Origin of the sequence: Vibrio sp. NH-UV-68, assembly GCF_042940635.1 — a bacterium.
GTDB lineage: Bacteria > Pseudomonadota > Gammaproteobacteria > Enterobacterales > Vibrionaceae > Vibrio > Vibrio pacinii.
This window is the reverse complement of record NZ_CP134975.1, coordinates 2,191,519-2,249,189: the sequence shown is the minus strand read 5'-3', so window position 1 is coordinate 2,249,189 and position 57,671 is coordinate 2,191,519. Positions and strand designations below refer to the sequence as shown.

General features: G+C 44.6%; 51 protein-coding genes and 3 tRNA genes (2 of these 54 only partly in view). 25 read left to right on the top strand and 29 right to left on the bottom strand.

The genetic code is table 11. The features are described 5' to 3' along the window. Window positions 1-130: the 3' portion of a molybdopterin synthase sulfur carrier subunit gene (gene moaD, locus ViNHUV68_RS10140; RefSeq protein WP_391087907.1), read on the top strand. The gene continues 116 nt to the left of window position 1, outside the view; the window shows 130 of its 246 coding nt (coding positions 117-246); the start codon falls outside the window, past its left edge; it ends in the stop codon at window positions 128-130. Window positions 131-132: 2 nt separating this feature from the next. Next, a complete protein-coding gene (gene moaE / locus ViNHUV68_RS10135; RefSeq protein ID WP_038172995.1) occupies window positions 133-585 on the top strand; it encodes a molybdopterin synthase catalytic subunit MoaE in 453 nt (150 codons plus the stop codon). Between the two features lie 36 nt (window positions 586-621). Here moaE and ViNHUV68_RS10130 read toward each other — a convergent pair whose 3' ends face one another. Further along, the gene (locus tag ViNHUV68_RS10130) at window positions 622-1,599 is read right to left on the bottom strand and encodes a diguanylate cyclase domain-containing protein (protein ID WP_391087904.1); all 978 of its coding nucleotides are present in this window, start codon (window positions 1,597-1,599) and stop codon (window positions 622-624) included. Between the two features lie 50 nt (window positions 1,600-1,649). Between ViNHUV68_RS10130 and nrtS the strand changes: the two genes are divergently transcribed. The 4 genes from nrtS (at window position 1,650) to udp (ending at window position 5,896) form a co-directional block, all read left to right on the top strand. Continuing rightward, window positions 1,650-1,877 (top strand): nitrate/nitrite transporter NrtS, encoded by a 228-nt coding sequence (nrtS, locus tag ViNHUV68_RS10125; RefSeq protein WP_391087902.1) that lies wholly within the window; start codon window positions 1,650-1,652, stop codon window positions 1,875-1,877. A 130-nt stretch (window positions 1,878-2,007) separates the two neighbouring features. Next, a complete protein-coding gene (locus tag ViNHUV68_RS10120; RefSeq protein ID WP_038172993.1) occupies window positions 2,008-2,424 on the top strand; it encodes a CBS domain-containing protein in 417 nt (138 codons plus the stop codon). A 161-nt stretch (window positions 2,425-2,585) separates the two neighbouring features. After that, window positions 2,586-4,883: a zinc/cadmium/mercury/lead-transporting ATPase gene (locus tag ViNHUV68_RS10115; protein WP_391087899.1), complete on the top strand. Its 2,298-nt coding sequence runs from the start codon at window positions 2,586-2,588 to the stop codon at window positions 4,881-4,883. 254 nt (window positions 4,884-5,137) lie between these two features. Beyond that, window positions 5,138-5,896 carry a uridine phosphorylase gene (udp, locus tag ViNHUV68_RS10110; protein WP_038172991.1) on the top strand — a complete coding sequence of 253 codons (759 nt, stop codon included), beginning with the start codon at window positions 5,138-5,140 and terminating at the stop codon, window positions 5,894-5,896. 70 nt (window positions 5,897-5,966) lie between these two features. On the opposite strand, the gene ViNHUV68_RS10105 is transcribed toward udp, so the two are convergent. The 3 genes from ViNHUV68_RS10105 to metG form a co-directional block, all read right to left on the bottom strand. Then, window positions 5,967-6,731, bottom strand: a complete 765-nt coding sequence (locus ViNHUV68_RS10105) for a substrate-binding periplasmic protein (protein WP_391087896.1) — start codon at window positions 6,729-6,731, stop codon at window positions 5,967-5,969. A gap of 146 nt (window positions 6,732-6,877) precedes the next feature. Then, window positions 6,878-7,690 carry a hypothetical protein gene (locus ViNHUV68_RS10100; RefSeq protein ID WP_391087894.1) on the bottom strand — a complete coding sequence of 271 codons (813 nt, stop codon included), beginning with the start codon at window positions 7,688-7,690 and terminating at the stop codon, window positions 6,878-6,880. Window positions 7,691-7,893: 203 nt separating this feature from the next. Continuing rightward, window positions 7,894-9,969 carry a methionine--tRNA ligase gene (gene metG / locus ViNHUV68_RS10095; RefSeq protein ID WP_391087891.1) on the bottom strand — a complete coding sequence of 692 codons (2,076 nt, stop codon included), beginning with the start codon at window positions 9,967-9,969 and terminating at the stop codon, window positions 7,894-7,896. Window positions 9,970-10,125: 156 nt separating this feature from the next. Here metG and apbC point away from each other — a divergent pair, with 156 nt between their 5' ends. The 3 genes from apbC (at window position 10,126) to ViNHUV68_RS10080 (ending at window position 14,386) form a co-directional block, all read left to right on the top strand. Further along, window positions 10,126-11,199, top strand: coding sequence for an iron-sulfur cluster carrier protein ApbC (gene apbC, locus ViNHUV68_RS10090; RefSeq protein ID WP_391087889.1), 1,074 nt, complete (start codon window positions 10,126-10,128; stop codon window positions 11,197-11,199). A 246-nt stretch (window positions 11,200-11,445) separates the two neighbouring features. Further along, window positions 11,446-12,087, top strand: coding sequence for a uridine kinase (gene udk, locus ViNHUV68_RS10085; protein WP_391087886.1), 642 nt, complete (start codon window positions 11,446-11,448; stop codon window positions 12,085-12,087). A 151-nt stretch (window positions 12,088-12,238) separates the two neighbouring features. After that, window positions 12,239-14,386: an AsmA family protein gene (locus ViNHUV68_RS10080; protein WP_391087884.1), complete on the top strand. Its 2,148-nt coding sequence runs from the start codon at window positions 12,239-12,241 to the stop codon at window positions 14,384-14,386. 110 nt (window positions 14,387-14,496) lie between these two features. Here ViNHUV68_RS10080 and cobO read toward each other — a convergent pair whose 3' ends face one another. Further along, a complete protein-coding gene (gene cobO / locus ViNHUV68_RS10075; RefSeq protein WP_038172983.1) occupies window positions 14,497-15,102 on the bottom strand; it encodes a cob(I)yrinic acid a,c-diamide adenosyltransferase in 606 nt (201 codons plus the stop codon). A 110-nt stretch (window positions 15,103-15,212) separates the two neighbouring features. Here cobO and ViNHUV68_RS10070 point away from each other — a divergent pair, with 110 nt between their 5' ends. Then, window positions 15,213-15,665, top strand: coding sequence for a low molecular weight protein-tyrosine-phosphatase (locus tag ViNHUV68_RS10070; protein ID WP_391087881.1), 453 nt, complete (start codon window positions 15,213-15,215; stop codon window positions 15,663-15,665). A 44-nt stretch (window positions 15,666-15,709) separates the two neighbouring features. Here ViNHUV68_RS10070 and ViNHUV68_RS10065 read toward each other — a convergent pair whose 3' ends face one another. The 3 genes from ViNHUV68_RS10065 to sodB all read right to left on the bottom strand — a co-directional run bounded on the left by ViNHUV68_RS10065 (window position 15,710) and on the right by sodB (window position 17,854). After that, the gene (locus tag ViNHUV68_RS10065) at window positions 15,710-16,372 is read right to left on the bottom strand and encodes an SDR family oxidoreductase (RefSeq protein ID WP_038172982.1); all 663 of its coding nucleotides are present in this window, start codon (window positions 16,370-16,372) and stop codon (window positions 15,710-15,712) included. Between the two features lie 260 nt (window positions 16,373-16,632). Next, window positions 16,633-17,136 carry a VC2046/SO_2500 family protein gene (locus ViNHUV68_RS10060; protein WP_038172981.1) on the bottom strand — a complete coding sequence of 168 codons (504 nt, stop codon included), beginning with the start codon at window positions 17,134-17,136 and terminating at the stop codon, window positions 16,633-16,635. A gap of 133 nt (window positions 17,137-17,269) precedes the next feature. Further along, on the bottom strand, window positions 17,270-17,854 hold the full coding sequence (gene sodB / locus ViNHUV68_RS10055; RefSeq protein WP_038172980.1) for a superoxide dismutase [Fe]: 585 nt from the start codon (window positions 17,852-17,854) through the stop codon (window positions 17,270-17,272). A gap of 302 nt (window positions 17,855-18,156) precedes the next feature. Here sodB and ViNHUV68_RS10050 point away from each other — a divergent pair, with 302 nt between their 5' ends. After that, window positions 18,157-18,492: a Grx4 family monothiol glutaredoxin gene (locus ViNHUV68_RS10050; RefSeq protein WP_038172979.1), complete on the top strand. Its 336-nt coding sequence runs from the start codon at window positions 18,157-18,159 to the stop codon at window positions 18,490-18,492. Between the two features lie 85 nt (window positions 18,493-18,577). After that, window positions 18,578-20,536: a DNA topoisomerase 3 gene (locus ViNHUV68_RS10045; protein ID WP_391087876.1), complete on the top strand. Its 1,959-nt coding sequence runs from the start codon at window positions 18,578-18,580 to the stop codon at window positions 20,534-20,536. Here the strand turns inward: ViNHUV68_RS10045 and ViNHUV68_RS10040 are convergent. Beyond that, window positions 20,533-21,519, bottom strand: coding sequence for a DUF3080 family protein (locus ViNHUV68_RS10040; RefSeq protein WP_391087873.1), 987 nt, complete (start codon window positions 21,517-21,519; stop codon window positions 20,533-20,535). The genes ViNHUV68_RS10045 and ViNHUV68_RS10040 overlap by 4 nt on opposite strands. A gap of 222 nt (window positions 21,520-21,741) precedes the next feature. After that, complete coding sequence (locus tag ViNHUV68_RS10035) at window positions 21,742-22,284, bottom strand: YbhB/YbcL family Raf kinase inhibitor-like protein (RefSeq protein WP_391087870.1); 543 nt, start codon at window positions 22,282-22,284, stop codon at window positions 21,742-21,744. A gap of 261 nt (window positions 22,285-22,545) precedes the next feature. Here ViNHUV68_RS10035 and ViNHUV68_RS10030 point away from each other — a divergent pair, with 261 nt between their 5' ends. Together ViNHUV68_RS10030 and ViNHUV68_RS10025 are read left to right on the top strand one after the other, a co-directional pair. Beyond that, window positions 22,546-23,466: a histone deacetylase gene (locus ViNHUV68_RS10030; protein ID WP_391087868.1), complete on the top strand. Its 921-nt coding sequence runs from the start codon at window positions 22,546-22,548 to the stop codon at window positions 23,464-23,466. 36 nt (window positions 23,467-23,502) lie between these two features. Continuing rightward, window positions 23,503-23,985 (top strand): NUDIX domain-containing protein, encoded by a 483-nt coding sequence (locus ViNHUV68_RS10025; protein WP_391087865.1) that lies wholly within the window; start codon window positions 23,503-23,505, stop codon window positions 23,983-23,985. Between the two features lie 145 nt (window positions 23,986-24,130). On the opposite strand, the gene ViNHUV68_RS10020 is transcribed toward ViNHUV68_RS10025, so the two are convergent. The 4 genes from ViNHUV68_RS10020 to ViNHUV68_RS10005 all read right to left on the bottom strand — a co-directional run bounded on the left by ViNHUV68_RS10020 (window position 24,131) and on the right by ViNHUV68_RS10005 (window position 26,682). Continuing rightward, window positions 24,131-24,221: transfer RNA gene (locus ViNHUV68_RS10020), tRNA-Ser, on the bottom strand. 273 nt (window positions 24,222-24,494) lie between these two features. Next, window positions 24,495-24,571, bottom strand: a tRNA-Pro gene (locus ViNHUV68_RS10015). A gap of 54 nt (window positions 24,572-24,625) precedes the next feature. Then, complete coding sequence (locus ViNHUV68_RS10010; RefSeq protein ID WP_391087862.1) at window positions 24,626-26,431, bottom strand: DUF3413 domain-containing protein; 1,806 nt, start codon at window positions 26,429-26,431, stop codon at window positions 24,626-24,628. Window positions 26,432-26,466: 35 nt separating this feature from the next. Further along, the gene (locus tag ViNHUV68_RS10005; protein WP_038172971.1) at window positions 26,467-26,682 is read right to left on the bottom strand and encodes a YejL family protein; all 216 of its coding nucleotides are present in this window, start codon (window positions 26,680-26,682) and stop codon (window positions 26,467-26,469) included. 84 nt (window positions 26,683-26,766) lie between these two features. On the opposite strand from ViNHUV68_RS10005, the gene yejK reads away from it, so the two are divergent. Next, window positions 26,767-27,768, top strand: coding sequence for a nucleoid-associated protein YejK (yejK, locus tag ViNHUV68_RS10000; RefSeq protein WP_038172970.1), 1,002 nt, complete (start codon window positions 26,767-26,769; stop codon window positions 27,766-27,768). A gap of 108 nt (window positions 27,769-27,876) precedes the next feature. Further along, on the top strand, window positions 27,877-29,097 hold the full coding sequence (locus tag ViNHUV68_RS09995; protein ID WP_391087858.1) for an Hpt domain-containing protein: 1,221 nt from the start codon (window positions 27,877-27,879) through the stop codon (window positions 29,095-29,097). 31 nt (window positions 29,098-29,128) lie between these two features. Here the strand turns inward: ViNHUV68_RS09995 and nhaC are convergent, their stop codons facing one another. Further along, window positions 29,129-30,562 (bottom strand): Na+/H+ antiporter NhaC, encoded by a 1,434-nt coding sequence (gene nhaC, locus ViNHUV68_RS09990; protein WP_038172967.1) that lies wholly within the window; start codon window positions 30,560-30,562, stop codon window positions 29,129-29,131. Between the two features lie 440 nt (window positions 30,563-31,002). On the opposite strand from nhaC, the gene asd reads away from it, so the two are divergent. After that, entirely contained in the window at window positions 31,003-32,121 is a 1,119-nt protein-coding gene (gene asd / locus ViNHUV68_RS09985; RefSeq protein WP_038172965.1) for an aspartate-semialdehyde dehydrogenase, read from the top strand. 215 nt (window positions 32,122-32,336) lie between these two features. On the opposite strand, the gene ViNHUV68_RS09980 is transcribed toward asd, so the two are convergent. Beyond that, the gene (locus ViNHUV68_RS09980; RefSeq protein WP_391087854.1) at window positions 32,337-33,179 is read right to left on the bottom strand and encodes an ion transporter; all 843 of its coding nucleotides are present in this window, start codon (window positions 33,177-33,179) and stop codon (window positions 32,337-32,339) included. Between the two features lie 50 nt (window positions 33,180-33,229). Next, a complete protein-coding gene (locus ViNHUV68_RS09975) occupies window positions 33,230-33,868 on the bottom strand; it encodes a YchE family NAAT transporter (protein WP_038172963.1) in 639 nt (212 codons plus the stop codon). A 613-nt stretch (window positions 33,869-34,481) separates the two neighbouring features. Between ViNHUV68_RS09975 and adhE the strand changes: the two genes are divergently transcribed. Next, entirely contained in the window at window positions 34,482-37,181 is a 2,700-nt protein-coding gene (gene adhE, locus ViNHUV68_RS09970; protein ID WP_038172962.1) for a bifunctional acetaldehyde-CoA/alcohol dehydrogenase, read from the top strand. A 290-nt stretch (window positions 37,182-37,471) separates the two neighbouring features. Here the strand turns inward: adhE and minE are convergent, their stop codons facing one another. Genes minE through minC form a run of 3 tightly spaced genes read right to left on the bottom strand, consistent with a single transcriptional unit; the run spans window position 37,472 to window position 39,235 of the window. Continuing rightward, window positions 37,472-37,735: a cell division topological specificity factor MinE gene (gene minE / locus ViNHUV68_RS09965; RefSeq protein ID WP_038172961.1), complete on the bottom strand. Its 264-nt coding sequence runs from the start codon at window positions 37,733-37,735 to the stop codon at window positions 37,472-37,474. A 6-nt stretch (window positions 37,736-37,741) separates the two neighbouring features. Further along, window positions 37,742-38,554: a septum site-determining protein MinD gene (gene minD / locus ViNHUV68_RS09960; RefSeq protein ID WP_038172960.1), complete on the bottom strand. Its 813-nt coding sequence runs from the start codon at window positions 38,552-38,554 to the stop codon at window positions 37,742-37,744. Between the two features lie 18 nt (window positions 38,555-38,572). Then, window positions 38,573-39,235, bottom strand: coding sequence for a septum site-determining protein MinC (gene minC, locus ViNHUV68_RS09955; RefSeq protein ID WP_038172959.1), 663 nt, complete (start codon window positions 39,233-39,235; stop codon window positions 38,573-38,575). Window positions 39,236-39,396: 161 nt separating this feature from the next. Between minC and ViNHUV68_RS09950 the strand changes: the two genes are divergently transcribed. The 4 genes from ViNHUV68_RS09950 to ViNHUV68_RS09935 all read left to right on the top strand — a co-directional run bounded on the left by ViNHUV68_RS09950 (window position 39,397) and on the right by ViNHUV68_RS09935 (window position 43,128). Further along, on the top strand, window positions 39,397-39,681 hold the full coding sequence (locus ViNHUV68_RS09950; protein ID WP_038172958.1) for a YcgL domain-containing protein: 285 nt from the start codon (window positions 39,397-39,399) through the stop codon (window positions 39,679-39,681). Between the two features lie 48 nt (window positions 39,682-39,729). Then, window positions 39,730-40,701 carry a lytic transglycosylase domain-containing protein gene (locus ViNHUV68_RS09945; RefSeq protein ID WP_038172957.1) on the top strand — a complete coding sequence of 324 codons (972 nt, stop codon included), beginning with the start codon at window positions 39,730-39,732 and terminating at the stop codon, window positions 40,699-40,701. Window positions 40,702-40,758: 57 nt separating this feature from the next. Continuing rightward, a complete protein-coding gene (locus ViNHUV68_RS09940; protein ID WP_038172956.1) occupies window positions 40,759-41,700 on the top strand; it encodes a LysR family transcriptional regulator in 942 nt (313 codons plus the stop codon). Between the two features lie 228 nt (window positions 41,701-41,928). After that, a complete protein-coding gene (locus ViNHUV68_RS09935; RefSeq protein WP_038172955.1) occupies window positions 41,929-43,128 on the top strand; it encodes a NupC/NupG family nucleoside CNT transporter in 1,200 nt (399 codons plus the stop codon). A gap of 108 nt (window positions 43,129-43,236) precedes the next feature. Here the strand turns inward: ViNHUV68_RS09935 and folD are convergent, their stop codons facing one another. Then, the gene (gene folD, locus ViNHUV68_RS09930; RefSeq protein WP_038172954.1) at window positions 43,237-44,097 is read right to left on the bottom strand and encodes a bifunctional methylenetetrahydrofolate dehydrogenase/methenyltetrahydrofolate cyclohydrolase FolD; all 861 of its coding nucleotides are present in this window, start codon (window positions 44,095-44,097) and stop codon (window positions 43,237-43,239) included. Between the two features lie 202 nt (window positions 44,098-44,299). Here folD and ViNHUV68_RS09925 point away from each other — a divergent pair. Next, window positions 44,300-44,376, top strand: a tRNA-Arg gene (locus tag ViNHUV68_RS09925). A gap of 470 nt (window positions 44,377-44,846) precedes the next feature. Here the strand turns inward: ViNHUV68_RS09925 and ViNHUV68_RS09920 are convergent. From ViNHUV68_RS09920 to ViNHUV68_RS09905, 4 genes are all read right to left on the bottom strand, one after another. Then, entirely contained in the window at window positions 44,847-45,038 is a 192-nt protein-coding gene (locus ViNHUV68_RS09920; protein WP_017069162.1) for an AlpA family transcriptional regulator, read from the bottom strand. Between the two features lie 203 nt (window positions 45,039-45,241). Next, the gene (locus tag ViNHUV68_RS09915) at window positions 45,242-47,557 is read right to left on the bottom strand and encodes a DEAD/DEAH box helicase (protein ID WP_391087845.1); all 2,316 of its coding nucleotides are present in this window, start codon (window positions 47,555-47,557) and stop codon (window positions 45,242-45,244) included. Window positions 47,558-48,519: 962 nt separating this feature from the next. Further along, the gene (locus tag ViNHUV68_RS09910) at window positions 48,520-49,005 is read right to left on the bottom strand and encodes a hypothetical protein (RefSeq protein ID WP_391087842.1); all 486 of its coding nucleotides are present in this window, start codon (window positions 49,003-49,005) and stop codon (window positions 48,520-48,522) included. Between the two features lie 129 nt (window positions 49,006-49,134). Beyond that, entirely contained in the window at window positions 49,135-50,013 is an 879-nt protein-coding gene (locus tag ViNHUV68_RS09905) for a DUF6602 domain-containing protein (RefSeq protein ID WP_391087839.1), read from the bottom strand. A 546-nt stretch (window positions 50,014-50,559) separates the two neighbouring features. On the opposite strand from ViNHUV68_RS09905, the gene ViNHUV68_RS09900 reads away from it, so the two are divergent. Further along, window positions 50,560-51,669: a hypothetical protein gene (locus ViNHUV68_RS09900; RefSeq protein ID WP_391087836.1), complete on the top strand. Its 1,110-nt coding sequence runs from the start codon at window positions 50,560-50,562 to the stop codon at window positions 51,667-51,669. Between the two features lie 70 nt (window positions 51,670-51,739). On the opposite strand, the gene ViNHUV68_RS09895 is transcribed toward ViNHUV68_RS09900, so the two are convergent. Further along, window positions 51,740-53,068 (bottom strand): DUF4143 domain-containing protein, encoded by a 1,329-nt coding sequence (locus ViNHUV68_RS09895; RefSeq protein ID WP_391087833.1) that lies wholly within the window; start codon window positions 53,066-53,068, stop codon window positions 51,740-51,742. A 238-nt stretch (window positions 53,069-53,306) separates the two neighbouring features. Here ViNHUV68_RS09895 and ViNHUV68_RS09890 point away from each other — a divergent pair, with 238 nt between their 5' ends. Then, entirely contained in the window at window positions 53,307-53,597 is a 291-nt protein-coding gene (locus tag ViNHUV68_RS09890) for a hypothetical protein (protein ID WP_145577879.1), read from the top strand. A 203-nt stretch (window positions 53,598-53,800) separates the two neighbouring features. On the opposite strand, the gene ViNHUV68_RS09885 is transcribed toward ViNHUV68_RS09890, so the two are convergent. From ViNHUV68_RS09885 to ViNHUV68_RS09875, 3 genes are all read right to left on the bottom strand, one after another. Next, on the bottom strand, window positions 53,801-54,313 hold the full coding sequence (locus ViNHUV68_RS09885; RefSeq protein WP_391087830.1) for a hypothetical protein: 513 nt from the start codon (window positions 54,311-54,313) through the stop codon (window positions 53,801-53,803). 589 nt (window positions 54,314-54,902) lie between these two features. Continuing rightward, window positions 54,903-55,694: a YgjP-like metallopeptidase domain-containing protein gene (locus ViNHUV68_RS09880; protein WP_391087828.1), complete on the bottom strand. Its 792-nt coding sequence runs from the start codon at window positions 55,692-55,694 to the stop codon at window positions 54,903-54,905. Then, window positions 55,694-57,671, bottom strand: partial view of an HsdR family type I site-specific deoxyribonuclease gene (locus tag ViNHUV68_RS09875; RefSeq protein WP_391087825.1) — the 3' portion only. 1,286 nt of this gene lie beyond the right edge of the window; 1,978 of the gene's 3,264 nt are visible here — the last part of the coding sequence; the start codon falls outside the window, past its right edge; it ends in the stop codon at window positions 55,694-55,696. The genes ViNHUV68_RS09880 and ViNHUV68_RS09875 overlap by 1 nt, the downstream gene beginning before the upstream one ends.

Below are 57,671 nucleotides of genomic sequence, written 5' to 3'. Positions count from 1 at the left end.
AGGTAAATGGGATCTTGCTCTAGAGCCGGGTAAGTTGCTCGCGGCAGTCAACCAGTCGATCGTGCCGTTAGACCATCCGGTTGAATCTGGTGATGAAGTTGCGTTCTTTCCGCCAGTCACCGGAGGTTAAACATGGACAGTCGAGTATCGGTTTTTAAACAAGACTTTTGTGTTGGTGATGAATACCAAACGTTGGCTGATGGAACCGCTTCAGGTGCTGTAGTGACCTTTGTTGGCAAGGTGAGAGATATGAATCTTGGTGACAATGTGACTGGCTTATCGCTTGAACATTATCCGGGTATGACGGAAAAAGCACTCAGCGAGATTTGTGACGAGGCAGAACAGCGCTGGCCACTACTCAAAACCCGAGTGATTCACCGAGTCGGTGACTTGGATATCGGCGATCAAATTGTGTTCGTTGGTGTATCAAGCGCCCACCGTGGCGCTGCCTTTGAGGCGTGTGAATTCATTATGGATTACCTAAAAACCAAAGCGCCATTTTGGAAAAAAGAACGCACCACAGACATGACTCGATGGGTCGAGTCACGTGACTCAGATGCCAAAGCGGCCAAACGCTGGCAGTAATAAAAATATTGCACTTGGTTCCGACAGCGCTCTTTTTTAAAGGGCGCATTTTTGTTGTTCACTCAATTGATGAATAGAGCCACGTTGACAACTTTTGGCGTAAAACAGTGCTTTATCGGCGATAGCAATAAATTTTTCAGCATCCATTTGAGGGGGAATTAAGTGGCAATGTTGAATGCCAATGGTGATAGTCAGATGCTCACTCACACTGGAGGATTGATGCGGTATTGCCAGATCCGTAATGATTTTCTGCAGCTGCTTGGCTCGTGTTGTACATTCTGTTTTTGAGATCTTTGGCATAAAAATCAAAAATTCATCTCCGCCGTAGCGAAAACAGAGATCTCGCTCATTCGACCAATCATTGATGGTGTCCCCAACTGCTCTGAGTACCTTGTCACCTTTAAGATGGCCATAGCAGTCGTTATATTGCTTGAAACAGTCGACATCTATCATCATTATCGCAGAACCAACCTGCTTTACTTTGGCCAGTTCAATCGCATCAGGTAACAGCGCATCCAAGGCATAGCGGTTATAAACCTGTGTTAGATGATCAATATAAGTGAGTCTTTCTAACGCCAATTGTTGCTTGGCAAGCGTTTCAAGCGCTTTCTTGTACTGGGTAATATTGCGCACTGTCCACAGCACAAAAGCGGTATCGGGAAGCGGAATAACTAGTGCGCTAAAATGTTGCACCTCAGTTGGCCCTTCAATGCCTTCAAAGCAATGGAGGGCTTTTGGGTCGAGACTATACTCAAGCTCAGAAGCTTGATTGTTCTCGATTACCTCAACAATAACCTGACTAAACCAAGTGGCTTTATCGGCAGGTAACACCTGATGTTGGGTGAGACCAACGAGAGTGGCCGGATCGTGGTGCCGGCTTTTATCACGACCACCCCACGCCTCAACGTAAGTACCAGATTTATCGATCAAGAAAGTCGGTTCAGGGAGCGCCTCGAATACGCTATGCATCATGTCAGGGTTATTAGCTAGTTGTGTAGAAAAAGTCGAATTCACAGCGCGTCCCAATACAATATTGATAAAACTAACTATAGTTTAGGCAATTGATGGCAAATCGGTATGGTACAAAGGTTGATATTATGAATAAGCTCGCGGTAAAAAGATCGTTTGTGATTGCCTTGGTCGTGGGCACTTTATTAAATATCATCAATCAGTATGATGCGCTTCTTCTCACAGGAAGCGTCAATTTGTTTAAGATAATTCTCACTTATTGCATTCCTTTTTGCGTCTCACTCTTTAGTGCCTGGCTCTCGCAGCGCGATGTGTTGGTTTAGTGACGAGCGACAATTTGACTTTGATAGACAGCACCGATTGCAAAAATTGTTGATTTCCATTTAGTAAAATCAAGAAATTAGACAACACTTACAGTATAAGCAGCGTAGGCTTGCAAGTAAGGAGACTCAAATGGAATCACTCAAAGTAAAAGACTATATGACCCTGCAAGCGGTAACTTTTACCCCAGAGATGTCGCTCAGTGCGGCACTCGACAAAGTCATGAACTCTCGCTATCTCGGTGGACCTGTGTTGAACGAACGCCGTGAGGTTGTCGGCTTTTTATCAGGACAGGATCTGCTCGAAAAACTCATTAACGTCAGTTACTACTGTCAAGACAGCCACACTGTCGCCGATTGTATGCACCCTGAGGTGTTGTCTGTGACATCTGAAACGTCAATTATCGAGTTGGCGGATATGATGCGAGTGGGGAAACCTAAAGTCTATCCGGTTATTGATAGTGGCAGACTAGTGGGAATTATTACTCGTCGGGATGTTTTGCGCGCAATTGGTAAAAACATCAACGATTGCTTTAAACATCCTGTGTGACAAATCCAATTAACAGTGACAAGAGGTGTGTCCTACACCTCTTTTTTTGTTAGCGATATTGATTGGCAAACGCATCCGTTGTGAAAGTGACAGAAAAAGTTTGACCTTGGAGTAGACTCTAAGGTTTAGACTTAAGGTGTACAATGAATGGAGACAAATCTATGTGCACAAAACATCATGCATGCCGCTCACAAAAAATCGCGGTCAAACCTTCACAAACGGGTGGTTGTTCTGGTCTCAACAAGGCGTCTATAACCATCTCTGACGTGATCACGCCAGAGTCTGATTGCTGCAGCTCAACTGATTGTGGCAGTGGCGGCGACCCTTCCGATGAGGAAAGTGAGTCCAGTCGCGCCGGCCTATTAACCTATCGCTGGAAGATTGAAGGGATGGACTGTCCATCTTGCGCACGAAAAGTCGAAACCGCAGTTACACGCGTTGAGGGCGTAATCAGTGCCAAGGTCTTATTTGCGACCGAAAAACTGATCATTGAAACCGAACATGCCGATGTGGTTACGCAAGTAGAGAGCGCCATTATTGATAGCGGTTTTTCTTTTGCCACTAACCAACAGCCTCAAAGCACCCCGTCAGCGTCACGTTGGCCATCGGTGATAAAACACAACACCCAGATTTTGGCGATTGCTTTGGCGATGATAATTGCTGCAATCATGCAACCTATTTCCCCTCAATTAAGCCACGGTTTATTCGTGTTCACTTGTTTGGCTGGGCTTTATCCCATCGGACGCAAAGCTATTACTTTAGCTAAGTCAGGTACACCATTCTCTATTGAAACCTTGATGAGTGTTGCGGCACTCGGCGCGTTATATCTGGGAGAAACGGTCGAGGCGGCAATGGTGTTGCTGCTGTTTTTGATTGGTGAGCGCCTTGAAGCTTTTGCTGCTTCGCGGGCCCGCAGTGGAGTTAAGGCACTGATGGCGTTAGTGCCAGAAAATGCCACGAAAATAGTTAATGGTCAGCGAACCTTGGTTGGCGTCAGTGAATTACAACCTAGCGATATTATCGAAGTATCACCGGGTGGAAGACTGCCAGCCGACGGACGCTTGATTGAAGGAACGGCCAGTTTTGATGAAAGTGCGTTGACAGGGGAGTCGATACCTGTCGAGCGGGGGCAAGGTGATGCGGTCATTGCTGGCGCCGTTGTGGTTGATAAAGTGGTGCGATTGGCTGTGACATCAAAACAAGGTGAGAACGCGATAGACCGGATTCTTCATTTGATTGAAGAGGCGGAATCACGTAAAGCACCACTTGAACGTTTCCTTGATAAGTTCAGTCGCTGGTACACACCGTTAATGATGCTGGTGGCGCTTATTGTGATTATTATGCCGCCCCTTGTGTTTGCTCAGTCTTGGGAAACTTGGATCTACCGTGGTTTGGCACTGCTGTTAATTGCCTGTCCATGCGCACTGGTGATCTCCACACCTGCGGCGATTACCTCTGGCTTAGCGGCGGCCGCGCGTCGTGGTGCTTTGATTAAAGGGGGGGCGGCATTAGAACAATTAGGCCAAATTGAAACCGTGGCCTTTGATAAAACGGGCACCTTAACGCAAGGCAAACCTCAAGTGACTGATGTGATCGGTCTTAGTGGTTGGTCGTCAGAGTCTGTGCTTGAAAAAGTCGCAGCGATTGAAGTTGGCTCTAGTCATCCATTGGCGATTTCTGTGGTTGAAAAAGCGAAACAATGTGGACTTAAGATCGTTGAAGCAGAGCACAAACAAGCGTTGGTTGGCAGTGGCGTTCGCGGTGTTATCGATGGGGTTGACTATCAAGTTCTCGCACCTAGTCGGATTCAGGTCAAGGTGAGCAACACGATAACAACGCAAATAGAACAACTTGAAGCACAAGGAAAAACGGTGGTGGTCGCTTTGCAAGCAACTGACATTATTGGTTTGGTTGCGTGGCAAGACACGTTGCGAGAAGACTCGTACCAAGCGGTGAGTGCGTTAAAGGCTCTGGGTATTAATTCGATTATGCTCACGGGTGATAACACGCGTAGCGCTGATGCGGTAAGCGCCATGATTGGCATTGATTATAAGGCGGAGCTACTGCCTCAAGATAAAGTGACTTACGTTGAGCAACTGAGCAAAGACGTCAATGTTGCGATGGTGGGCGATGGGATTAATGATGCACCAGCGATGAAAGCCGCTCATATAGGTATCGCAATGGGTGGAGGAACCGATGTCGCTTTAGAAACGGCCGATGCCGCCCTGACGCATAATCGATTAACTGAGCTGGCGGGTATGATTGAACTATCACGCGCTACTGTGGCGATTATTCGACAGAACATAGCGCTAGCGCTCGGCCTTAAAGGCGTCTTCTTGGTGACAAGTTTGCTGGGTATTACCGGGTTGTGGGTTGCGGTATTAGCTGACAGCGGGGCGACCGCTATTGTCACGCTCAATGCATTACGCTTGTTGAAATTTAACTCGAAACAGGTTTAATCCATCTACACTGACAATGGCCCTTGCCTCTATGACGTGAGGGCTGTTTTTTATGCAACTACCTTACTCGGTTTGCTTAAAAGTGTGATGCAAACCGATTTTACGTGCAATGTTGATATTTGTTGCGCTCATTGTTGTGATTGGTGTCACTATAAGAGTTTGGTTTGTTAGTTAAAGTATAACCGTACCCGATGAATTTAAGAGCGTAAAAGTCGAACAAACGACGGTGCTACGCCACAATAAGGAGCTCCCCTATGTCTCAAGCTGTATTCCACCTTGGTGTTACTGAATCTGATCTTGCTGGTGCTACATTAGCGATTATTCCTGGTGATCCAGCGCGTGTACAAAAGATTGCTGAAGAGATGGAAAATCCAGTATTTCTTGCTAGTCACCGTGAGTACACTCTCTACCGTGCAGAGCTAGACGGTAAGCCTGTTGTGGTTTGTTCTACTGGTATCGGTGGCCCGTCAACATCAATTGCTGTTGAAGAGCTTGCTCAGCTTGGTGTGCGTACTTTCTTACGTGTTGGTACCACTGGTGCGATTCAGTCACACGTGAATGTCGGTGATATGATTGTGACGACGGGATCAGTTCGCCTTGACGGTGCGAGTCTTCACTTTGCGCCGATGGAATTCCCTGCTGTGGCAGATTTTGAAATTGCAACCGCAATGAAAGCCGCAGTAGAAGAATCAGGGGCAACAGTACACATGGGTGTGACGGCATCTAGTGATACGTTCTACCCTGGTCAAGAGCGTTACGATACTTTCTCTGGCCGCGTTGTGAAGCGTTTCCAAGGGTCGATGCAAGAGTGGCAAGACATGGGTGTGCTGAACTTCGAAATGGAATCAGCAACCTTACTTACCATGTGTGCAAGCTCTGGCCTTAAAGCGGGTTGTGTTGCAGGGGTTATCATCAACCGTACCCAGAAAGAGATTCCAGATCATGCCACGTTGAAAGAAACAGAAGCACGCTCAATCAAAGTGGTGGTTGAAGCGGCTCGTAAAATGTTATAAGCAACGTTTAGCACATATAAAAACCTCGCTTTGGCGAGGTTTTTTGCTTTTAATCAAGGCTAATAGCCAGTTATTCGTTGCTACTTACTGGCTCTACTCGGCTATTATCGAGCATGATTTTTTGGTACTCGCCACTGGCATAGAGCGTTTTCATTCCTTGGGAAAATACGTCAATTAGCATTTCACTGCGGGCAGAATTTTGTTTGGAAAATAGAATCGTCATTTCATCTTCAAATATCGGCTTATCGTCGACTTTTATCAGAGCGGCTTCGTCTTGTGAGAGGGTATTTTTTATCAGATATTTACCGCGAATAGCGCCAGTGGGGTAGGCGTCTATCCGTCGTTTGACCAGTTTGGCAAAATTGGTTTCTTCATCAATGGACACCATTTGCGTTATACCGGCTTGGTTTAAGTAAAAAAGCGGTTGGTAGTCTTGGGTTGCCCCGATGGTATAATTATTTAAATCGGTTAATTGTTGCCAAGAAAAGTTAACCTCAAGGTGATAAAAGAACACCACGGTCTGAGTAAAAACGGCTTCCGAGTAAAGAAACAGTTTGCTACGTTCTGAATTGCGTATCCATGGAAATGTCCCATCATATTTCCCCTCACTGGCTAGTTTGAAAGAGCGAGACCATGGAAAATAATCTAATTGCACCTGATAGCCTTGGCTCTCAAAGGCTTTGACAACAACCCGCTGCGCAACTTGTTGTTCAGGATCATTCGATGAACTGGTATATGGCGGCCACTCGCCAATCGCAAATCTAACCACCTTATCTTGCGCTATAATGGCAGTGCTAAAGATCAACGTGCTAATTACGATCAGTAGTTGTGTCATGACGGTTCCAACCTAGAAAACTTAGTACTAATTCTAGTTTATGACACCATATTTAGCTTTATTAAGACGGAATGTTATGGCTAAGAGAGAACGGCTCGCTCCGAGAGCCGTATTCACTGACAACTTACCGCTATCGTGCCGTTGGGTTAACTAAATGCGATTTTAGGTAATGGCTGATAGAGGTTTTCAGTCATGTCTGACAACATTTGGTCATAGACTTGTGAGATAACCAACGAGATATCCGTCGCGAGTTGATACAAGTCTTCATTGCTGAGCGTGAGATCGTCACAGGCATTGATCTCAGTTAACGTGTGCATTGCCTTAGAGCTTAGTGGCGACGCAACTGACAAGGGGCTTATGATCGACAACTGATTCAGCTTTCGACGCATCTTATCGCAGTAGTATTTGACGCGCAGCATGCCTTCAGCATCATTTGAGTCCTGAATGGAAATCCGCAATTGTGTCAGTACTTCCATGCTATCGAGGACCTGCTGCCAGTTCATATGATACTCATCACTAATGTCTTCACGACCAGATTCAATTAACCAAGCAATCGCGATTTCATCCATCAAAAACATGCAGTGCCGGATAGTCTTACCGTGTAACACCTGATTGCGAGCAACGGAGCGTTTATCCCACTCTTTATGCAGTGCCTTTAGCTTGAGTTGTAGGATCCGGTACATAGGTTTGTTTTCAAATTGAGCGTTGGCAATGAGCTCGTTTGAGCATGCCATCATGGCATCGTAATTGTCTTCGAGCTTAGCTTGATGAAGGTCAAAATGATGGCTGGTCAGCGCTTGATGGGTCATGGCCCGATGTTGGCGACTTAACAGTAAAATCTGTCGTAGAGAAACGAGAATATCGAACTTACGTTCTAATCCTGTATAACGTTGTCTTGAAAAATAAAACATCGTCAGCAAAATAAGCATGGAAATAATCAGAGAAACCAGCACAAACATAACCTACTCCTTGTCAATATGTACTACCAAAGGGGTAAGGCACTTTTGATGCCAAGAATTAAGTCCATATAAAACAATTACTTACAATAAATTGGTTCTATCTAATGCCCAATAGTGGTGCAACTAGGCACCGAAAGTGTGAGTTTGGGCACAAAAAAAGCCCCGCTACAGAGAGCGAGGCTTAAGGTTAAAGTTAGCGCAGGTTACATCACACGCATACCTGGCTGAGCACCTTCATGAGGCTCAAGAATCCATAGATCGCTACCGCCAGGACCTGCGGCTAGGATCATGCCTTCAGACATACCAAATTTCATCTTACGCGGTTTAAGGTTAGCCACCATCACCGTCAGCTTGCCTTCTAACTCTTCCGGTTTGTACGCTGACTTAATGCCAGAGAATACCTGACGAATTTCACCACCGATATCCAATTGGAACTTAAGCAGTTTGTTGGCTTTTGGCACTTCTTCACAAGAGATGATACGAGCAATACGCATATCTACCGCGGCAAACGCATCAAACTCAATCTCGTCTGCGATTGGATCTTTGTCGAGTTCGGTTTGGCTTGCTTGGTTCTTTTCCGCTTCTGCTTTCTCTTTTGCTGCCATTTCCACTGCCGCATCTTCTTTTGACGCTTCGATCATCGCTTCGATGTTTTTAGGGTCGATACGGTTGAATAGTGCTTTGAATTTAGTGATCTCGTGACCCGTTAGTGGAGCGGCGATACCCTCCCAAGTAAGTTCTTGGTTTAGGAATGCTTCTGTACGCGCTGCAAGTTCAGGCATGACCGGCTTCAGATAAGTCATCAGCACGCGGAATAAGTTGATACCGACAGAACAGATATCTTGCAGTTGTTGATCTTTGCCTTCTTCTTTGGCGACAACCCACGGCGCTTTCTCGTCAACGTATTGGTTGGCTTTATCAGCAAGTGCGGTAACTTCGCGAATAGCACGACCAAATTCGCGCGCTTCGAATAGTTCAGCAATGCGATCTGCGGCGGCAACGAATTCGTTGTATAGCTCAGGTTCGGCGAAATTCTCTGACAACTTGCCATCAAAGCGCTTAGCAATGAACCCTGCGTTACGAGATGCAAGGTTAACAATCTTGTTAACGACATCAGCGTTGACTCGTTGAGTAAAGTCTTCCAGATTCAGGTCGAGATCATCGATACGACTGTTTAGTTTGGCCGCGTAGTAGTAACGCAGGCACTCAGGGTCGAGGTGGTTAAGGTACGTACTGGCTTTAATGAAAGTGCCTTTTGACTTAGACATTTTCGCGCCGTTGACAGTAACGTAGCCGTGAACAAAGACGTTATTTGGTTTACGGAAACCACTGCCTTCAAGCATCGCAGGCCAGAACAACGAGTGGAAGTAAACGATGTCTTTACCGATGAAGTGGTAAAGCTCAGTTTGGCTGTCTTTGTTCCAGTATTCTGCAAAGTCGAGATCGTCACGTTTATCACACAGGTTTTTGAATGAGCCCATGTAGCCGATCGGGGCATCTAGCCAAACGTAGAAAAACTTGTCTTTTTCACCTGGGATTTCGAAGCCGAAATACGGTGCATCACGCGAAATGTCCCATTGTTGTAGGCCAGACTCGAACCACTCTTGCATCTTGTTAGCGGTTTCTGTTTGTAGTGAGCCCGAACGCGTCCACTCTTTGAGCATACTTTCGAACTGCGGTAAGTCGAAGAAGAAGTGCTCAGAATCTTTCATGATAGGCGTTGCGCCCGAGACGGCTGATTTAGGGTCAATCAGTTCGGTTGGGCTGTAAGTCTCGCCACAGTTATCACAGTTGTCGCCGTATTGGTCCTCAGACTTACACTTAGGACAAGTACCTTTGACGAAACGATCCGGTAGGAACATCTCTTTTTCAGGGTCAAACAGCTGAGAAATTGTACGGCTAGAGATAAAACCGTTTTTCTTCAGTTCTAGGTAGATATAAGACGCTAGCTCACGGTTCTCTTCTGAGTGGGTGCTGTGGTAATTGTCGAAGCTAATATCAAAGCCCGCAAAGTCTTTTTGGTGCTCTTCACTTACAGCAGCGATCATCTCTTCTGGTGTAATTCCCATCTGTTGTGCTTTAAGCATGATTGGCGTGCCGTGGGCATCGTCAGCACAGATGAAGTTTACAGTGTTGCCACGTAGGCGTTGGTAGCGCACCCAGATATCCGCTTGAATGTGCTCAAGCATATGGCCTAGGTGAATCGAACCGTTAGCGTACGGAAGGGCACAAGTTACCAGCATTTTTCTTGAAGAAAGAGGTCGTGGATCGTTTGCCATACTTAATATTCGCTTCTAGATAGGTATAAAAAATAGAGAGTAATACTACCTTATCCCACCAGTGACTCCAAGGTCGGAACGACTGGATTACCTTAGTTTTTTCAGGGTTCAGTATCTGGTGGCACAGTGATAGGATGAGATGCATAAGGAGGACCTATGCGTCAATTCAGTTCAAAGCAAGACTTTTGTGATTGGTTAAACCAATTTGAGCACCCAAGCTTGGCTCCCGAGTGGGCCGGTGTCGCCAATGTTGTCTCGGTTGAGTCGGACCGCTTTAACATTGAAATTCCCTTTGCCGCCAATACGCTTGTTGATGAGTTAACGCAGTGGATTGACCACGCCCAGCAAGCCGGGCAAGTGGCTCGTTTCTCCTATTCACTGTCGGTCGAGCCTAAAGCACTCGAAACACATGTGGGAGCGACGGTGAAAGGGGTTAAAAATATTATCGCTGTGACTTCCGCGAAAGGTGGGGTAGGTAAATCAACAACCTCGGTCAATCTCGCGTTAGCGTTATCTAAGTCAGGCGCCAAAGTGGGTCTGTTGGATGCGGATATCTATGGGCCTTCAGTACCGCTGATGCTTGGCCAAAGTGATGCGCATCCTGAAGTGCGAGACAATAAGTGGATGCAACCGATCAAAGCTCACGGGATTTATACCCATTCGATCGGCTATTTAGTGGCAAAAGATGAAGCGGCAATCTGGCGTGGACCTATGGCGGCAAAAGCCCTAGCGCAACTGCTTAATGAAACCGACTGGCCTGAACTCGATTACCTAGTGATCGATATGCCGCCGGGCACCGGGGATATTCAACTCAGCTTAGCTCAGCAAGTCCCTGTGACAGGTGCGGTGATCGTCACTACGCCACAAGACTTAGCCTTGGCTGATGCACGTAAAGGCGCCGCGATGTTCAGCAAAGTCGATGTGCCTGTGGTGGGGCTGGTTGAAAACATGAGCTATCACATTTGCAGTCATTGTGGTGAGAAAGAACATATTTTTGGTCAAGGTGGCGCGCAACAAATGGCTGCGGATCTTGGTCTCGATCTTCTCGCGCAAATCCCTTTACATATTCAAATGCGCCAAGATATCGATAATGGTCTACCAACGGTGGTAGCACGACCAGATTCAGAACATACTCAGTTGTATATGATGTTAGCTCAATCGATCAGTTCTCGACTCTATTGGCATGGCAAAGCAAAACCTGATTCTATTTTGTTCACCATGGTGGAATAGCATCAAGTTTCATTAAAAAAGAGCGTTGAATCGGCGCTCTTTTTTATTCTTATCCGGTGTAATCGATTGCGCTGAAATCTTTTATTCTATTTCGTTAAATCGTGCTAATCACAACTGGCAACACTGACTTGAACTCCCTATAATCAGGCGGTTTATCTAAATTTGTCCTAATGCACAGAGCTCGAATCGTTGAGTGATGCTAGCATTAGCATATGACACCAATCTAAATCATCGGGTGCAAGAATAATGTCTGATAATAATCAATGCGTCATCGTCGGTATTGCTGGCGCGTCTGCTTCTGGAAAAAGCTTAATCGCGAGCACTATTTACAATGAGCTTCGTGCCAAAGTGGGCGATCATCAAATTGGTGTGATTACGGAAGATTGCTATTACAACGACCAAAGCCATTTGAGCATGGAAGAGCGTGTTAAAACCAACTATGACCACCCGAGTGCACTAGACCATGACCTTTTGTGTCAACATCTTGAGCAGCTAGTTCAAGGTGAGTCGGTCGAAGTACCAGAGTATAGCTATACAGAACATACCCGCACTGAACATACCACCACAATGACACCTAAAAAGGTGATTATTCTGGAAGGTATCCTTCTTCTCACTGAACCTCGCTTGCGTAATATTATGCATGCAACCATATTTATGGATACACCACTGGATATCTGTTTACTGCGTCGCGTAAAGCGTGATGTGGAAGAGCGTGACCGTACCATGGAGTCGGTACTCAAGCAGTATCAAGAGACGGTTCGCCCGATGTTCTTGCAGTTCATTGAACCTTCTAAACAGTACGCCGATATCATCGTTCCACGTGGCGGTAAAAACCGTATCGCCATTGATGTACTAAAAGCACACATTGCAAAACTTCTGAAAGCTTAGCGATGTTTGCTTGTTTTAGACTTTATTTTTTATGAGATAAGTGGCACTTTTAGTGCCACTTTCTTTTTATGGTCGTCAGATAATCGCGATGATCATTGATACTTGGAGCGGACTTAACCCTTGAGTCTCTCACCAAGCAAGGATAACGCTGATGAAGAAATTTTTCCTAATACTAGCAATTCCGGTAATTGCTCTCCTTGGTGCGTTAGTCGCACTGGTTACGTTGGTCAACCCCAATCAATTTAGACCGTTAATTGTCGAACAAGCAAAAACCCACACAGGTCTTGACCTTGTGATTGAAGGCAATATTAGCTGGCAGTTTTTTCCGTCGATTGGTTTTGAATTAGGCCAAACGGCGCTGCGTAACCCGCAAGGCTTCGACAAACTGAACATGTTTAAGGTCGATAGCGTTGGTATTGATGTGTCGGTTATGCCGCTGTTTAGTCAGCAGCTTGAAATTGGTAACATCACACTTGATGGTGCGGCATTTTCACTTGAGACGCTCAAAGATGGTCGCAAGAACATCGATGCCCTCACCAAGGCGCAGAGTGCGCAAGCTGAGCCTGTTGCTGGCGCGGCGACATCTTCACCTGAAACTTCAGGTCCGATAGCAGCAGAGTCTGGTGGGCCATCAGCATGGACAATCAACCTGGCTGGTGTAACGGTATCCAATGCTTCGGTTGAAATCGTCGATAAGCAAGCTGGGAGCCTAACTAAGCTTTACGATGTGTCGTTAAACTTATCTGAATTTGCCGTTGATACTTGGACAAAAATTGACTTTGCCGCCAAAGGTGAAGCCAATCAGCAGCAGTTCACCGCTCAAGGTGATAGCGAATTTAAACTCGCTCCAGGTTTCAAACAGTACGCGTTACGCAACATCAATCTCGATACCACGTTCAGTGATCCCGCAACGCAAATTGACAGCGCAAAAATCGGTTTAGAGACGTTTGAGTTTGATAAAGCCAATGCGCTGACTTATGCAGTTAAAGGTAACGCTGCCGGGTTAGATATTGATATGCAAGGCTCTGCGTCATTCACGGTTGACCAAGCGATTAGCAAGGTGGTGATGAATAAGCTTACCCTTGATGCTACCTTCCAAGGCGATAGTTTACCTCAGTCACCGATGAACGTGGATATGGCCTCGGATCTGACGTTTGATCTCACCAAGAGTCACTTAAGCTTTGTGCTTGAAAAGCTCACCGCTAATGCGCTCGCGTTTGATGGTAAAGCTGATGTGACGTTGGCTGACATTCCCAAAATCCGTTTTGCGCTACATAGCCCAGATATCGATTTAGATGCGTTCTTGGTTTCTGCACCAGCGGGCGAAGAGCAATCTGCCACTCCAGCGCCACAGAATTCGCAGACATCTACCTCTTCTGCTGAACCCGCGAAGCAACCGACGAAAGAGGTTGAACCCGATCTATCAGCACTGAAAACATTAGATGTCAAAGGTGATATTGCAATTGATAAATTCAAAGCAAGCAACGCGCGTATGCAAAACGTCAAAGCAAGCTTTGTGGTCAATCGTGGTATTGCGGAATTAACTTCATTTACGTCTAATCTGTATCAAGGTTCGATTAACGCCACTGCTCGTCTTGATGCGCGGCAATCGCCAGCGTCTTACACGGCGATAAAGCGTATTAAAGGCGTTAAAGTTCAACCTTTGCTGATGGATGTTAGTGGAAACGACAAGCTAGAAGGTACGGGCAACATTGATATCGATGTGCGAGGAACGAGCCTAACCCCGACAGGGATCAAACAGAATTTGTTGGGGACTATAGTGGTTAATTTTGCCGATGGTGCGGTCAATGGCATCAACCTTGCGCAGTTAATTCGTGAAAATTACGCGAAAATTAAAGGTGAGCAAGTACCTGTCAGTGACAACGCACAAAAAACTGATTTCAGTGCGATGAAGGCGACCTTGACGCTCAATAAAGGTAATGTTTCGACCAATAACCTTACCATGCAGTCACCGCTCTTACGTATTCGTGGTGACGGCAGTGCTAACTACCTTAATGAGACCGTCGACTTTACCGTCAGTACTTCGATTGTTGGCTCACTGGAAGGTCAAGGTGGTAAAGATATTGATGAACTGAAAGATGTGACGATTCCCATCAACATCTCAGGAGCATGGGCAGAGCCTAAATTCAAATTGGTTTTTGATGATGTCTTGAAACAGAAAGCGGAAAAAGAGCTCGACCGTGGACTGAAAAAACTTGATGAGAAGCTTGGCGATAAAATCAAAGATGAAAAGACTAAGGAAGCCGTGAACAGTTTAATCAAAGGTTTGTTTAACTAAGTCTCCTTGCTGTTAGTCTGTATTGGTCAAAAGCAGTGTCATTCATAACGAATGCACTGCTTTTTTATTGCCAGTGACCGGGTTATTGCCAGTGAGCAGTTGATGGTCAGTTACCAGTCAACGCCTTTCAGTGCTTTGACACCAGATTCAAATGCGTGCTTAACGTTTTTCACTTCTGAAACAGTATCGGCCATTTCGATTAAAGTGCGATGTGCGCCGCGGCCAGTAATCACCACTGACTGCATTTTAGGTCGATTGGTAAGCGCTTCAACCACTTCATCTAAGTCAATGTAACCGTAGCTCACCATGTAGGTCAGCTCATCAAATAGCACCACGTCGATAGCGTCGTCTTGGAGCATACGCTTACACTCTTGCCACACTCGTTGTGCAGCGTCGGTATCGGCGGCTTTGTTTTGCGTCTCCCAAGTGAAGCCTGTCGCCATCACTTGAAACTCAACGCCGAGTTTTTCGAGTAGGTTGCGCTCACCATTGTCCCACGTACCTTTGATAAACTGAGCAACCGCGGCGTTTAAGCCATGACCAACCGCTCTTGCCACTGTGCCGAAACCAGATGTCGATTTACCTTTGCCATTACCGGTAATGATCAGCAGTAGGCCTTTCTCTTCTTGCGCCGCCGCCACTTTAGCATCGACTTGCTCTTTCACTTTTTGCTGACGAGCTTTGTGACGAACTTCTTTATTGGTTTCAGACGTCATGGGAAATCCTTTTTTATTTAATCAAACTGTGGCTATGATAGCCCAATCAGCGAGATGCAAATACCTATGATTTTTATGGGAAAGTGACGTCAATGGCGATTAGGAGCACGATGAGTAACAAAATTTTAGTGGTGTGTATGGGCAATATTTGTCGCTCACCGACCGGAGAAGCAATTTTACGTGCGAAATCGCAACAAATGGGTGTTGATGTCGACATTGATTCGGCAGGCACAATTGGCTATCACCAAGGAAATCCACCGGATCCACGCGCGAAAGCGGCAGGAGAAAAGCGTGGTTATTCGTTCAAAGGGATTCGTGCTCGTAAAGTTATCGACAGTGATTTTGAGCGATTTGATCTGATTTTAGCTGCGGATGAAGACAATCTTGCCGATCTTAAGATGCAGTGTCCTAGCCATTTACAACACAAACTCAGGCTATTTCTTAGCTATGCTGACTCAGACTATGAGGAAATTCCCGACCCCTACTACGGCGGCGACAGGGGATTTGAGTTAGTAATAGATTTGATCGAAGAAGCGTCAGAAGAGATTTTACGCTCTTTATAAATTCTCCCCTCGTTATCAACTCAGGTTCATTGATTCAATGAACCTTAAGCTGCCATTACTCTGCCACTAAAGTAGTCGTTTGAAACGATATATTCGGTGTTACGAATCAGTTCATCTTGAATTTCTGCCCAATGCGAATCGTTATGTTGAGCGGCAGGCACGACGCCACCAACACGAATATTAAACGGAGTAAGCTCCTTTGCCCAGCTTTGGGTAAAGCCCGCTACCATAGACGTTGCGTTGTCAAAACCAGACAGATCTTGATAGTCGGCATAAGCAATGACATTGACGATGACGCCATTTTTTTTCTCTTGGCGCATTCTTTCTGCGGTGGCTTGACCAAAAGTAAATAGGGTGGCAGCCATTAAAGAGAGCCGCTGGGTGAAAAGATCACTGGCGCGCTGATCAAAAATGTTGGGCATCGCTTCTGCGGTCAGTGCATTGATCAAGACGTCGGGGGAACGTTTGACATTTTTATCTATGAACGAGAAGAGAGCCTGGACGGAGGCAAGCGAATGGTCGTTAAGAGTGAACTGAAACACTTGATCTGAGATGGCGCTACATTGTTGATAAGCCTGCGATAGTTGCGGTGTTTTTTTATCACACAGGATGACCGTTGCGCCGAGTGAAACAAAATGTTGCGCTAATGTGCTACCGATTTGAGAGCCAGCTGAAGTTACTAATATTACAGCAGTTTTTATATCCATGGGCTTAATCCCTTACAAGCAATGACAGCGCATAATTGCGCCTGTATAGCATGGTTGATTAACTGTTGTTTAGTTGTGAATAAGGTCAAATAACCTTGTCAGTGAGTCAGGTAATTTACGATTATTTGGCATCATTCACACTCTACGAGTAAACGGTTTTATCAGTTCAACAAATGAGACGAACAAACTGTGATCCTATCGATCCTTTGCGGATTTAATACCACTATTAGTGATCGATAGACTATCGATAGGGGCAGAGACTAAGCTTGAGCCTGAAGCTGGAAGGTACGCTGTGCTTTAATCAGTTGATGATAAAGATCAACCGGTATTAACTTTTTCGGTTCATGTTCCGCTAGCATTCTGCGTTGGTGACCGGATAGGTTGTGATAAACCTCTTCAGGAAGATCATGCGTTTCTTCTGGAAGGTACGCTAACGCATCGGGCTTGAGGTAGTGGCATAGTTTGGCGCTAGGAAGGCCAGCACTGTGGAACAACTCGGCTTGCTGTGCAGACTGCTGATATGAGCTTTGATCAGAACGCAGTGATTGAGGCATTTGCAACTCAAAGCGTTTACGCAACGCTTGTTCGCTTGAGTCGGCCTGATCGAGTTTTTCTATTGGCGTGTTATCGCGCACATCATCAGAGAACATCGACAAAATTAAAGCAAAGTCAGCACGACGACCTTCATGCACGGCATGGTTTATCCCCGTACCGAATTGAAGCTCATTAATAATGGCGGCTTTGTCTAATGTATGAATGTGCATAGTGCCTCTCTTTTGATGCCCTTATAACGACTAACTTGAGAGAAACTTTAGAAAAATCAGAATTTGAACCAATAAAAAAGCCAGCGACTGCTGGCTTTTTAAGCGACTAAATTTTAAATCCTAGGGGAGAGGGTTATTTTGCTAGGTTTTCTGCAACGAAGTCCCAGTTAACCAATGCCCAGAAACCGTTCATGTAATCTGGACGAACGTTACGGTAATCGATGTAGTAAGCGTGTTCCCATAGGTCAACAGTAAGAAGTGGTGTTGTCCCTTCTTCTGTTAGAGGCGTTGCAGCGTTAGACGTGTTAACGATCTCTAGAGATCCGTCTGCTTTTTTCACAAGCCAAGTCCAAGAAGAACCAAAGTTATTGATTGCTGAGTCAGTGAACTTTGCTTTGAACTCTTCGAAAGAACCGAATGCCGCGTTGATTGCTTCTGCAACTGCGCCTGTTGGTTCACCACCTGCGTTTGGCGCTAGACAGTGCCAGTAGAAAGTATGGTTCCAAATTTGAGCTGCGTTATTGAATACGCCACCGGTAGAAGTCTTGATGATCTCTTCTAGAGATTTACCTTCGAACTCAGTACCAGGGATAAGACCGTTTAGCTTAACAACGTAAGTGTTGTGGTGCTTACCATGGTGGAAATCTAGAGTTTCCGCTGAAATATGTGGTTCTAGTGCATCTTTTGCGTAAGGAAGAGCTGGTAGTTCAAATGCCATTACTCGATTCTCCATTTATGTGAAAGAGTGACCTCTTTCGATTGCTTCCAGTGTTATTTATTGTTCATGGTCAATCTAAGTTGCCACGAACGATTTGCTGACTTGCGATATAGTTTAGCAAGTTTTTACTTTATTAAAAGCATCGCTGGCAAATTTCTATATGAAATTTCTTTATTAGTCAGTGTTGATGGGTCTCAAAATTGCTTAAGCTTGTAAGACCATACACATAATAGGCTTTTTATTCTGTGCTAATGGTTTAGAATGTTCGACAAATTTGCAAAAACTCCATTTAAGAGGAAGCAATGGAAACTATCGATAAAATTAAACAGCAAATCGCAGAGAACACGATCCTTCTTTACATGAAAGGTTCGCCAAAACTTCCAAGCTGTGGTTTCTCTTCTCAAGCAGCTCAGGCGCTGATGGCATGTGGTGAAAAATTTGCTTACGTTGACATCTTGCAAAACCCTGATATTCGCGCAGAGCTACCTGCTTACGCGCAGTGGCCGACATTCCCTCAATTATGGATTGAAGGTGAATTAGTTGGTGGTTGTGACATCATCATTGAGATGTTCCAAAAAGGCGAACTGCAGTCTTTGATCAAAGAAGCCGCTGAGCGTAACCCGTCAGAAGACCAATAATACTGGTTAAATTTACAGTTTTTCTTGATTTATAAGGGCCACATTCGATAATGTGGCCCTTATTGTATCTGGCTATTTGTACTGTATGTCTCGTCTTTTTATTGCCGAAAAACCCAGCCTTGGCCGCGCGATTGCTGCGGCTCTCCCTGGACCAAAAAAAAATGACCAAGGTTTTATCCGTTGCGGTAACGGTGATGTGGTTACTTGGTGTATTGGTCATTTGCTTGAACAAGTCGAGCCAGATGCTTATGACGATCGTTATAAAAAGTGGAATCTCGCCGATTTACCGATTGTCCCTGAGGTATGGCAATTAAGACCGAGAAAGTCGGCCAGCAAGCAACTCTCTGTCGTGCGTAAATTGCTTAAGGAGTCGAGCCAGATCATTCATGCTGGCGATCCAGACCGCGAGGGGCAATTGCTGGTTGATGAAGTCCTCGACTACTGCAAAGTGACTAAAAGTAAAAAACAAACTGCGCAACGTTTACTTATCAGTGACTTAAACTTACCCGCCGTGAAACGTGCGCTGAATCAAATGCGCAGCAATCGTGACTTTATCCCTTTGTCTGTTTCTGCTTTGGCACGTTCGCGAGCTGACTGGTTGTATGGGATGAATATGTCGCGAGCTTATACGCTGCTTGGCCAAAAGGCGGGCTACCAAGGTGTATTGTCGGTCGGGCGTGTACAAACGCCTGTACTCGGTTTAGTTGTGCGTCGAGACGAAGAGATAGAGAATTTCTCCCCACGTGACTATTTTACCTTGCATGCGTTGATCCCTTATCAAGACGATGCGCGTCAATTTGATATCCGCGCCCGCTGGAAGCCGAGCGAAGCCTGCAAGCCTTGGCAAGATGAAGAGGGACGAGTCCTTAATCGAAAGTTAGTCGAGAATGTTGCCAATCGCATTGTCAATCAACCAGCTACCGTGGTGGAGTCAGAGCAAAAACAAACCAAGCAAGCCGCGCCACTGCCCTATTCGTTATCAACACTGCAGATAGATTGCGCTAAGCGCTTTGCAATGAGTGCGCAGCAAGTGTTAGATACCTGTCAGTCGTTGTATGAAAAGCATAAACTGATCACCTACCCACGTTCTGATTGTCGCTATCTGCCGCTGGAGCATTTAGCTCAGGCAAGCAGTGTTTGTGATGCGATCGGTAATAATGCCAAAGAGCTTGAGCAAGCGGTGCAGGGGGCGAACCTATCACTTAAGTCGAAAGCGTGGAATGATAAAAAGGTCGACGCGCACCATGCCATTATTCCAACTCCCAAGAAAGCGTCACTTAATGCGCTTTCTGCCAGTGAAATGAAAGTTTATCAACAAATTGCGCGCCAATATTTGATGCAATTCTACCCTGCGGCAGTGTATGCAGAAGCCAAGTTAGTGTTTGACATTGCGGGTGGCAGTTTTGTTGCCAAAGGTCGACAATTGGTCTCTGCTGGTTGGAAAGCGTTGCTGGGTAAAATTGATGATGAGGACGCCAATGTCGATAGCGTACCAGCCTTGGCTGAAGGATGTGTGCTCACTTGCCGTGAGGGTGAGATCAAAGATTGTAAAACCGAGCCTCCAAAACACTTTACCGAAGCCACTTTGCTTCAGGCGATGACAGGTATCGGTCGTTTTGTTGAAGATAAAGAGCTAAAAAAGATCCTCAAAGAGACCGATGGACTTGGTACCGAAGCCACTCGAGCGGGCATTCTCGATACCTTGTTTAAACGCCAACTTCTTCAACGACAAGGTAAAGCAATACTTAGCAGCGCGGCAGGGCGAGGCTTGATTCATGCGTTACCTGCAGAATCAACCTATCCAGATATGACGGCCAACTGGGAGCATCAGCTGCAAGGAATGGCGGAGCGCAATCAAGCGTATCAGCCCTTTATGCAGGCTTTGCAACAAAGAATTGATGGATTGATGCAACAGGTTCGCCGTGGTGAAGTGCCAGAGTCATTGCGTCATTTACCTAAGGTTGAACGCCCTGCCTACAAGAAGCGAAGTAAAGGCGGTTATCGTAAAAAACCAACAGCAAAGAAAGGGACTAACACGCGCTAACCTACTTGGCGTCCGCAGCGTTTAAATAATTGTTGCCAGTAATGAACGTGGTCACGGATAGCGCGGCGAAATTGGTTGTGATTGTTTACCAGTGGATAAACGTACGGATGAAGTTCGGGTTGAGGTTCAAACAGCGTTAATGCTGGATTAAGGATCTGATAGTAACTATCGAGCTGCGCCATATACGGTTGAATAACGCCAACGTATTGTTGTTCGAAGACATTGTTTAGATATTTGAATTTAGTGGTATCACGTTGCGCGTCACAGATAATTGTTTCATCAAAGGTATTGAGTTGACGGGTGACTGTATCAAGTTGATGCGTCGCATTGACCAATGAAAAGTTCAGATTGCCTATAACAGCACTCTTTTCTAACGTTTCCTGCACTTGTTGGATTTGGTGTGGCTCGCCAGTGAAAGCGCGTTGAATATGTTCAAGTGCTTGGCCGACTTGCTGCACTTGCGGCGTCAACGCTTTCTCTAGCCAATGATTACCTGAAAGCTGATGCTGCATGGCCTCACTGGTATAAAGTAGGTTCCATTGATGAGCATTAAGTTGAGCTTGTTTCTGGTTTTCAATTTCCGCCAGTTTTTGTTTTAGCTGCGCATCGATGATGTCGTTCGCCTGGCACTGGGCAAGACCCATCAGCAGCTGCCGTTGGTAGTCATAACGGTGAAACTCATCGGCAACTTTACCCAGTACTGAATTGCGTTCGGCTATAAGGTTAAATAGCCCACACTGGCGCAGTTGGTAGCTGTCTAACAGGCCAATCGATAGCGGCTCTATATCGATGAAGAGCTCTCGCTTACGTGGCAAGTGAGCTAAGGGGGGCTGCGTTATGGTGACTGTTTCAACATCCTGAACGCGGGCAACTCGACTTAAGTAAGCTTGGTACCAGTCGCGTGGATTATCAGACCAGCAGCCATTGAGTGTTAGGATCAATAGCGACATCAATAAAGCATTAAGTCTTGTTGATTTGCTCATGAACGCCATCCTTTTAGTCAAGATGCAATGATGAATCGGAGTACGACAACCTCAAGCTATTATCTACAAATAACCGTCTGCAACCACCCGTCTACCCGTCATCGATTTTTGATATATTGAACTTGAGGATAGGAGGGGGGGAGCGGACACATTACGCCATTATTGAGACTGTTTAAGTATGTAACGTGATCAAAATGATGTATCCCCCCCTTCCTTGGCCTCTTATCGAGTATAGGTCGCGGTCAGTGTTGCTTTGTCTAAAGCGAGACTGTTGAGAGTAAAGCCGACCACTGCCGGTGGGGTATTTTCATCCAGCCCGAGCGAGGCTTTAGGCAGAGCCCAGACCGTAAATTGGTAGCGGTGCATTCCGTCACCAACAGGCGGACAAGCACCACCGAAACCCACTGACCCATAGTCAATACGTACTTCTTGGCCACCAAGTTCACTTATCTTTGCCCCTCGCACAAGGTGATCAGTTTTTGCAGGCAGATCAAGTGCGATCCAATGCCAAAACCCACTGCCAGTCGGGGCATCTGGGTCATAGGCGGTAATAGCAAAGCTTTTGGTTCCTTCTGGAATATCGTGCCACTGTAATTGAGGCGATTGATTTTTACCACTACACCCCCAACCAGCATACTCAAAGGTTTTTTCCATGGGATGGCCTTCGGTAATATCAGTGCTTGTCAATTCCAATGCGGTCGAAGCATTTGAAAATAGCGCCGCCAATAACGCTATTGCCGACAGTGGTTTTGCTAGATTGTACATGTTTCCTTTCCTTATCCTATTCGTTCAATTGAGAAATTTCATTTTGACCACGATGTCTCTATTGATAGGTTGGAGTTTAACTTGAACATTGATTAACGGAGTTTAATCACTATGATTAGTTTTTTAAGCTGCGATTGGGTTGCTAAGGTTAGGACGATGGTGAATGAACTGATGATAACGATTTGTTATAAACGAGTGAGCTGCTTATTGCTAAAAGGGTTATGATATTCTTTCACTTATTGCCCGTTTTCCACTAACGCCATGATTGCTCTTATTTATCACCCTATCTACTCACAGCTCCCGTTGCCCGACGGCCATCGTTATCCGATTAACAAATATCGCCTGTTATACCAAGCAGTAGAGCGGCGCCGAGAGAGCCAACCGCCGTGGCAAATGGCATTTCGTATGGTTCAACCTGACCCGCTAACGGCAACAGAAGTAGCACAAACCCACAGTCCTTGTTATGTGCAAGCGCTAATCAGTGGAGAACTGCCAGCAGCCAAAATGCGTCGGATAGGCTTTCCTTGGAGTGAAGCACTGATTGAGCGCACGCTCACCTCAGCAGGAGGAACGTGTGAAACCGTACTGCAAGCACTAGAGCACGGATCGGCTATTCACTTAAGCGGCGGTTATCACCATGCCCACTACGACTTTGGTAGTGGATTTTGCTTGTTTAACGACTTGGTCTTGGCGGCTAAGCGTGCACTGCATCAACCGGGAGTGGATAAGGTATTGATCATCGACAGTGATGTGCATCATGGTGATGGGACAGCTACACTGTGTAGTGAGGCGGCAGACATCGTAACCTTATCTTTTCATTGTGATAAGAACTTTCCTGCCAGAAAGCCTGACTCTGATTTAGACGTTGCGCTGAGTCGAGAAACTCAAGATGACGAGTTTTTAAGTGCGTTTACTAGTGTTGTCACAATGGCCATGAATCTTCATCAACCCGATGTAGTGATTTACGATGCGGGAGTTGATATTCACCAAGACGATGAGCTTGGTTACCTTGATGTCTCTACCGCTGCCATTTATCAACGCGATCACTTTATGCTTGCGCTCGCCAAGGAGATGCAGATACCGATAGCCTGTGTCGTGGGGGGAGGGTATCGAACCGATCATCACCAACTAGTGCCGATACATATGCAGTTATTAGAGGCTGCGTTCCGTGTTTATGGATAACACGTGTTTTTATGGATAACAATAGAGGGGGAAGCTATGCAACATCGTATTCGTGCTGCCGGGGTATTGATTCGTGATGGCGCCATGTTGTTACTGCGTGTAAAAGACTTTAGCGGTGAGTATTGGATTCCGCCCGGAGGCGGTTTAGAAGAAGACGATAAAAGTACTAAGCAATGTTTGATCCGTGAGTTCAACGAAGAAGCTGGGCTTAAGGTCGACGTTGGTGAGCTCATTTGTGTGCGCGAATTCTATGAAACGCACCTAGATCGCTACAACGCAGAATTCTTTTATCTGATTGATGATTACCAAGGTGTCCCTCACCTGAGCAATTTAGTTGGGCTCAATGATGAGAATTATATTCAAGCGCTCGATTGGGTGCCGATTCCGTTACTTGAAGATATGCGAATTTACCCCAAAGAGCTCAAAGGCAAGGTGTTGGATCTAATTGAAGCAGGACGGTTTTCTAATCATCTTGGCAGCTATGTGCAAGGAATAAGAGAAGACATTAATCAACTGTGACAGCAATGGTTATTGGCTGTCCGAAAAACACCGACCTCATGCTCATGGGGCAAGTGATCATCTTCAAAAGTAATGCTCGTGGGGCTTGGTTAGATTTAGAAATGAAAAAAGCCACTGGAATCCAGTGGCTTTTTTCATTTTAATGTGGCGGAGAGATAGGGATTTGAACCCTAGGTACGCTACTAACGTACGCCGGTTTTCAAGACCGGTGCTTTCAACCACTCAGCCATCTCTCCGTATGGGGCGGATAATATAGGGGTTGAGAAAACTTGTAAACCCCTATTTATAGCGTTTGATTCATTATTGAGCGTTTGACTTTAAAAATGAGTTCGAATGACTGATTTTTACACTTTACCTAGTGGATTTAGCAAAGAGGCGGCGTTGAGGCTCACTACGATGAACAATGCTACAAACAAAAATATCGCGCTGATGTCGCAATTATGCTTGTGTACCCAAGCAGAGTCTCGAAAAGCAAAAAAGAGAGCCGAGGCTCTCTTTTTCAGGTGTATTGGTCGGATATACTGGATTCGAACCAGTGACCCCCACTCCCCCAGAGTGGTGCGCTACCAAGCTGCGCTAATATCCGATACCTGTAATCTAAACATAAAGTGGTCTTGGGTCAATCCCATAACATTATGATTTAGTTGCTTTTAGCGTAAAAACGTTGCAGTTCAGTCAAACCTTGCATCAAGACTGGCAAGGTTGGATTGTCATCTTTTAAGCGCTGATAGTTGGCATCGTATAATTTGTAGTTACCAAATTTATCAATCACCGTGGTGTTCTTGGTCGTAATCAATGCTAGCTCACGTGAATCACCAGCTAAAATCCAACGACGATTACGCTCATCAAACAAGTTACGTCCACTACTAAAATCGTTCGGGTTCGATGAGACGCCTAATAAGTCTTGCAGAATCGTTACCGATAAATCGAGATGACTGGTTCTGTGCTGATATTCGGCGGCGATTTTCCCTGGCCATTGAATAACCATCGGGACTTTTAGCTGATATTGGCTGAAATTGGAGTTTGACCCCCAGCTATTCGACCCTGTTTCGTTAAACTCCGTCGCATGGTTAGATGTGATCACCACCACGGTATTGTCTTCAAGCTCTAACGCTTTGATCTGCTCAAGAACGGTCTTGATTTCAAGGTCGGCTGTTGCCACTGACTTAAGGTAGCCTGCTTTGAGTTTCTCTTCAGCAGATTGCTTTTTATTGGTGTCACTGTAAGCCGTAAAACTGTCGACGGTGGTGAGCTCTAGGTAACTAAACCAAGGCTTTTTACCTTGTTGCTGTGCCCATTTGGCCCATGCATCGATGGCTTGCGAGTCTGCTGATTCGGTGTCGTTAAAGGCGATACCATTGAAGCTCATGCCACGAAATACGGTTTCACCATAGAGAGGCTCGTCAAAGTTATCGCCGCTAAATAAGCCAAATTGGTAGTTCTTATCGATCAGTGTGTCGATAAGAATGGGTTTCGAACCTTGAGTCCTAATGCTGCTCGCGTAACTGCTTGGCAGGCCATAAAATAGACCAAATATGCCAAATGAGTCATTGCTCGAACTGTAATGATTAGTGAAATTCTGGTGATTATTAGCGAACTGATTCATGGCGGGCATCGATGCTTCGGTTAACACATCGCTACGCAGGTTATTGACACTGACAATCATGATATTGAGAGGGTTAGCGCGGCGGTTAAATTCAATTTTTTCTAGCGGGTAACGAACCAACTCGACACTGTCTTGATTCTGTTCAAGGCGCTGCAGATACTCTTCGCGATCAAGCAGTCCGTGGCGCTCCATGAACGACTTTGCTGTCATCGGGTAAGAGAGCGGGAAGTTGGCGCGTTGGGCGGTAATCGGATTGTAAAAATAGGCGTCAGCCCAAACGTAAATCAGGTGGCTGGCGATAAAGCTGACAAAAAACAGCGCCGCGATAGGGCGTCCGACATGTTTGTGAGACAGTTTGCGTTGCTTACGCCATACCCACTCTGACAAGGCCAATTGCAGTAAAAAGATCAGAGGTAGTACAACAAACAAGTGCTGAAGGTCGGCGCTTATTCTTGAGCTTTCATCGCTAAACAAAACTTCCCACACCACAGGCGTTAGGTGCAAGTTAATGGTTTGATAGGTCTGAGTGTCGACCAATAGGATCGTTAAGCCAACGGTAGCAAAACAGACCGCCAGCAAACGGAACAGCTTGCGTGACGGTATGACGAATGTAAGCGGGAATAGAACGAGCAAGTAAAGAGCGAAAACCAGAAAGCCAAAATGACCAACCCAAGATACCGCAAGGTAAAGCTGACCGAGCAAGGTTTCTGGCCAAGGTGACTGAGTGATATAACGGGTTCCAATAAGCATTGCCGCAATGATGTTGAAAAAGGCAAACCAATGCCCCCAACCCACTAAACGCGACACGCGTTCGCCGTATGTGTTTCCGTTATCGACCATGTCAGTGTTCTATTATCCGTTATTATTGTGGTGTTTTATTCTTCAACTGAAGAAACAAGTGCTTGTGCGAATTTTTCAGCAATTGCTTTGCGTTGTGAAGCCCCAACATCTTGATTTAAGACATTGGTAGCGATATTGCCTGCAATCATTAAGGCAAGATCTGGACCAACTGAATGTTTTTCAAGTACAGCAGCAACTTCCGCTAGGATGCGTTCAACTTTTGCGTCACTGTATTTAGATGTAATCGGCATAAAGACTCTAATGATGATAGTAAAGCGGCTTATGATAACCTACAATGCCACGCAACTGAAACCTACGCAGCGATAAATTTCATCATGAGCCTTCATCTCTCTAACGTTATCCTTCACCAATTACAAAAAAACGATTCAGATGAACTAGTTGTCAACTTTCGTGCTGAATCTCTTGCCAATGATGCTGCAACTGAAAATCTGGTTGCTGAGCTTCATCGAGTATTTCATTCAAAAGCCGGCAAAGGTTTTGGCAGCTTTAAGTCTGACAGCGAATTTCAGTTGTGGTTGCAAGATTTACGTCAAGAAAAGCAAAGTTTTTATGATTTCTCACAATCAAGCGCCAATCGTCTCAAAAACGAGCTAGCCAAATACCCATTTGCTGATGAAGGTATTCTAGTGATTGCGGAATACCAATCTTTAGCAACGGACTATTTATTCGTGGCGATTATCCCATCGAACCAGAGCTTGAAAGTGACCGAAGGCCTAGATATTAGTGCGACCGATTACCTTGATTTGAGCAAGATGGACATTGCCGCACGCATCGATTTAACCAGTTATGCAACAGACAAACAATCCAATCGTTACTTAGCTTACATCAAAGGTCGCGTTGGCCGTAAGGTGGCGGACTTCTTCCTCGATTTTCTCCAAGCCGAAGTTGGTTTAGATACCAAACAACAAAACCAAGTATTGATGCAAGCAGTTGATGATTTCTGTGCCGATTCAAAGCTCGAAAAAGACGAAGTGATCAGTTACAAGAAGCAAGTTGCGGATTACTGCAATGAACAGATCAAAGTGGGCGATGAAGTACAGGTTCGTGAACTGTCCGGTGAATTACCTTCATCACAAGATGGCACAAGCTTTCTCGACTATACCCAAGCTCAAGGCTATGAGCTGGAAGAGAGCTTTCCTGCTGATCGAGCGACGGTACGTAAACTAACAAAATATGTCGGAGCGGGCGGTGGCTTAAACATCAGCTTTGACAGTTTGCTGATGGGTGAACGTGTATTCTACGATCCAGAAACCGATACCTTAACCATTAAAGGCACGCCACCTAACTTGCGCGATCAATTGACACGCAATAAATAACCTCATCATCGAAGGACTAACTGCAACATTTTTGTAGTTAGTCCTCCACTTCTGCGCCACAATGTATATGCTTGTATTAAAGGGAATTTATATTTTTTAAGGATGAGCATGGGTGGCAAGACACTCAAACTTGGAATGGGGCTATTGATCCTTTGGCTTATCAGCATGTTACTGATTGCCAGTAATTACCGTTCTACGTTCACAACCAAAGAACAAATTTATGAACTCGGTAGTGCTCTGCAAGGCCTTCGCGAGTCATTGTCACTAGATGCACCGTCACGAATTGAACGTGCCGATGTTGAGTCCCTCGATCTGCAATTAGTCTATGCGCTCCGACTGCAAATAGAGACCCATGGCCAAGACTACTGGTTTGTGCCTGATACACAACAGCTGTTTTACACCACTGATCGCTATATTGAGCAGACTCAAATCTATCTGGATAACAATATAAATCTGTTGACCTTGGTCGAAGCGATGCGCGCCATGCGCGACAAGTACCAATTTGAGCCTGAGATTTCACAACTGTATTTTAAATTGGCCACCAACGTACTGGATGCCATTTTCAGTGAAAATGACTCTAACCCCGCAATTTATCGTGAGCTCGATGACATTTATACTTTTAGTGAAGCACTGCCCGCTCAGCAAGCTAAAGATCTGCAATCGGTATTGGCGCAGGTTTCGCAAGTACTGAGTGGTTATGCCCAAGGTCAGTACATATTAAAAAAACTCATTAATCATGATGTTTACGCTCAGGTCAACACACAACGTATTGCGTTCAATGGTTTGCTCACCGATTATATTCTGCTGGCTGGTGGGGTAAGCATGCTGACCCTTTGTCTGCTTGTTGGCTTGATTGCTTATAGCTTACGTTACTCCCAGCCTGTAAAAAAAACCAGTAAGCCACTTGTGGCTGCACCACCGCTGTTTGAGGAGGTTGAACCTGTGTCTGAAAATGTGGAGAAGATGGCGATGACGGAGTTAAAAGACGAAACGGAGATCGATTTTGATAAAATGCTTGATTCTCTCAGCAATGATATCGAGTCTGTTTGCATGTTATTGGAAGTCTTCATTGAAGATCATACTGGCGACGCGGAAAGAATACAGCAATTACTTAGTGATGCCCCCCAAGATGCACAGCGCAAGGCACATAGTCTAAAAGGCGTGGGAGGCAATTTGGCGGCGATGAAGTTACGTGAAGTAGCAGGTGAAGTAGAACTTGCGATAAAATCGGGTCAACAGCCGAGTGATTCGGTGATGAAAGAGCTTAAGCTGCGACTTGATCGAGCGATTTATGAAAGTGAGCAATTTTTACAAAGTCATCAATCCTAAAAAAAGCGCCTCATTGGAGGCGCTTCAGACATTAAACGGTTTGATTGGCTAATTGCGTTTGCTCTTCTTCACTCGCCTCAGCAGTTGGTTCACATTTATCAACGAACCAGCCCATGTATGAAGTGACGATAGTGACGATGATACAAACGAAGCTCAACCACATAAAGGGAGCATAAGACAGCGTCGCAACACCTAAAATACTCGCCATGTATATACCATTATCACTCCAAGGCACCATGCCTGACGTCAACGTGCCGCCAAATTCAGCATTACGCGATAGGTTTTTACGTTTGTAGCCCAAGCGGTCGTAGTTTTTAGCGCAAATTTTTGGCGTTAAAATCAAAGATACATACATTGCAGAGCCAAAAACGTTACCCATAAACGCAGTACCAATCGTACTGGTGGCCAGTGAACCAGCGCTTTGAACTCTTCGTTCAAACAGTTTAGCAATAGTTTCAAGCACACCTACTTTATCCAGCAGGCCACCAAAACCAAGACCAAATACGATCACTGCGACAGAGCCAAGCATTGAGGACATGCCGCCACGGTTTAGAATAGAGTCAATAAAGCCAATGCCAGATTCAATTTCAAACGGTGCCCATGCGGTGTTGAATGCTTGAAGGAAATTGACATCTTGGATCATCACCGCCCAGATAATACCTAACAAAGAACCAAAGCTAATCACTGGGAATGAAGGCATACGCATGGCCAAAAGACCCAATACGATAATGACTGGAACGAACGAATAAGGGGTGATGTAGAACTGTTGTTCCATGGCTTGAATAACCGATTGCACTTGGGACATATCCACGTTACCTGCGTAGTGGAAACCAAATGCGGTAAACATAATACCAGTGATGATGTAGCTAATTAGCGCCACTGGCAGCATGCCTTTAATGTGCTCCATAACCTCAACATTTGACATAGAAGAAGCCAAAATTACTGAGTCAGACAGTGGGGACATCTTGTCGCCGAAATAACATCCTGACAGTACGGCACCAGCGGTAATCGGTGCTGGGACACCAAGGCCTTGACCAATCCCCATCATGGCAATACCAGCAGTACCGGCAGCCCCCCAAGAGGTACCAGTTGCCAGCGCGGTCAACGAACAGATGATCATCGTCGCGAGAAGGAAAATAGAGGGATGAATCGCTTTCAGACCGTAGTAAATGATGGTCGGAACAATACCGCCCGAAATCCAAGTGCCGACCAAAGCGCCAACCGCTAAGAGGATCAATACCGCACCTAAACCATTTGAAATACCGTTAAGTGCCGCTACTTCGAGATCTTTGTATTGATGACCTAAACGAATGCCAAGAACGATAATGATAAACCAGCCAATATACAAAGCCAGTTGAATTGGGAGATCAAGCTTAGCGGTGAACGAGAACGCAAGCAGAAGAAATAACCCAAGTGAGACAACAACCTGCAACAAGCTAGGCAGGCGGGGGGAGTGTTGTGTCATGAGGAGCCTCTTAATTAGTGTTATGAGTGCATACAAATAAATGAGTTTACTTAGACAGGGTGTGAGCCCATTTTTTAGATAGGATGTACTTTACAGTAGCTAGAATATTATTTCGAGAAAATGTCCAATTGCTGTGATTTGAGTCTTTTTAATGTTTAATGTGCAGATTAAAATGTCGTAAAAAGTTAAATTTTACCAAATGAAATGTTTTGTAATGTAAACGATTTGTGGCACGCTTTTTTCGGTGTTGTTTAATCTTGATGTTTTTAGGACGAACCAGATAACAATGGCAATAAAATCAGCCAAATTTATCTTTGATCAAGTAAATGACCAGATATGGCTAAAATTTAACCGTTTAACGCAATTTCCCTTGAGATTTTGCTTCGAACAATGAATATTGGTGTATTCCCCTTTGAATTAGATTACATGGAGAGTTGAGAATGAGAGTAGGTTTAGTCGGTTGGCGTGGCATGGTAGGTTCGGTCCTGATGCAACGCATGGTAGAAGAAAAAGATTTCGATCTTATCGAACCGGTATTTTACAGCACATCTCAAGTCGGTATCCCAGCTCCAAATTTGGGCAAAGATACTGGGCTACTACAAGACGCTTTTGATATTGAGAGCCTCAAACAGCTTGATGCAGTGATCACTTGTCAAGGCGGAAGTTACACAGAGAAAGTATACCCAGCACTACGTCAAGCAGGTTGGAAAGGCTACTGGATTGACGCGGCATCAACACTGCGTATGGCGCAAGATTCAATCATTACGTTAGATCCTGTTAACCTAAGTCAAATCCAACAAGGTATTCACGCTGGCACCAACACGTTTGTTGGCGGTAACTGTACCGTTAGCTTGATGCTAATGGGCCTTGGTGGTCTATTTGAAAAGGGCTTGGTTGAGTGGACTAGCGCGATGACGTACCAAGCCGCCTCTGGTGCGGGTGCGCAAAACATGCGCGAGTTGATTTCTCAAATGGGTGTGATTAACGACTCGGTCAGCTCTGAATTGGCAAATCCTTCAAGCTCTATCTTGGATATCGATAAGAAAGTCGCAGATACCATGCGTTCTGCTCAGTTCCCGACGGACAAGTTTGGTGTACCTTTGGCGGGCTCATTGATTCCATGGATCGATGTGAAGCGCGATAACGGTCAGAGCAAAGAAGAGTGGAAGGCTGGCGCGGAAGCGAACAAGATCCTTGGTTTCCAAGATGCACCCGTACCAATCGATGGCACGTGCGTCCGTATCGGTGCAATGCGCTGTCACTCTCAAGCTCTTACCATTAAGCTCAAGCAAAATGTGCCGATGGATGAGATTGAAGAGATGATCGCTACGCACAATGATTGGGTTAAGGTCATTCCAAACGATCGTGACATCACGGCCGCCGAACTGACTCCAGCCAAAGTCACTGGCACGCTCTCAGTCCCTGTTGGCCGCTTGCGCAAAATGGCCATGGGTGATGATTTCTTAAATGCCTTTACCGTTGGTGACCAATTGCTGTGGGGCGCGGCTGAGCCACTACGTCGTACCTTGCGTATTATTCTTGCCGAGAAAGGCGAATAGTACCAGACTCTTGCTTAGAGTTGAGAGTGTGACCTGTTCAGTCATGTTGCCCTCTGGTAATAAGCTGCATTGCTAGTAAAAAATCAAGGCTGACGTTCTTACGTCAGCCTTTTTTGTCTCCAATATCAAAACTCGCGATAATCAAAACCATCCATAATCAAAACCATCCATAATCAAAACAAAGATACGTTATCCCCATTGATGAAATGCAGGGATTACTCTTTCGTTCTGACCACTCGATTATCTGGATCTGCCAGTTCGCCGCCGCAGTGTTTACAATACATGGCGTCAGATTCATGCCCAGAGCGTGAACAATTAGGACACCGAACCAAAGATTTGTGAGCATTCATTTCTTGATGCAGTTCTGCGGTGATGATACCTGTCGGCACCGCTATAATCGAATAGCCCATCAACATGGTTAACGATGCGATAGCCTTACCTAAAGGCGTTTGAGGCACTAAGTCGCCGTAACCGACGGTAGTAATGGTCACAATGGCCCAATAGATGCTTTTGGGAATACTGGTAAAGCCGTTTTGAGGCCCTTCAATGATATAAATCAGAGCGCCGAAGATGGTCACAAGAATTGCGAGAGAACTGAAGAAGACCAAAATTTTTCTGCGTGCCATAAGCAATGAACGCAATAGAATATTGGATTCTTGTAAGTAACGTACCAGCTTCAACACGCGAAATATACGCAATACACGAATGGCGCGAATTACGCCCATAAATGAAGCCGCCGGAAAGAACAAGGTTAAATACGTGGGCAAAATGGCGAGAAAATCAATCACACCATAAAAGCTTTTCGCATAGGCTGCAGGCTTGGGTGAGCAGTAAAGACGTAACAAATATTCAATCGTGAATAGGCCGGTAAACGTGTATTCAAGATAGCGCAATTGTTGTGCCCACTGAGCGCGGATCGAGGGGACAGACTCTAATACCAAAACAATCAGTGATGAAAGGATGGCAATGATAAGGGCGATATCAAATACCTTTCCTGCTCGGGTATGAGTACCAAAGATAATAATGTAAAGCTGATTTTTAAGTGTATCTTGCGACATGATAGAAAGACCAGTGAATGCATCTTTCTATCATAGCGACTTATTAATGATCAGGCTAACCCAGGAAAGAGGTTACGTAGACCATTGGCGATAAATTCAATACCTAAAGCGCCCAAAATCAGGCCCATGATACGAGTAATGACGTTAATGCCAGTTTGGCCTAAGAATCGGACAATCAATGGTGCTGAGCGAAACAGCAACCAAGAGCACAAGCAGAAAAGGCCAATCGTCAGGGCAATGCCAACAGTATCGAGCATGCTTGGGTAACGTGCGCCGTAGACGATCGTTGAACTGATTGCACCTGGTCCTGCCATTAGAGGCATTGCCAATGGAACCACACCAATTTGTTCGCGGCTAACGTATTCACTTTTTTCCTGTTTGTTCTGTTTATCCTCGCCCAACTTACCGCTCATCATTGAAAACGCAATACTCAGCAATAGCAATCCGCCAGCGACGCGGAAAGAGTCTAGTGAGATGCTGAACATGTCGAGCAGCATTTGCCCTGCGAGTAATGACATAATCAAAATAATCGCAACGGCTAGGTTAGCGGTTGTTGCTGTTTTGTGTTTTTCTTCCATGGTCATATGGCCAGTAAGAGAAACAAAAACAGGCATGATACCCACAGGGTTTACCGCAGCGACTAAGCCAAGGAAAAACTGCAAGAAAATAGCAGCTTCGAAAGTTTGCATAAACGATACCTCCACTAAGGTGAGATAAAGAACAGGTGATTTGCGGAATATAGTCTAAATTATGCTCATGAACGAATGAAAAAAACTAACGTCAAAGGGATTTCATTACTGAGAAAATCTTATGTCTGAAAGGAATGTAAATATTAATGACACACTTTGTTGCGTAAAATATCGCAGTAAGGCCTGCTTGTTTACACAAACGTTAACATTCGCACATTTTCAATAAAAATTGAGTATTACGCTAGAGGAATTTGGTCGCCAGATATACTCTCAGTGGCACAAGGTTTGCGGACTACATGTAAGTTTGTAGTCAAAAAATGAAAACTTTTTACAAAATGTTGTCGTATTTCAAGAAAATTGTTCTAAGTGGTGATAATTTATTCAAATGCCACGATTGTTGATAGTCTTTAATATTCAATGTGTTAGGTCTTAAGATTTACAGGGTCTACCACGAAATGAGTAAATAGTTTTTCAGAACTGATCTGGGTCAATTTTTTTCATAACCTGAAATAATATACTCAGCCCTGAAAGCAATTTACTAAGACGTCTGTTTTGAAGATGACAGTGACCTTAATAAAAAGTTTTTAATATTTATTAATTTAGGAGATTCACTATGCCTGTAACTAATTTGGCTGAACTAGACGCTCTCGTCGCTCGCGTAAAAGCGGCTCAAGAAGAGTTCGCGACTTTCTCACAAGAGAAAGTGGACGCAATCTTCCGCGCAGCATCTCTAGCAGCTAACCACGCTCGTATCCCGCTAGCACAACAAGCGGTTGCTGAGTCTGGCATGGGTATTGTTGAAGACAAAGTTATCAAAAACCACTTTGCTTCAGAGTTCATCTACAACAAATACAAAGACGAAAAAACGTGTGGCATCCTAGAAGAAGATGACAACCTAGGCACAATGACTATCGCTGAGCCTGTAGGTATCATCTGTGGTATCGTTCCAACAACGAACCCAACTTCTACAGCAATCTTCAAATCTCTAATTTCTCTTAAGACACGTAACGGCATCATCTTCTCGCCACACCCACGTGCAAAGAACTCAACTAACGACGCAGCGAAACTGGTCCTAGACGCAGCGGTAGCCGCGGGCGCACCAAAAGACATCATCGGTTGGATTGACCAACCATCTGTAGAGCTTTCTAACGCGCTTATGAAGCACGACGGTATCGCACTTATCCTTGCTACTGGTGGTCCAGGCATGGTTAAAGCAGCATACTCTTCTGGTAAGCCTGCTATCGGTGTTGGTGCTGGTAACGTTCCTGTTGTTATCGATGAAACAGCTGACATCAAACGTGCTGTAGCATCTATCCTTATGTCTAAAACATTCGATAACGGCGTTGTCTGTGCTTCTGAGCAAGCTGCAATCGTTGTCAGCGAAGTCTATGACGAAGTTAAAGAGCGTTTCGCTTCTCACAAAGCTCACGTTCTATCTAAAGCTGACGCTGATAAAGTACGTAAAGTTCTGCTTATCGACGGCAACCTAAACGCTAAAATCGTAGGTCAGCCTGCTCCAGCAATCGCTGAAATGGCGGGGGTTAAAGTTCCTGCTGATACAAAAGTACTTGTAGGTGAAGGTCTTGGTAAAGTTTCTTACGATGACGAATTCGCTCACGAGAAACTATCTCCAACGCTAGGTCTATTCCGCGCAGACGACTTCGAAGACGCTGTTGCTCAAGCGGTAACTATGGTTGAAATCGGTGGTATCGGTCACACATCTGGTCTTTACACTAACCAAGATACTAACGCAGACCGCATCCGTTACTTCGGTGACAAGATGAAGACCGCTCGTATTCTAATCAACATCCCGACGACTCACGGTGGTATCGGTGACCTGTACAACTTCAACGTTGCACCTTCTCTAACTCTAGGTTGTGGTTCATGGGGTGGTAACTCTATCTCTGAGAACGTAGGTCCTAAGCACCTAATCAACAAGAAAACTGTAGCGAAGCGAGCTGAAAACATGTTGTGGCACAAACTACCTAAGTCTATCTACTTCCGTCGTGGTAGCCTTCCAATCGCAATGAGCGACCTAGAAGGTAAGAAACGCGCATTCCTAGTCACTGACCGTTTCCTATTCAACAACGGTTACGCAGATGACGTAGTTCGCCTGCTTAAAGCACAAGGCATCGAAGTTCAAACTTTCTTCGACGTAGAAGCGGATCCAACGCTATCTGTTGTTGAGAAAGGCGCTGAAGCAATGAAGAGCTTCCAGCCTGACGTAATCCTTGCTCTAGGTGGCGGCTCTCCAATGGATGCTGCTAAGATCATGTGGGTTATGTACGAGCACCCAGACACTCACTTCGAAGAACTAGCAATGCGCTTTATGGATATCCGTAAACGTATTTACAAGTTCCCTAAAATGGGTCAAAAAGCTGAGCTTGTATGTATCACTACAACTTCAGGTACGGGTTCAGAGGTTACGCCATTTGCTGTTGTTACAGACGACAAGACTGGTGCTAAGTACCCACTAGCTGATTACGAAATCACGCCAAACATGGCTATCGTTGATGCGAACCTAGTAATGAACATGCCTAAGTCTCTAACAGCGTTCGGTGGTTACGATGCAGTAACTCACGCTCTTGAAGCTTATGTATCTGTTCTTGCTAACGAATACTCAGACGGTCAGGCTCTACAAGCGCTTAAGATGCTTAAAGAGTACCTACCATCAAGCTATGCAAACGGTGCAAGCGACCCAATCGCTCGTGAGAAAGTACATAACGCAGCAACAATCGCTGGCATTGCTTTTGCGAACGCATTCCTAGGTGTTTGTCACTCTATGGCGCACAAGATTGGTGCTGAGTTCCACCTGCCGCACGGCTTGGCGAACGCTCTACTAATCTCTAACGTGGTACGTTACAACGCGAACGACAACCCAACTAAGCAAACGGCATTCTCTCAATACGACCGTCCACAAGCACGTCGTCGTTATGCAGAAGTTGCTGACCACCTTGGCCTAAGCCAAGCAGGTGACCGTACTGCTCAGAAGATTGAACGTCTACTGACTTGGTTGGAAGAGCTGAAAGGTGACCTAGACATTCCATTGTCTATCCAAGCAGCTGGTGTTGCTGAATCTGACTTCATTGCGAAATTAGACGAGCTATCAGTAGAAGCGTTTGATGACCAGTGTACAGGTGCTAACCCACGTTACCCTCTAATCACTGAGCTAAAAGAAGTGCTAATGGCTTCTTACTACGGTAAAGCTTTCGTTGAAGGTGAAACGTTTGAAGGTACGACTGTAATCAAAAAGAAAGCAGATCAAGTTGCTCAAGACGCACCAAAAGCGAAGAAAGCAAAAGCTAACGCATAAGTAAAATGTTAGTGATGAGATAGGTTTTCGCTAGCACGAAACCTACTAAAAATCGGGAAAAGAACAAGCCCCAGTCGAGAGACTGGGGCTTTTTTTTGTAGATGCGAGAGTGGACTTCGTTCTTCGAGATGTTAGAGCGCTTCGTTTCGAGAGCGGGCTCCGCCCTGCGAGAGGAGCACGCCTCAGCTACCGAGTTGAGTTTTTGTTAGGGTCTTACATCTAGAGTGCCGAAAAAAAAGGTTGACGCCTTAACGTCAACCTTTCGGGGTTTTCTCGCTTCTCTCTTCTCGCTACTTTTCTTCGTCAGGTAACTTGACGTTTAGCTCAAGCACCGAGATATCGTCGTCTTTGTGTTCGAAGGTTAGATCGACCATTGATGGATCTACCGCGACGTACTTAGCGATCACTTTAAGAATATCTTCTTTCAGCTGAGGCAGGTAGGAAGGCGCTGGATCGCCCTGACTGCGACGCTCGGCGACAATAATTTGCAGTCGCTCTTTGGCTAAGTTGGCCGACGTTTTTTTCTGCGGGCGGAAAAACTCTAGTAATGACATGCCGTGTTAGCCTCCAAATAGTCGTTTGAAAATGCCTTTTTTCTGTTCAGTCAGGAAGCGGAAATCCACTTGCTGGCCAAGCAGACGCTCGACGGTGTCGGCGTAGGCCATACCAGCATCAGACTGTTCATCAAAGATTACCGGAACACCTTTGTTTGAGGCGTTCAATACTGCTTGGCTTTCTGGAATAACACCAAGCAGGCCGATGTGCAAAATTTCTTCAACGTCTTCAACACTGAGCATTTCACCTTGCGTTACGCGCAATGGGTTGTAGCGAGTTAACAGTAGGTGCTGTTTTACTGGTTCTAACCCTTCCTCGGCACGGAGAGACTTCGAGTCAAGGATACCTAGGATACGGTCCGAGTCACGGACAGACGAGACTTCTGGGTTAGTGGTGACAATCGCTTCATCTGCAAAGTATAGTGCCATTAATGCACCTTGCTCGATACCAGCAGGGGAGTCACAAATAATAAAGTCAAAGCCCATCTCATCGAGTTCGTCGAGAACACGGCGCACGCCTTCTCGAGTCAATGCGTCTTTATCGCGTGTTTGTGAGGCAGGCAAAATAAACAGGTTTTTTGTGCGTTTGTCTTTGATCATCGCTTGATTGAGAGTCGCTTCACCGTTGATGACGTTAACAAAGTCATAAACGACGCGGCGCTCACAGCCCATGATTAAGTCGAGATTACGTAAGCCGATATCAAAGTCGATAACGGCGGTTTTTTTACCTTTTACCGCCAGACCAGAAGCGATCGCGGCACTAGATGTGGTTTTACCCACTCCGCCTTTACCTGAAGTGACAACAATAACGCGTGCCATTATCCGTTCCTTTTATTTTTAAATTGTTAACAACTCGAACTTGAGCGAGTCATTGTCCAAACTGAACATTATCTTTTGTTGCCAGAACTGTTCTGGGAATTGCTCGGTAAGCCAGTAGTGTCCGGCAATTGACATCAGTTCTGCATTAAGTTTGTTGCAGATTATCATCGCAGAGGTATTACCGCTTGCTCCTGCGATTGCGCGGCCACGCAATGTGCCATGGATATGGATAGAGCCATCTGCGATCACCTCAGCGCCTTCGCTAACATGATTGAGCACAACTAAGTCAGCGTCCTTGGCATAAATTTGCTGGCCAGAACGGACCGGAGTGCGAATAACTTTAGTCGGTGCCATTTTCGCCGGGGCTTGGGACGGCGACTTACTGGCTGACATCACGGCAAACTTGGCTTCAGAGGCTAGGTTTTGCGTCCGCTTATCTTTACAGCCAGTCACCCCTACGGGAATCATGCCCGCTTGGGAAATGCCCTGTTTTAGTCTCTGAAAATCTAATTCACCCTCGACTTGGGCAATATTGATCACCACTGGTGCATGCGAGAAAAATGCTGGTGCCTGCTCTACCTTTTGCTGTAGAAAATCGATTGTTCTGTCAATATCATTGTCAGAAAGGTGTAAAACTGACAAAGTAAAGCTACTGCCTTTTAGGTCTGGGGTATGTGACATCTTTTACTTACAACCTCTTAAGGGCGTTGCTTGAGACTAGGGGTGTCATGTTATATTCCCATTATAAGCACAGCAAGTTATCTTGCGCTCAATTGACCGTTTTGCTCTCAAAAATAGCGAAACATTAACGTTCCACCCAATAATCGGACTAAAGGCTCACAATGCTTTGTGCAATATACAAAAGTGCTAAAAAAGAAGGCGCTTATCTATACATTCCTAAAAAGGATGATTTTTCACAAGTTCCTGACACATTGATGCAGATGTTTGGCAAACCTACTATGGTTATGGTGGTCAAATTAGACGGACGAACCTTAGCACAAGTTGATATTGAAAAAGTGAAGCAATCGCTGCTAGATGATGGTTACTTTTTACAGCTTCCACCACCGCCAAAAAATTTATTAGACGAATACAAAGAGCACAAACAAACTCGCCAGCAATCTAAATAAAAATAACGCTAACTAAGATTGCCGATTCTATTGCTCAAGGAGGGCAATGTGAAAAAACTACTGTCAGTCGCATTAGGTCTCGCTCTCGCCAGTTCGGCGAATGCCAACCCAGTGAGTTTCGAACAATATGTCGAAGGTTTAAAACAAGAAGCCCGTCAAAAAGGCATTTCAGAACAAGTGCTCAACCAAGCATTTGCGGATGTCACGCATAAACCGCGTGCGGTCAAAGCGGATAAAAACCAGCCTGAGAAAAGGCTCACTCTTGATGAGTACATTCCACGCGCTGTGCCAGACTGGAAAGTCAAACAAGCCAAAGATCTCTACCAGAAGCATTACGCTGACCTAAGTAGGATTGGCGAGCAATATGGTGTTCAGCCACGGTTTATTGTTGCCCTTTGGGGCGTCGAGAGTAACTTTGGTACTTTTACTGGTCACTACCCAGTGATCGATGCTCTGTCGACCCTTGCTTACGATGGCAGACGTGAGGCCTTTTTCCGCAAAGAGACCATGGCTGCGCTGCAAATTCTTGATGAAGGGCATATCGATTTCAACGACTTCAAAGGCTCATGGGCTGGCGCGATGGGGCAATGTCAATTTATGCCGAGTTCGTTTCTTTCCTTTGCCGCTGACGGCAATGATGATGGCAAGAAAGATATTTGGAACACTGAAGCCGATGTTTTTGCTTCTGCGGCTAATTATCTCAGTCAATCAGGTTGGAGTGACACATACACTTGGGGGCGTCAGGTTAAACTGCCGCAAGGGTTTGATACCAGTATTCAAGGTCGTAGTGACGAGAAAGGTAAGTACTTACAACAGTGGAGTAAGCTCGGCGTCACTCGCTACGATGGTCGTCCGTTACCCATACTTGATAAGGATATTAAGGCTTGGTTGATCGCTCCTGATGACGCTAATGGCCGTGTTTATCTGGTGTACAATAACTACAATGTATTAATGAAGTGGAATCGCTCTTACTACTTCGCTCTTGCCGTCAGTCATTTGGCGGATAGAATTACTTTGTAAATAAACAATGTATTGCAAAGGAGCTCAATTGAGCTCCTTTTTCATTTTGGAGAGAATGTGCTTTCAGAACGTGCTGCGCAAATGGTGGTCTTTGCCGCTTTGCTAAAACATAAGAACTTTACTTTAGCAGCCAAGAGTCTTGAGGTGTCGGTTTCTCATGTCAGCAAACAATTGGCACAGTTGGAGTCCTCACTAGGTGTAAAGCTTGTACAACGTACTACCCGTAGTTTTACGCCAACAGAAGTGGGGCAGAAGTTTTACCAGCATTGTGTTCAGTTAGTGTCGATTGTGGGTGAGGCAGATCTTGAAGTGGAGAGCCAGCGAGACGAAGTCGCAGGTTTGGTTAAGATCGGCTTATCTCAGTCGTTTGGGACTTTGCATATCATTCCTGCTATTGATGAGCTGCGTCGACAGTATCCAAATCTGCAAGTTGAAGTTCACCTCTTTGATTACAAGGTGGACATGCTAGAAGAAGGGCTAGATCTTTGGATCACCAACAATGAACATTTACCCGAAGGATACGTGGCTCAGCGTTTGGCTGACTCTCAGTTTGTGGTGGCTGCGTCTCCTGATTACTTAGTCAAGCATCAAACCCCCATTCACCCCAGTGAGCTAATTGATCACAACTGCTTGATCTATCGTAGTTGGGAGAGAGATTACACTCGATGGGCGTTCAGCAACCATCAAGAGCAGCTGAATATCAAAGTGTCGGGTAACTACTCGGTAGACTTAGCAGAAGCAGTTCGCGATGCAGCGGTGGCAGGGTGGGGGATTGCATATCTCGCAACTTATCTGATTGGTGACGAGTTTAAACGTGGGCAACTGATTCAGTTGTTTCCCGATTGGTGTGCATGCCAGAGTATGCCGTTTTATGCGGTTTACCCAAGTCGTCGTTATTTGCCTAAGAAGACGGTCGCTGTCATTGAGTTTATTAAACAAAAAATCGGTAATCCGTGTCACTGGGATAAGAGGCTCGCGCCATATGTACAACGACCTTGATTAGACAAGTGCTCACGAACAAGTTTTTCCGAGTCCATAAACATAATTTCCAAATAGAAAAAATCGAATTAAGCAAACGTTTATATGTTTTTTAATCAATGACTTAAGAAGGTGGTGTTTTTTTGCTCGGCATAAAATACATCCATTTAACAACTGTGATTTGCATCTCATTTTTAAATCAATAGACTCCGACGCCACTCTTGTTCCCCTTTTTGTCGGATTCATTTTATGAACTCAATACTTGGTATCGTCGCCATACTATTCACCGCTTGGCTACTGTCTACAAATAGAAAGCAAATCAACTTTAAAACAGTGTCACTGGCTTTTGTGCTGCAAATTACCTTTGCCTTGTTGGTACTTTATGTTCCGGCGGGCAAAGAGGCGTTAAGTAGCGTTACGGGGGCTGTGTCCAACCTGATTAATTATGGACAAGAAGGTATTACTTTCTTATTTGGTGGTTTAGCTACGGGTGGTTTTACTTTTGCGATCAATGTGCTTGGTATCATCATTTTCTTCTCTGCTCTGATTTCAGGCCTTTATCATATTGGGTTGATGCCAAAAGTGATTAACTTCATTGGCGGTGGTTTGCAAAAACTACTTGGTATTGGCCGCGCCGAGTCGCTTTCGGCAACGGCGAACATTTTTGTTGGCATGATAGAAGCACCGTTAGTGGTAAAGCCCTACCTTAAACAAATGACAAATTCACAATTTTTCGCAGTGATGACTGGTGGACTGGCGTCTGTAGCTGGTGGCACTTTGGTCGGTTACGCGTCGTTGGGAGTGGATCTCAACTACCTGATTGCGGCAGCGTTTATGTCAGCGCCAGCAGGTTTGCTAATGGCCAAAATCTTAGTGCCAGAGACCGAAACGATCGATAGTGCCACTGAGCTTGATAACGCAGAAATGCCCAAAGCGACCAATGTCGTTGAAGCCATGGCAGATGGCGCGATGTCGGGTTTACGAATTGCGGTTGCAGTTGGTGCAACGTTGCTGGCATTTATCAGTGTGATTGCCATGCTTAACGGTATGCTTGGCTGGGTTGGGGATTTCATTGGGGTTTCGCTGAGCTTTGAACTTATCCTTGGCTACCTGTTTGCGCCAGTGGCGTGGTTAGTGGGTATTCCTTGGCATGAAGCGGTCACCGCAGGATCTTTGATTGGCAATAAAATTGTGGTTAATGAGTTTGTCGCCTTCATTCAATTGATGGAAGTGCAGAGTCAATTGAGTGAACACTCGCAAGCGATTGTTACCTTTGCATTATGTGGTTTTGCTAATATTTCAACCATGGCGATGTTGATTGGTGGGCTAGGTAGCCTAGTGCCTGAGAAACGCCCGTTTATTTCTAAATATGGGTTCCGCGCCATTGCAGCGGGCGTGATGGCCAATTTAATGAGTGCCTCTATTGCAGGTGTTATTCTCAGTTTGTAACAAGGCGCATAGGGCATATGCGGTTAGGCTTGTGCTTTTTGAGTTGAATCTAAATAAAACGGGCAGCCCAATGGGCTGCCCGTTGTTTTATCTCGATCTTGTTTGAGATTATTTTTTGGTGTGGAACTGCTCACAGGCGAGCATGGTGTTTTCAATCAAGCTAGCGACCGTCATTGGGCCAACACCACCAGGGACTGGCGTGATGAAACTTGCGTGCTCTTTTGCATTTGCGTAGTCAATATCCCCGACAAGCTTGCCAGACTCTAAACGGTTAATACCAACATCCACCACGACTGCACCATCTTTAATCCAGTTACCTGGGATGAAGTTCGGCTTACCTACCGCAACTACCACGACATCTGCTTGACGAACATGGCCTTCTAAATCTTTGGTAAAACGGTGACATGTGGTTGTCGTACAACCCGCAAGCAATAGCTCTAAGGTCATCGGGCGGCCGACGATGTTGGAAGCACCAACAACAACCGCATGTTTACCACGTAGATCGATGTTATAACGGTCAAGTAGGGTAATAATGCCTTTTGGCGTACATGATCGAAGCTTAGGAATGCGTTGTGCTAGGCGCCCGACATTATATGGGTGAAAGCCGTCGACATCTTTTTCAGGGTGGATGCGTTCGAGAACGTGAGTGGTATCGATGCCCGCTGGTAGCGGAAGTTGAACTAAGATACCGTCGATCTCAGCGTCGTTGTTTAGCTCATCAATTAATGCGAGAAGGTCTTGTTCACTTGTGCTGGCGGGTAAATCAAATGACTTGGATACAAATCCTACTTCTTCACACGCGCGGCGCTTGCTGCCTACATACACTTGTGATGCGGCGTCTTCGCCAACTAGCACTACTGCAAGTCCTGGGGCACGTAACCCCGCTTCTTTACGAGCCTTTACTCGTGCCGCAACTTCAGAGCGCACTGTTTGAGAAATAAGAGTTCCATCGATATTTTGAGCTGTCATGACTTTCCTTAAGAAATGAATGGCGACTTATTTGCCGCGCATTGTCGCAAATTATTTAATGAACATCTATAAGCAAACGTTTGCTTCGTGGTAAATTTAAGCAATTAATGCTGCGGTGACTTTTTTTTGTTCATTCAGGATAGATTGTTAACAAAAGCTCTTGTGTTAACAGTTTGAACTCGTATAATTCTGTCCCTGTAGCGCGCCCTTAGCTCAGCTGGATAGAGCACGTCCCTTCTAAGGATGTGGTCGTAGGTTCGAATCCTACAGGGCGTGCCATATATTTTGGGGGTTAGCAGGTTAGTACTTGCTAACCCCCTTTTCATTTCTGGAATTTCTAGTCAAGTTACTAGTCAAGTAAGCGTGTAGCTAAACGAAATCGGATGTAATCTTTTTTGAGATACTGTCACTTAACTTACTGTAGTTTCTAGTGCTTGTGTTTAGCCAAAACCCGATTACGGACTGATGTTAACGAGCGTAATTAAGAGTGGTTATGCGGGCAGTGAGTTTGATGGAGCGTTTGAGAGAGACGGGGTGGTTGGTTGCCTAGTTCATACAGGAACGTTTCACTAGGCTTGGCAGAGAATGTTGTGCAAGTGGCATTAATGCTACATAACTTTGTTTATTTATTGCATGTTGGAGGCTGTCCATGGATATGCCTTATAGGCGAATTGACTTGTTCGCCCCTTCCCACAGCTCTTCATGTTTGTACGTAAAGTCTGTGTTTTTATAGATCTCGGATTTAAGTGTTAGTACGGCATTGCGCCCGCACTTTCTTCTATCCAAGCTTCGATTGTTTCTCTCTTCCAACCTACGATTTTTGGGCTTATCGCGGTTGGTTTCGGTAGTTGCCCAGATTTTCTCCAGCGCCAGATTGTCACTTTGCTGATACCAAGGTAGTCAGCTAGATCATTGATTCGAATAAATTCTTTGTTTTTCATTTAGTCTCTCGTCGTTTAGTTATTGTCGTTATGGAGAGTCAGATATAGATGACTCCTTTTCGGCGGTTAGCCGAAGTTTTCTTAAGAATTCAAATGAGATTTTGAACCCCTTACTAGTGTTGTAATGATCCGTTATTTCAATCAGTTACTCAATTCACTACTACTTATATTTGGTCAAATTTTAGCCGTTTGATGTTATTTTTTTAACTTAGTTGAATCATTTCTTTGCAAGCTAGAGCCCTCGCGTCCAATGAAAGTTTCACTTTTTTAGGCTCGCTTTGATAGCCCCCTTTAGGCCAGATATACCCTAATGAGGTCATCAATGCCTTGAAGAGTTTGGTTGCAGCAGTCTGGGTACAATCTTCTTTGCGTTCATTATCTGGTAGCAAGTGTTTAAATGTCTCCCAATTGCCGAAAATTTCTGTGGCGATGCCATGAACTTGGGGGCGAGAAAGTACCAGCGTATCATTTTCACCTTGGTAGTCTGGATTTTGTAAAATCCGTGACTTAATGAATTTCGCGGGCTCAACAAGGTACTTGTTTTGGGCAGTCCCATTGGGTCTCCAAATTTCTTTATATAGTGGTTTGTTCCGAAATTCTTCATCGAAAAGAATGTCTTGCTCAGTGATCTCCTCTAGTTGATAGTCGCGCATGATCTCGTATTTCTTGAGCATTGCCAGCTCTTCAAACCCGACTTGATTGCTCATTAGTAGCTTTTCTGCTTCGGCTTGTGTAATCAGGCTTGCCGCTAAAATAGCCTTGATTCGCGCTTCGAGATCTTTAGCCTTTAGCAGGTTGAATCGAAAAACACCTTCTTCAAGCTGCTCTTTGCTTGATTGCTGTACTTGGACATTGAAACCAAGCCGCTTCAGGTTCCACATCATGCTAAGAGGTTGATTCGCGTTGAATAGTTGTTTCTTGTCTTCAAACTCATTACGAAGGATGTCGCGGTCAGATTCAGTGTCACAAGGAAGAGTAGGGACATAATTAAAATGGTCATTTTGAGTCAAGTAAAACGTAATGTTTTTACTTGCGCGGAAACGCCTTGAGAAATTGACCAATTCATCAATTCCCAGCACTAAGTCACTGACTACGTTAACATTGTCTGTATATTCAGCTTCGCATGAGTAGCCAGAAGCTAGGCACGGTGAAGCCATAATCATGTTGTAATTGGTGCACTCTTCTGATGGAGATGTTAGAAAACTTGATTGTGCTTTCATGTTCTTGTTGCTGCCTGTTAGTACCAAAACCTGTTTCTTAAGTGCAACTTTTTCACAAGCTTGCCCACTCTTATCAGTCAACCCCATGTCGATCATTGTCATGCGCATTGACCTCAGAGAGTCGAAAAGGATGACATTTTCACCTTTGAGCTGGTTAGCTGTGTTGCCAAAAGCGGCAAATTTATTTGCGATAGTGACGTTGATGTTGCTGTATGGGTTTTGCGTCGCGCGGATGATTTGGATGCTTTTACGATGTTTACGCAACCAGCGTAGGGTGGTATCTGTAATATCGGCATCGGCAACAACGACCTTGGGAACCTTCTGGATCGCTAGAGTCAGTACGTCAAATACCTCGTCACGGATCGTGTCGTTATGACCACAGACATTGGCCATAACTTTTTCAAATTCATCGATAATGAGTATGTCGCAGTTCAAGATGACTGAAGCTAGATGATCTTTATAGACACTGTTAACGACAACACCCAGTGACGTTGCGTTTTCGATCTCAAATAATGAGTTATTCTTGTAATTTACTGCTCCAACAGCTTCGCAAAGCTGCTTTACGAGGGGAATTAGGTACGAGAGATAGACTACCCTCTTGTTTTCAGTGGCTGACCTTATCATTGGCTGCAATGCAAGTTTTGTTTTCCCTGTGCCTGTTTTTCCCAGCAATACTGTTGTATCAAATTGAGTGTCTTCGATGAGGTAGCTGACATTGTCGAACGACTCAACTTCAACTAATCGGTCGAATTCAGTCACTTTCGTAGCATCACTAAGCATCGACTCATAATTGGCCTGTGTTTTGTTTAAGGCGTTGAGGAGCTTCTGGTAACCATTTGAACCAGCATCAAGGTAGTGCGATAGGCAAGATTCGGAAGTTTCGAAATGGAGTGGAATTTTCTGAATCAGATTCCTCGAGATTGAGTCAGCAAGCGTTGTGCTTCTGAAAAGTTTGTAGCCTTCGAGCAGTGTTTGAACTGTGCTGAGCCTGTCAAAATGGATTCCAGTTGCTAAATCAAAAATTGGCAAACGAGTATTTTCCACGTTCTCTGCTAGTGCCTTTTCTGAAAGTTCAGGGTGCATCTTAGAATCGATTACTATTTCAATGTCACGAATATTGGCTTGTTTGTAAGAGCTCGCGACCTCAAAAAAATTATTTTTGCCGTACATCGGAGCGACGATCCTTCGATCAGAACATTCGTAATTAATACCATTGGATATAAGAATAGAGATTTTGTTCTCCTGAAGGTTTTTGATTCCGATATGTTCGCTAGCTGTTGATTCGTTTAAAATTTTCATAGTGTAAATTCTTATTGTTATGATTTTTGGGTACACCTTGCCTGACGTCAGATAGATGATCACTCAGTATCTGAATGCTAGAACAAGGGATTGGATATTGATTGAACTAGGTTTGCTAGGTAAGCATCGCTGTGCCCTTCAAACTGTTGAACCTGTTTGAGGGCATTGCATTGAGTAGAAGCAAGTCACCTTGATACCAGCTAACCCAAAACTTCGTTTTGAATTGTTCGATGTGGCTCTGTAGGCGGCGTATGCACTTAAAGTTCAACCAATTGTTTGGCGTGAGTGAAGTGCACCTAAAAATGGAGTAGACCACTTTGGTTGAACGGTTGGTTCCGCTTGATATGACTGTTGAAAGTGTTTGTTTTGTTGAGTTCCTGTCGAAGTATTGCATGACTTTGTATCGTTGATTTGAGCGAATCATACACACCTAACTATGTGGTAGTCCATTCACTACTACTTATAAAATCAATGGATTAGCAAGTTTTTCCAGGATTCGGCGTTTAATCAATGATTTATGTGCTGGAATTTTTAAACAAAAAAGGCCACTTTCTCTGTGTTATTAAAGAAATGATAAAGTGGCCTCCCAAAGCTGTGCTTTGAAGTTAGTCGAATGGTTCATGAGCGAAGCTCATGGATTTCGTCCTTAGTAACCTTAATTACTCTAAATTCGGGTGAGTCTGTGTCGGAGGCCTGGTTCGTAAAGTGCGGTTCGGGTTTTAGGAACTAAGAAGGCTTTGCCCCATTATGCGTTAACGTAATTACTCAGTTGCGAATCGTGCGACTGAAATCACTGTACTTTTCCTTATGGTTAGCGGTTAAGGGGCAGTACCTAAATACTCCTAAACCTATCAAAATAGGTATCTCTATAGAGATATATTGGCATGCATAATTAATCATTCACATAGAGGGACATCAACAGGGTTCGAACATAAGTGTTTAAGGTACGCCTTGTTGCTTTACTATGGTTCAATTTCAAGTGGTGGTAGGGTTACACAATCGATTTGCTGCCTCAAAGCTAAAAACTGTTTCTTCTTAGCTGTCGCTACATAATTTCTCTTACGATACATTCGACCATTGCCCAAGTGCATCACAAGATTTTGGTCATAGTTATGAGCATGAGGAGATGATGGAAATGGGTCTACATCATTCTTATGAACAACCCAAACCTCTCCTTTAACCCTATATTTCTTCTTCTCGATAACAACAGGGACACCTGATGGTATCAACGTCTCTTTAGAGATAACCTTTTGAATAATTAGTGGTAAGTTAGATATAAATTCATCGCTTAGTGATGAAATTACAGAATCAGCGCAACTGCAATCTACATCCTTGGCCCCTAGTTCTTCGATGATCTCTGCCGCACTAACAATACGGTTTAACTTACTTTCGATTGACTCGATGACAGAACTTAATTTAACCATATTAAGTACTTGATCTAATTCCAAATTGAACTCCTTTTCTTGAACCATAATACTGAATTAAGATGTCAGCAACGCTGCCAGCAAGCCTTAATTATGCACCATAGACACAAAACCCAGCCTTGAGCTAGAAATGCCAATCTTTGGGAATCATTCTTAAGTGCTCTGATATGTTTGATCTTTGTACTGAGTTAACTTACCTTCTTCTAAACTCAAATACCGCAAATATTCTTGAGGCATATAATTGCGCATGATGTATGCGTGCTTTTTGGTTACTCCTTCTGCACTTTCCAAACAATAAAAAACCTGATACAAAAAATTTGCAAGTATCTTGGCTTGGTCTACTAAGTAGGTTTCTTTTGCAATTGTTGATAACGGATACCTATCGCCAGTATCGACTACACACCAATTTCTGTTTTTAACTTTATATTTATGGACAACTAAATTATCCGAATCAAAGAATGCTAAGTCATCTTTTTCCCAATGACATAAAGCTATTAGAGGATCTTGGGGGTTGGAAAACCCTATAAAACCATGATCAAGCAGAAACACATATGGGCAACCTTTGGTCTTTGAGGATGACCACCCCACAACAGTCTCTAGAGACTCTGCACCCGTATTGTAAGCGAATATAAAAGCCGCTACCTTTCGTGTTTCGGTTGGATTGAGCGAAGAGATAGACGCTATGTTTTCCATTGCTTTATCAAACTCTTTTTGATCAAGTGTTGTTTTTACTTCTATTACACCAATCACACACTCAATTGGAAAAAATTTAGTTTGAGTCATTGAGAAAAAGTTCGAGTACTTGTCTTTCTCATAAATAATGATATCTGACTGCCTAGCTTGTTTTCCCTTTCTATCTATTACAACCCCTGTTTCAACACCAAATCTAGGAGGCAAAAACCTTTCGAGTAATGACAGCAAACTGTTTTCATTGCCTGTCCCTTTCACGCCTTGGTGCTCGAAATTAGCGTTAATCTTTCTGACCTCAGAAATCAAAATTTCTGAAATTCCAGAAAAGTAGTTTTCTATCACTATTGAACTCCTTATAAAACACAAAACTTTCTATACGGTTTTTCCGTTTTCCTTCCCCAGAACTTACCACATATCGCCGTATAAGCGATAACATAATAAGGAGTTAAGTAACTGAATAGTATTACTATTATATCTAATTACTCACCAAATGGGTAAAGGAGGTAGCGATTCGTATATAACGCTAATTAACAACCAGAACTGATACTGTCTAATCATTCTCACAATGAGTGGACAACAGGGCGTATTTTAGGAATGTACATAGATTTGCATGCTCAAGTACACTTTCTGCATAAAGTCCTTTTGATAGTCTGGTTGCAGATTGGAAGAAATTATCCATTTCCGTTCACGGGCGGCACCTTAGCAAACGGTATAATTCTGCGTTTTGCAGTACTAAAACTTATCCTATGGGTTGATCTAGGTCAGCGAGCCTAAGTCGGTTCTGTCCAAGGACGTGTTGACGCCGACTTCGACAAGCATCAAGGGGTTCTGATTAATCTGATTCTGACTTTTGACTACAATTAAAGTTATTTGTCAGGAAGCGTAAGTATGGATGGCTTCAGTCTAGTGATGCTGTTTATTGCTGGGGTATTGATTTCACTTAGCCTTTCAAGCTTTCGTAGTACAGCGGAAAAAAATCGGCAGGAAGAGATAAACCGCAGCTCCAGGCGAATTAATCAAAAGGTGAATGAGTATCTAGAACTCGGAATTAGGCCTATCGATTCAGAGATTCGCAGTAAGCGTAATGAGTATATGTTTGAAGAAGCAAGTTTTGATTTATATCGATACAAGGCGACTGGTCGAGTCGCAGGGCATGGGTTCCGATACCGAATGAGAATTGCTAAAGGGTTGACGTACAATGCTGGAGTGGGACAACTGCACGCAAATAAAGACTGGGTGAAGGATGACAAGGCCCTAGTTACTATATCCAATCAAGCAATAATCTGTACATCAACCACGAGTTCTAAACGATTTACCTGGACATCATTGGCAAAGTTGGAAGTCTTTGCTAATGGGTTTGTTTTGACACCCTCAAGAGGGGCGGTGTTAATGTTTGAATGTGAAGAGCCTACATCTAAACACCATTCTGTTTTAGCTCTACTTGGTATGGAGCAAGAAGAATCTGGCACTTTAGCTACAGCGCATATTCTACAGGGTGAGGATGATAATGGTAACGAAGAGTCTCAAAGTTCAGACTCCTCGAACGACGAGTCCATCCATACAAACGATTTTGCAAATGAAGATGGAGTTAACTCTTTCCATAAGCGAAGTGCAACTTGCGACGCTCATGGTATTCGCTCTGGAGATCATGAAACTACAAGTAGTTCTATGTCTTATGAGGTTGTTAGAGAAAAAGAGAAAGTTGCGAGAAAGCTGAAGAAATGGGCAGTAAATCAGCATCAAATCAATGCGCAGATTCTTAATGCTTTCCTTAAGTTAAGGCGATATGGGAGTGACCGAGTCACAGTATCGATGATGCGGAATCAACTGCCGAACATAAAGAGTTTTCAATCAAACTTTGATCAAATGAAGTCCATCTCTTCCAAAAATCATGGCAAAGTATTTGATGTATCAGGAGACGAAGTGACTGTTTGGTCTATCGTTGAAGCAGAAGTACTCGAATACGAAAGAGTAGTATTTCCTGATATTGATTGTTGATTGATCAATTTGTTTGGCTTGCAATCATATGGATATTGGCACAGCTTTGTTCAAATGTTTGAAACAACCCTCAGCCTTCGATATTTCTTAGGCGTTTCATTAAAAACTCTGTGAAATACAGCGGCATTTCAATGTTTTGAGTCTCGGCCGTTGGAGAACCTTGAGTTCCTGTTAGCTTGATAGTTTTGTGTGGGCTGCACTTGGTTATGTAAGATGGCAGTGATTTCGCTCGTGTGCGATTACTACATTTAATCTCCACAGGAATAATTTGGCCACGCTCGTCGCTAATGATTAGTTCCATCTCTGCGCGAGCATCGCTCCATGAAAAAGTTGGTTCAATCCCCAAAGATGCTAATTCCTGGTGAACAAAGTTTTCCGCAATATACCCCTTGTATTCATGACCTTGTCGTTTGATTTCAAGGTAGCTCGTGTCTAGCAAATGGTTTAGAAGCCCCACATCAAGCAGAAACAGTTTGAATGTGTTTTCTTTTTTATGTGCGACGAGCGGGGGCTTCGGCTGTCCCTCAATGATGTAGTTCTTTAAAACCAATTGGCCCTGTTGAAGCCAACGAATGGCGCTTTCGTATTCTGCATAACGGGATTTACGTTCATGGACACCTTTAAACTTGAACCGCTTTACTGACTTGTCATGAACTGATGATAGTTGAGCTGGAATGCTTCGAAATACAGACTCAAGTAACCTGGCATCAACGCTGGCAGAGTGTTGGCCGAAAGCATGCATGTACCCATCAATTAGTCTCCTCTGGACTTCAGATACGGCTTCTATTCGTCGAAGAATGTTAGTTTCTGAGTTTTCGAACCATGTATTAACTGCTTCAGGCATGCCGCCGACGTAGTAGTAATCATTCAAAAGCTCTAATAGTTTGGTGTGTGCCACTGGCGAGTTAACCTGTTGTTCAAAAGCTTTCTGCAATGTTTTATCACCCGACGCCCATACAAATTCTCTGAAGCTTAAAGGTCTCAAGCAGTGCTGTTCGACTTTGCCAACAGGAAATGATGTAAGCAGACCAATGGTAGAGCCACAAGCAGCAACATATGCCCCTGGGGCTTGTTCTGCGAAGTATTTGAGGGAGGTTACTGCCCTTGGGCATTCGCCAATATCATCTAGAATGAGAAGGTCTGTGTCTAAATTGAAGGCTTCTCCAGTTAGGAGCTCAATGTTAGCAATGATGGCTTTTGGGTTTAGAGACCCAGAGAAAGCTTCCATCAACTGAGGGCTTTCTAAAAAATCGATTTTTAGAACTTTTTTAAATTCTCTGCCGAGAAGATCTTGCAGTAAGTATGTCTTTCCTGTTTGCTTCGCTCCTTCAATGAGTAGAGGTTTCCTGGTTTTGCTATTTTTCCACGCGATTAGTTTTTGCAGAAGTTTCCGATTCACCGAGGCATCCTATTTAAAAGCTTTGAGTATATATGATTACACTTTAATGCGCACAAAAGTGCAACATCAAACAATTATTGGCGCATGAAAATGTGTTGATGGTTCTATTAAGTGCGCATGAGATTGGGATAAAGTTTCATATTGGGTATCTAAGCTCGTCCTTAGATAGATGGGCTCTCTACAAAACCATGCTTGTCTGGTATTTTGACAACTCAGGAATCTTCGCTCAAGGAAAACGATGCCATACTGCAAAACCGCATTAATTGTAACCGAGCAAATGAATACGCGATTGGTGCTAGACCAACTGGCTCAAACAATGTTCAATGCGCCTCGTGCTGTCCAGTGTGAGTGGAATCCTGATCAATTTGCTATAGACAATGGGATGAACAACATTCGTGCTGTGATTGATGATGGTAAGGGACTCATTCTGCTGTATTGCCGCTACTCACAATACATTGATATCGGCGAATCGGTAATCAAACAGTTTGCTGCTGAACAAGGCTTTTTAACGGAAAGTTTGGAATCCTAGCTTAAATTTTAAATTCCTGATCTTCAAAAATGGCCACTTTCTCTGTTTATATATAAAAATGAAAAAGTGGCCTGGCTCAAAGTTAACCAAAGCTGGCGCTTTGAAGTAAGTCGACCTCTTCATGAGCTATGCTCATGGTTTACCATTGCTAGAGACTTTTCCTGATTTTAATAACTCCTCTGTGTAGTAAGCGTAGTTTCACTTCAGTACGCAGACATCTCTGCTAAAGCCCCAAGGCGATTAATGACCTCCAGATGACCTGCAAACTTTCGAATGCTCAATGCATCTACGATAATGGCACTCGCGATTTGAAGAAGATCCAAATTCTTACGATGCTCTTTGAAGTCATTTATTATTTGCTGCTTTAGTGAAACGTCGAACTCAAATCTAAATCGTGGGTAACCACCTTGGTCTTCATATTGGATAACAAGGTATTGTGAATGGCTATAGAACATAGATGAGTAGAGCTCAAAAAGCTCATCAATTCTTTCAAAATCAGCAGTAGTGAAACTAAATTGATTGTGTCTGAAATCGAAATCGGTGATTTCTAGCGTGTTAATTAACGTTATCGTGAGCATGTAACAAACCAACTTTGGAGCTTTGATAAAACCTGAGTTGGTTGGCTGTTTATCCATGATTTCTAAGCATGAATTCGAGCGTAAGTTGTTGGTAAGGTAAGCTACTTGAGGAAGTTCATTGATGTTAAATTTGATCATTGTATCGCTCCTTTGGTTTAAAGAGTGCTAGATAACAGGCATGACAAATCCACCGCTGTTAAGCAGTGTCGAATTGAATGTCTGAATTTGATTGCTGAGTTGTTCATCATGTCTCCAATTTGCCAATAAAAATACAGTTCACACTTACTCGACGAATCGAGCGTTTGGTTATTAGTATTTTTATTAACAGTCGGATACACGAATCAATAGAAGGTATATCTGAACACCAAAGCGTAATCTTTGGCTGGGATTAACTTAGTCAGTAAAATTTCATCGGCAAGGCTGAGTGAGCAAAAAATTCTTAGATGTGATCTAGGTCTCTAAATTGTGGGTAATTTCTCTAAAGCTGTTCAAGCCATTATTCATTTGATAAAGAGAGGGCCACTTTCCCTGTTTATATATAAATATCAAAAAGTGGCTAAACCAAAGCTTCGCTTTGAAGGCACTCGACTCTTTCATGAGCAGAGCTCATGGGCACTTCTTAGTATTTCTTACTGGTATTAAGAATTCTTAATATGGTTAAGAATTGGCAAGAAACCTCAGCCTAACGGGTTAGCCTGAAGGCTGTTGTGAGTTAATAGGGGCTTAGCTATTCATTAAGGTAGAGCTCTGCCATGCCATCTAAACGGGCTTTTACTTCTTTCCAGTTCGGCATCACGCTGCTGAGTAACCGCCAAAACTTTTCACTGTGGTTGTGTTCTTCGATGTGGCAAAGCTCATGCAAGATTACATAATCAATACACTCTTTTGGTGCTTTGATGAGGTGTGGGTTAAGCATTAGGCTTCCTTTGGCTGAGCAGCTTCCCCATTGCTTTGTCATCGGCAGGACTCGAAAGCTAGGGATGCCGTCAACCCATTTAGCTTGCGGTAGTAACTCCGATAGACGTTCATGGAACACCCGTTCAGCACGAACCTTGTACCAGTTGCGTACTAACGCTCGAACCATGGCTGTTTTGTCCTCGTTAAACCTGGTCAAGGTGACAAGTAACTTGCCGCGTGTCATTTTTACCGAGGGCAGGGCATCGGCATCCTCAACAATTTTTAGTACATAGCGGCGACCGAGATAGAACTGCATTTCACCGCTGACGTATTGCTTGGGCTGCACATACTCCAAGTGGCCTCTGAACTCTTTAAGTGCATCATAAACCCACTTGGCACGTTTCATCACGGCTTGATGAATATCCTCACGCTCAGCGTCTTCAGGGGCGGTTACTACCACCTCACAATTGGGATGAACCTTAATTGTGATTTTACGCCTTACTTTTTGCTCCGAAGTGGCTTGCACGTTTGGTTTGCGAACGACTTCATAACTGACAGCTTCATCGCCGTAGACGAAGCTGTATTCCTCTTTGTTGCTTTCTTTTGAGCTGACCGATGTCATTAATGGTGACCCGCCAAACCTAATCGAGTGATTTGCACAATTTCGTCGACCAAGATCTGAGCCTTATCGACACCAAGATCGGCAAAGAGTAGCGGAAGAATCTCCAGGCTGATCTGGTTTTCGATTTCTACGGGGTTGATAGAAAACTCCGCGACAGCCTTGCGCACTTTCTCGTCAATCTCTAACGCGTAATTAAAGTATTGATCTTCAGTGAGCTGTGGCCCTGCTTTCTCATGTTTCAAAAACAGACCAAAGTAGGCTTGCACATGGCGTTTAATCTTTGGGTCTAGTTCTGCGAAGCGATCAGTTGGCATGCCTTCTACATTGCGCTCTTTCACTTGCTGTTCAAAATCAGCAAATAGAAGGTACTGTTTCACTGGAGCATCAAACATCTCTTTGGCTTGTTGAATCGCTTGTTTAAGAAGCTTTGAGAAGTACTCTTGGGCGTATGGGTCATCGGCAAGGTCTTGTTCAATCATCTTAGTGACACGACCTGTAATCGCATCCTTTTTGTTACGCGCCTCATCATCACTCAGTTGCTCTGGCTTAACATCTTTACCCATACTGCCGACCAGATACGCGCCTTTAGACTCTTGGATCTCAACGCCACCAATGTGCTTGTCTAACATGGTACGGATACTCTCAGCATACTCGTCGTAATCAATGGTTTCTTCGGCATCTTCGCGTACCTGCTTGCGCAGTTCAGCCATAGACTTAAGCGTTTTTTTGTAGAGTTCGCGTTTATCGTCAAAGCTTTTGTCTTCAAAATAGGTAGCTGATTGCAGAGCCACTTTTAGGCAGTTGGAGAAAGCCGTTAACGACGCGTAGAAGTCTTCACGCTTCTTTTGATTGGTATCAGTGAGCTGTCCATCGATAGTGTCAATCTTTGGTGCAAGAACCTGACGCAGAGCAGGGCCATCTTGTTTATTTGGCACTTCAGCGAAAATTGCCCATAGCTCACTATAAAGACCTGGCAGCTTCTTATATTCGGTGTCCATGCGACTGTATAAGCCTTTAAGGTCATCGATATCAAAACCACCTTGGGTACGCTCAGCCAAGTCTTGGTAGTCCGCAATGGTGGCATCGAGCTCTTTCAATATTCCACGGTAATCGATGAGGTAACCAAACTCTTTCTTCTGATGTAGTCGGTTCACACGAGCGATGGCTTGGATAAGGTTATGTTGTTTCAGCGGCTTATCGATGTACAGCACCGTGTTCTTTGGTTCATCAAAGCCTGTTAGAAGCTTATCCACCACGATCATCAAATCGGGGCCATCGTCTTTGGCGAATTCTTCAATGATGCGTTTGGTGTAGGCTTTTTCATCTTCGTTGCCGACATTATCCTTCCACCAATTTTGCACCATGTCTTTGCTTTCACCATCGACCGTATCGTGCCCTTCACGGGTGTCTGGCGGTGACATAGCGACAACCGAAGTGACCTTGCCAATTTGGTCAAGAAGCTTCTTGTATTGGATGGCAGACGCTTTTGAGTCGCACGCAAGCTGGCCCTTTAAACCTTGGCGTTTGAAGTTTTGGAAATGGTCAGAAATGTCGTGAGCGATAAGCTCGATACGTCCCTCGGTTTGATAGATTTGACCTTTTTGAGCAAACTTCTTCTTCAAATCGGTACGCTGTTTTTCGGTCAGCTTATCGGTGATGCGGTCAAACCAAGCATCGAGCGCTTTGTCGTTGGTGCTGAGCTCTGGCACACGCTCTTCATACAGCAAAGGAGTTACCGTTTTGTCTTCCACCGCCTGTTGCATGGTATACGAATGGATGATCTTACCGAACTTGTTTTCTGTCTTATCATCTTGCAGTAGCGGTGTCCCCGTAAAGCCAATGTAAGCGGCCTTTGGCAACGCTTGTTGCATTCGAATGTTGTTTTCACCGTTTTGGCTGCGGTGGCCTTCATCAACCAGTACAATCATGTCAGAGCTGTCGTTGTAACACTCTGGCAGTTCAATTGCGGTGCCAAAC

Coding starts and splice junctions, on each gene's coding strand:
- moaE (WP_038172995.1), top strand. CDS start 133: ATGGACAGTCGAGTATCGGTTTTTAAACAAGACTTTTGTGTTGGTGAT.
- nrtS (WP_391087902.1), top strand. CDS start 1,650: ATGGCAAATCGGTATGGTACAAAGGTTGATATTATGAATAAGCTCGCG.
- ViNHUV68_RS10120 (WP_038172993.1), top strand. CDS start 2,008: ATGGAATCACTCAAAGTAAAAGACTATATGACCCTGCAAGCGGTAACT.
- ViNHUV68_RS10115 (WP_391087899.1), top strand. CDS start 2,586: ATGTGCACAAAACATCATGCATGCCGCTCACAAAAAATCGCGGTCAAA.
- udp (WP_038172991.1), top strand. CDS start 5,138: ATGTCTCAAGCTGTATTCCACCTTGGTGTTACTGAATCTGATCTTGCT.
- ViNHUV68_RS10105 (WP_391087896.1), bottom strand. CDS start 6,731: ATGACACAACTACTGATCGTAATTAGCACGTTGATCTTTAGCACTGCC.
- ViNHUV68_RS10100 (WP_391087894.1), bottom strand. CDS start 7,690: ATGTTTGTGCTGGTTTCTCTGATTATTTCCATGCTTATTTTGCTGACG.
- metG (WP_391087891.1), bottom strand. CDS start 9,969: ATGGCAAACGATCCACGACCTCTTTCTTCAAGAAAAATGCTGGTAACT.
- apbC (WP_391087889.1), top strand. CDS start 10,126: ATGCGTCAATTCAGTTCAAAGCAAGACTTTTGTGATTGGTTAAACCAA.
- udk (WP_391087886.1), top strand. CDS start 11,446: ATGTCTGATAATAATCAATGCGTCATCGTCGGTATTGCTGGCGCGTCT.
- ViNHUV68_RS10080 (WP_391087884.1), top strand. CDS start 12,239: ATGAAGAAATTTTTCCTAATACTAGCAATTCCGGTAATTGCTCTCCTT.
- cobO (WP_038172983.1), bottom strand. CDS start 15,102: ATGACGTCTGAAACCAATAAAGAAGTTCGTCACAAAGCTCGTCAGCAA.
- ViNHUV68_RS10070 (WP_391087881.1), top strand. CDS start 15,213: ATGAGTAACAAAATTTTAGTGGTGTGTATGGGCAATATTTGTCGCTCA.
- ViNHUV68_RS10065 (WP_038172982.1), bottom strand. CDS start 16,372: ATGGATATAAAAACTGCTGTAATATTAGTAACTTCAGCTGGCTCTCAA.
- ViNHUV68_RS10060 (WP_038172981.1), bottom strand. CDS start 17,136: ATGCACATTCATACATTAGACAAAGCCGCCATTATTAATGAGCTTCAA.
- sodB (WP_038172980.1), bottom strand. CDS start 17,854: ATGGCATTTGAACTACCAGCTCTTCCTTACGCAAAAGATGCACTAGAA.
- ViNHUV68_RS10050 (WP_038172979.1), top strand. CDS start 18,157: ATGGAAACTATCGATAAAATTAAACAGCAAATCGCAGAGAACACGATC.
- ViNHUV68_RS10045 (WP_391087876.1), top strand. CDS start 18,578: ATGTCTCGTCTTTTTATTGCCGAAAAACCCAGCCTTGGCCGCGCGATT.
- ViNHUV68_RS10040 (WP_391087873.1), bottom strand. CDS start 21,519: ATGAGCAAATCAACAAGACTTAATGCTTTATTGATGTCGCTATTGATC.
- ViNHUV68_RS10035 (WP_391087870.1), bottom strand. CDS start 22,284: ATGTACAATCTAGCAAAACCACTGTCGGCAATAGCGTTATTGGCGGCG.
- ViNHUV68_RS10030 (WP_391087868.1), top strand. CDS start 22,546: ATGATTGCTCTTATTTATCACCCTATCTACTCACAGCTCCCGTTGCCC.
- ViNHUV68_RS10025 (WP_391087865.1), top strand. CDS start 23,503: ATGCAACATCGTATTCGTGCTGCCGGGGTATTGATTCGTGATGGCGCC.
- ViNHUV68_RS10010 (WP_391087862.1), bottom strand. CDS start 26,431: ATGGTCGATAACGGAAACACATACGGCGAACGCGTGTCGCGTTTAGTG.
- ViNHUV68_RS10005 (WP_038172971.1), bottom strand. CDS start 26,682: ATGCCGATTACATCTAAATACAGTGACGCAAAAGTTGAACGCATCCTA.
- yejK (WP_038172970.1), top strand. CDS start 26,767: ATGAGCCTTCATCTCTCTAACGTTATCCTTCACCAATTACAAAAAAAC.
- ViNHUV68_RS09995 (WP_391087858.1), top strand. CDS start 27,877: ATGGGTGGCAAGACACTCAAACTTGGAATGGGGCTATTGATCCTTTGG.
- nhaC (WP_038172967.1), bottom strand. CDS start 30,562: ATGACACAACACTCCCCCCGCCTGCCTAGCTTGTTGCAGGTTGTTGTC.
- asd (WP_038172965.1), top strand. CDS start 31,003: ATGAGAGTAGGTTTAGTCGGTTGGCGTGGCATGGTAGGTTCGGTCCTG.
- ViNHUV68_RS09980 (WP_391087854.1), bottom strand. CDS start 33,179: ATGTCGCAAGATACACTTAAAAATCAGCTTTACATTATTATCTTTGGT.
- ViNHUV68_RS09975 (WP_038172963.1), bottom strand. CDS start 33,868: ATGCAAACTTTCGAAGCTGCTATTTTCTTGCAGTTTTTCCTTGGCTTA.
- adhE (WP_038172962.1), top strand. CDS start 34,482: ATGCCTGTAACTAATTTGGCTGAACTAGACGCTCTCGTCGCTCGCGTA.
- minE (WP_038172961.1), bottom strand. CDS start 37,735: ATGTCATTACTAGAGTTTTTCCGCCCGCAGAAAAAAACGTCGGCCAAC.
- minD (WP_038172960.1), bottom strand. CDS start 38,554: ATGGCACGCGTTATTGTTGTCACTTCAGGTAAAGGCGGAGTGGGTAAA.
- minC (WP_038172959.1), bottom strand. CDS start 39,235: ATGTCACATACCCCAGACCTAAAAGGCAGTAGCTTTACTTTGTCAGTT.
- ViNHUV68_RS09950 (WP_038172958.1), top strand. CDS start 39,397: ATGCTTTGTGCAATATACAAAAGTGCTAAAAAAGAAGGCGCTTATCTA.
- ViNHUV68_RS09935 (WP_038172955.1), top strand. CDS start 41,929: ATGAACTCAATACTTGGTATCGTCGCCATACTATTCACCGCTTGGCTA.
- folD (WP_038172954.1), bottom strand. CDS start 44,097: ATGACAGCTCAAAATATCGATGGAACTCTTATTTCTCAAACAGTGCGC.
- ViNHUV68_RS09920 (WP_017069162.1), bottom strand. CDS start 45,038: ATGAAAAACAAAGAATTTATTCGAATCAATGATCTAGCTGACTACCTT.
- ViNHUV68_RS09915 (WP_391087845.1), bottom strand. CDS start 47,557: ATGAAAATTTTAAACGAATCAACAGCTAGCGAACATATCGGAATCAAA.
- ViNHUV68_RS09900 (WP_391087836.1), top strand. CDS start 50,560: ATGGATGGCTTCAGTCTAGTGATGCTGTTTATTGCTGGGGTATTGATT.
- ViNHUV68_RS09890 (WP_145577879.1), top strand. CDS start 53,307: ATGCCATACTGCAAAACCGCATTAATTGTAACCGAGCAAATGAATACG.
- ViNHUV68_RS09885 (WP_391087830.1), bottom strand. CDS start 54,313: ATGATCAAATTTAACATCAATGAACTTCCTCAAGTAGCTTACCTTACC.
- ViNHUV68_RS09880 (WP_391087828.1), bottom strand. CDS start 55,694: ATGACATCGGTCAGCTCAAAAGAAAGCAACAAAGAGGAATACAGCTTC.